This is a genomic window from Robiginitomaculum antarcticum DSM 21748 (genome assembly GCF_000365025.1).
Taxonomy (GTDB): Bacteria; Pseudomonadota; Alphaproteobacteria; order Caulobacterales; family Maricaulaceae; genus Robiginitomaculum; species Robiginitomaculum antarcticum.
Genome location: NZ_KB823012.1, coordinates 111,277 through 166,974 on the forward strand (window position 1 = coordinate 111,277; position 55,698 = coordinate 166,974).

The 55,698-nt window shown below is 50.9% G+C and carries 60 protein-coding genes, 1 tRNA gene and 1 pseudogene (2 of these 62 cut by a window edge); 30 read left to right on the top strand and 32 right to left on the bottom strand.

Translation table 11 applies throughout. The features are described 5' to 3' along the window. The 5 genes from H142_RS0107315 to H142_RS0107330 form a co-directional block, all read right to left on the bottom strand. A protein-coding gene (locus H142_RS0107315; RefSeq protein WP_017931462.1) for a DUF421 domain-containing protein crosses the window boundary here: on the bottom strand, positions 1 to 99 show its beginning. 423 nt of this gene lie to the left of the window's left edge; 99 of the gene's 522 nt are visible here — the first part of the coding sequence; its start codon is at positions 97 to 99; its stop codon lies beyond the left edge, outside the window. A 407-nt stretch (positions 100 to 506) separates the two neighbouring features. Beyond that, on the bottom strand, positions 507 to 1,019 hold the full coding sequence (locus H142_RS0107320; protein WP_017931463.1) for a hypothetical protein: 513 nt from the start codon (positions 1,017 to 1,019) through the stop codon (positions 507 to 509). Further along, on the bottom strand, positions 1,016 to 1,366 hold the full coding sequence (locus H142_RS0107325) for a hypothetical protein (protein WP_083898970.1): 351 nt from the start codon (positions 1,364 to 1,366) through the stop codon (positions 1,016 to 1,018). Before H142_RS0107325 ends, H142_RS0107320 begins: the two co-directional genes overlap by 4 nt. Beyond that, positions 1,345 to 1,716: a 4Fe-4S cluster-binding domain-containing protein gene (locus H142_RS17255; RefSeq protein WP_083898971.1), complete on the bottom strand. Its 372-nt coding sequence runs from the start codon at positions 1,714 to 1,716 to the stop codon at positions 1,345 to 1,347. The genes H142_RS0107325 and H142_RS17255 overlap by 22 nt, the downstream gene beginning before the upstream one ends. Before the next feature lie 47 nt (positions 1,717 to 1,763). After that, positions 1,764 to 2,015: a hypothetical protein gene (locus H142_RS0107330; RefSeq protein ID WP_017931465.1), complete on the bottom strand. Its 252-nt coding sequence runs from the start codon at positions 2,013 to 2,015 to the stop codon at positions 1,764 to 1,766. Positions 2,016 to 2,341: 326 nt separating this feature from the next. Between H142_RS0107330 and H142_RS16245 the strand changes: the two genes are divergently transcribed. The 6 genes and pseudogenes from H142_RS16245 to H142_RS17260 all read left to right on the top strand — a co-directional run bounded on the left by H142_RS16245 (position 2,342) and on the right by H142_RS17260 (position 6,946). Next, positions 2,342 to 3,715, top strand: coding sequence for an RHS repeat-associated core domain-containing protein (locus tag H142_RS16245; RefSeq protein WP_017931466.1), 1,374 nt, complete (start codon positions 2,342 to 2,344; stop codon positions 3,713 to 3,715). Then, the gene (locus H142_RS16835; protein WP_156811949.1) at positions 3,712 to 4,101 is read left to right on the top strand and encodes a hypothetical protein; all 390 of its coding nucleotides are present in this window, start codon (positions 3,712 to 3,714) and stop codon (positions 4,099 to 4,101) included. The genes H142_RS16245 and H142_RS16835 overlap by 4 nt, the downstream gene beginning before the upstream one ends. A gap of 208 nt (positions 4,102 to 4,309) precedes the next feature. Next, positions 4,310 to 5,482, top strand: coding sequence for an RHS repeat domain-containing protein (locus H142_RS16250; RefSeq protein ID WP_017931467.1), 1,173 nt, complete (start codon positions 4,310 to 4,312; stop codon positions 5,480 to 5,482). 10 nt (positions 5,483 to 5,492) lie between these two features. Next, complete coding sequence (locus H142_RS14810) at positions 5,493 to 5,828, top strand: hypothetical protein (RefSeq protein WP_017931468.1); 336 nt, start codon at positions 5,493 to 5,495, stop codon at positions 5,826 to 5,828. Positions 5,829 to 6,065: 237 nt separating this feature from the next. Further along, positions 6,066 to 6,485, top strand: a pseudogene (locus H142_RS17305) (RHS repeat-associated core domain-containing protein); the annotation flags it as partial. 323 nt (positions 6,486 to 6,808) lie between these two features. Next, positions 6,809 to 6,946, top strand: a complete 138-nt coding sequence (locus H142_RS17260) for a WYL domain-containing protein (protein ID WP_083898972.1) — start codon at positions 6,809 to 6,811, stop codon at positions 6,944 to 6,946. A gap of 464 nt (positions 6,947 to 7,410) precedes the next feature. Here H142_RS17260 and H142_RS0107355 read toward each other — a convergent pair whose 3' ends face one another. The 9 genes from H142_RS0107355 to H142_RS0107395 all read right to left on the bottom strand — a co-directional run bounded on the left by H142_RS0107355 (position 7,411) and on the right by H142_RS0107395 (position 18,266). After that, complete coding sequence (locus H142_RS0107355; RefSeq protein WP_017931470.1) at positions 7,411 to 7,716, bottom strand: hypothetical protein; 306 nt, start codon at positions 7,714 to 7,716, stop codon at positions 7,411 to 7,413. Between the two features lie 53 nt (positions 7,717 to 7,769). Then, on the bottom strand, positions 7,770 to 8,186 hold the full coding sequence (locus H142_RS0107360; RefSeq protein WP_017931471.1) for a hypothetical protein: 417 nt from the start codon (positions 8,184 to 8,186) through the stop codon (positions 7,770 to 7,772). Positions 8,187 to 9,033: 847 nt separating this feature from the next. Further along, positions 9,034 to 9,561 (bottom strand): hypothetical protein, encoded by a 528-nt coding sequence (locus H142_RS0107365; protein ID WP_017931472.1) that lies wholly within the window; start codon positions 9,559 to 9,561, stop codon positions 9,034 to 9,036. Positions 9,562 to 9,708: 147 nt separating this feature from the next. After that, positions 9,709 to 9,900, bottom strand: a complete 192-nt coding sequence (locus H142_RS0107370; RefSeq protein WP_017931474.1) for a hypothetical protein — start codon at positions 9,898 to 9,900, stop codon at positions 9,709 to 9,711. Positions 9,901 to 10,123: 223 nt separating this feature from the next. Continuing rightward, the gene (locus H142_RS0107375; RefSeq protein ID WP_017931475.1) at positions 10,124 to 12,130 is read right to left on the bottom strand and encodes a heavy metal translocating P-type ATPase; all 2,007 of its coding nucleotides are present in this window, start codon (positions 12,128 to 12,130) and stop codon (positions 10,124 to 10,126) included. 53 nt (positions 12,131 to 12,183) lie between these two features. Further along, the gene (locus H142_RS0107380; RefSeq protein WP_017931476.1) at positions 12,184 to 15,297 is read right to left on the bottom strand and encodes an efflux RND transporter permease subunit; all 3,114 of its coding nucleotides are present in this window, start codon (positions 15,295 to 15,297) and stop codon (positions 12,184 to 12,186) included. 11 nt (positions 15,298 to 15,308) lie between these two features. Then, positions 15,309 to 16,535 (bottom strand): efflux RND transporter periplasmic adaptor subunit, encoded by a 1,227-nt coding sequence (locus H142_RS0107385; RefSeq protein WP_017931477.1) that lies wholly within the window; start codon positions 16,533 to 16,535, stop codon positions 15,309 to 15,311. Beyond that, positions 16,532 to 17,824: a TolC family protein gene (locus H142_RS0107390; RefSeq protein ID WP_017931478.1), complete on the bottom strand. Its 1,293-nt coding sequence runs from the start codon at positions 17,822 to 17,824 to the stop codon at positions 16,532 to 16,534. The genes H142_RS0107385 and H142_RS0107390 overlap by 4 nt, the downstream gene beginning before the upstream one ends. A gap of 70 nt (positions 17,825 to 17,894) precedes the next feature. Continuing rightward, the gene (locus tag H142_RS0107395; protein ID WP_156811951.1) at positions 17,895 to 18,266 is read right to left on the bottom strand and encodes a hypothetical protein; all 372 of its coding nucleotides are present in this window, start codon (positions 18,264 to 18,266) and stop codon (positions 17,895 to 17,897) included. Positions 18,267 to 18,481: 215 nt separating this feature from the next. Here H142_RS0107395 and H142_RS0107400 point away from each other — a divergent pair, with 215 nt between their 5' ends. After that, complete coding sequence (locus tag H142_RS0107400; protein ID WP_017931480.1) at positions 18,482 to 18,757, top strand: CHC2 zinc finger domain-containing protein; 276 nt, start codon at positions 18,482 to 18,484, stop codon at positions 18,755 to 18,757. A 427-nt stretch (positions 18,758 to 19,184) separates the two neighbouring features. On the opposite strand, the gene H142_RS0107405 is transcribed toward H142_RS0107400, so the two are convergent. Next, positions 19,185 to 19,261: transfer RNA gene (locus H142_RS0107405), tRNA-Arg, on the bottom strand. A 40-nt stretch (positions 19,262 to 19,301) separates the two neighbouring features. Here H142_RS0107405 and H142_RS16260 point away from each other — a divergent pair. Next, entirely contained in the window at positions 19,302 to 20,312 is a 1,011-nt protein-coding gene (locus tag H142_RS16260; protein ID WP_017931481.1) for a TraB/GumN family protein, read from the top strand. Here H142_RS16260 and H142_RS0107415 read toward each other — a convergent pair. Further along, complete coding sequence (locus tag H142_RS0107415) at positions 20,309 to 21,358, bottom strand: bifunctional transcriptional activator/DNA repair enzyme AdaA (protein ID WP_017931482.1); 1,050 nt, start codon at positions 21,356 to 21,358, stop codon at positions 20,309 to 20,311. The genes H142_RS16260 and H142_RS0107415 overlap by 4 nt on opposite strands. Before the next feature lie 149 nt (positions 21,359 to 21,507). Between H142_RS0107415 and H142_RS0107420 the strand changes: the two genes are divergently transcribed. The 9 genes from H142_RS0107420 (at position 21,508) to H142_RS17265 (ending at position 29,074) form a co-directional block, all read left to right on the top strand. After that, positions 21,508 to 22,137, top strand: coding sequence for a ribonuclease D (locus tag H142_RS0107420; protein ID WP_017931483.1), 630 nt, complete (start codon positions 21,508 to 21,510; stop codon positions 22,135 to 22,137). A 6-nt stretch (positions 22,138 to 22,143) separates the two neighbouring features. Then, complete coding sequence (gene lptC / locus H142_RS0107425; protein WP_017931484.1) at positions 22,144 to 22,809, top strand: LPS export ABC transporter periplasmic protein LptC; 666 nt, start codon at positions 22,144 to 22,146, stop codon at positions 22,807 to 22,809. 1 nt (position 22,810) lies between these two features. Further along, entirely contained in the window at positions 22,811 to 23,326 is a 516-nt protein-coding gene (locus H142_RS16265; protein ID WP_017931485.1) for an LptA/OstA family protein, read from the top strand. A gap of 2 nt (positions 23,327 to 23,328) precedes the next feature. After that, positions 23,329 to 24,093: an LPS export ABC transporter ATP-binding protein gene (gene lptB / locus H142_RS0107435; protein ID WP_017931486.1), complete on the top strand. Its 765-nt coding sequence runs from the start codon at positions 23,329 to 23,331 to the stop codon at positions 24,091 to 24,093. A 684-nt stretch (positions 24,094 to 24,777) separates the two neighbouring features. Beyond that, positions 24,778 to 25,719 (top strand): tRNA pseudouridine(55) synthase TruB, encoded by a 942-nt coding sequence (gene truB / locus H142_RS0107440; protein ID WP_017931487.1) that lies wholly within the window; start codon positions 24,778 to 24,780, stop codon positions 25,717 to 25,719. A 21-nt stretch (positions 25,720 to 25,740) separates the two neighbouring features. Further along, a complete protein-coding gene (rpsO, locus tag H142_RS0107445; protein ID WP_017931488.1) occupies positions 25,741 to 26,010 on the top strand; it encodes a 30S ribosomal protein S15 in 270 nt (89 codons plus the stop codon). A 144-nt stretch (positions 26,011 to 26,154) separates the two neighbouring features. Next, positions 26,155 to 28,362, top strand: coding sequence for a polyribonucleotide nucleotidyltransferase (pnp, locus tag H142_RS0107450; RefSeq protein WP_017931489.1), 2,208 nt, complete (start codon positions 26,155 to 26,157; stop codon positions 28,360 to 28,362). Between the two features lie 122 nt (positions 28,363 to 28,484). Continuing rightward, a complete protein-coding gene (locus H142_RS14830) occupies positions 28,485 to 28,766 on the top strand; it encodes a CopG family ribbon-helix-helix protein (protein WP_051048579.1) in 282 nt (93 codons plus the stop codon). An 8-nt stretch (positions 28,767 to 28,774) separates the two neighbouring features. After that, positions 28,775 to 29,074 carry a type II toxin-antitoxin system RelE/ParE family toxin gene (locus tag H142_RS17265; protein ID WP_017931491.1) on the top strand — a complete coding sequence of 100 codons (300 nt, stop codon included), beginning with the start codon at positions 28,775 to 28,777 and terminating at the stop codon, positions 29,072 to 29,074. Here H142_RS17265 and H142_RS0107465 read toward each other — a convergent pair. After that, positions 29,069 to 29,485, bottom strand: coding sequence for an NUDIX hydrolase (locus H142_RS0107465; RefSeq protein ID WP_017931492.1), 417 nt, complete (start codon positions 29,483 to 29,485; stop codon positions 29,069 to 29,071). The genes H142_RS17265 and H142_RS0107465 overlap by 6 nt on opposite strands. Before the next feature lie 44 nt (positions 29,486 to 29,529). On the opposite strand from H142_RS0107465, the gene H142_RS0107470 reads away from it, so the two are divergent. Further along, positions 29,530 to 30,213, top strand: coding sequence for an SOS response-associated peptidase (locus H142_RS0107470; RefSeq protein ID WP_017931493.1), 684 nt, complete (start codon positions 29,530 to 29,532; stop codon positions 30,211 to 30,213). On the opposite strand, the gene H142_RS14835 is transcribed toward H142_RS0107470, so the two are convergent. The 3 genes from H142_RS14835 to H142_RS0107485 form a co-directional block, all read right to left on the bottom strand. Beyond that, positions 30,200 to 31,225 (bottom strand): YihY/virulence factor BrkB family protein, encoded by a 1,026-nt coding sequence (locus H142_RS14835; RefSeq protein WP_051048580.1) that lies wholly within the window; start codon positions 31,223 to 31,225, stop codon positions 30,200 to 30,202. The two genes, H142_RS0107470 and H142_RS14835, sit on opposite strands and share 14 nt — an antisense overlap. 3 nt (positions 31,226 to 31,228) lie before the next feature. After that, entirely contained in the window at positions 31,229 to 32,014 is a 786-nt protein-coding gene (gene yaaA / locus H142_RS0107480; RefSeq protein WP_017931495.1) for a peroxide stress protein YaaA, read from the bottom strand. A gap of 78 nt (positions 32,015 to 32,092) precedes the next feature. Further along, a complete protein-coding gene (locus H142_RS0107485; protein ID WP_026147874.1) occupies positions 32,093 to 32,665 on the bottom strand; it encodes a hypothetical protein in 573 nt (190 codons plus the stop codon). A 72-nt stretch (positions 32,666 to 32,737) separates the two neighbouring features. Here H142_RS0107485 and H142_RS14840 point away from each other — a divergent pair, with 72 nt between their 5' ends. Both H142_RS14840 and H142_RS0107495 read left to right on the top strand, forming a co-directional pair. Further along, positions 32,738 to 33,289, top strand: a complete 552-nt coding sequence (locus H142_RS14840; protein WP_017931497.1) for a phosphoglycerate mutase family protein — start codon at positions 32,738 to 32,740, stop codon at positions 33,287 to 33,289. Between the two features lie 111 nt (positions 33,290 to 33,400). Next, positions 33,401 to 33,835 carry an EF-hand domain-containing protein gene (locus tag H142_RS0107495; RefSeq protein ID WP_017931498.1) on the top strand — a complete coding sequence of 145 codons (435 nt, stop codon included), beginning with the start codon at positions 33,401 to 33,403 and terminating at the stop codon, positions 33,833 to 33,835. 44 nt (positions 33,836 to 33,879) lie between these two features. Here H142_RS0107495 and H142_RS16270 read toward each other — a convergent pair whose 3' ends face one another. Further along, on the bottom strand, positions 33,880 to 35,106 hold the full coding sequence (locus H142_RS16270; RefSeq protein WP_169331823.1) for a sensor histidine kinase: 1,227 nt from the start codon (positions 35,104 to 35,106) through the stop codon (positions 33,880 to 33,882). 291 nt (positions 35,107 to 35,397) lie between these two features. Between H142_RS16270 and rpsA the strand changes: the two genes are divergently transcribed. From rpsA to mscL, 3 genes are all read left to right on the top strand, one after another. Next, entirely contained in the window at positions 35,398 to 37,095 is a 1,698-nt protein-coding gene (gene rpsA, locus H142_RS0107505; protein WP_026147876.1) for a 30S ribosomal protein S1, read from the top strand. Positions 37,096 to 37,206: 111 nt separating this feature from the next. After that, a complete protein-coding gene (gene ihfB, locus H142_RS0107510; RefSeq protein ID WP_017931501.1) occupies positions 37,207 to 37,494 on the top strand; it encodes an integration host factor subunit beta in 288 nt (95 codons plus the stop codon). Positions 37,495 to 37,574: 80 nt separating this feature from the next. Beyond that, entirely contained in the window at positions 37,575 to 37,988 is a 414-nt protein-coding gene (gene mscL, locus H142_RS0107515) for a large conductance mechanosensitive channel protein MscL (RefSeq protein ID WP_017931502.1), read from the top strand. Between the two features lie 176 nt (positions 37,989 to 38,164). On the opposite strand, the gene thpR is transcribed toward mscL, so the two are convergent. Both thpR and H142_RS0107530 read right to left on the bottom strand, forming a co-directional pair. After that, a complete protein-coding gene (gene thpR / locus H142_RS0107525) occupies positions 38,165 to 38,704 on the bottom strand; it encodes an RNA 2',3'-cyclic phosphodiesterase (protein WP_017931504.1) in 540 nt (179 codons plus the stop codon). 35 nt (positions 38,705 to 38,739) lie between these two features. After that, positions 38,740 to 39,792 (bottom strand): aldo/keto reductase, encoded by a 1,053-nt coding sequence (locus H142_RS0107530; protein WP_026147877.1) that lies wholly within the window; start codon positions 39,790 to 39,792, stop codon positions 38,740 to 38,742. A gap of 139 nt (positions 39,793 to 39,931) precedes the next feature. Between H142_RS0107530 and H142_RS0107535 the strand changes: the two genes are divergently transcribed. After that, positions 39,932 to 40,681, top strand: a complete 750-nt coding sequence (locus H142_RS0107535; RefSeq protein WP_017931506.1) for a Bax inhibitor-1/YccA family protein — start codon at positions 39,932 to 39,934, stop codon at positions 40,679 to 40,681. 55 nt (positions 40,682 to 40,736) lie between these two features. Here H142_RS0107535 and recF read toward each other — a convergent pair whose 3' ends face one another. From recF to mutM, 6 genes are all read right to left on the bottom strand, one after another. Continuing rightward, entirely contained in the window at positions 40,737 to 41,882 is a 1,146-nt protein-coding gene (gene recF / locus H142_RS0107540; protein WP_083898975.1) for a DNA replication/repair protein RecF, read from the bottom strand. Next, positions 41,879 to 42,982: a DNA polymerase III subunit beta gene (gene dnaN / locus H142_RS0107545; RefSeq protein WP_017931508.1), complete on the bottom strand. Its 1,104-nt coding sequence runs from the start codon at positions 42,980 to 42,982 to the stop codon at positions 41,879 to 41,881. Before dnaN ends, recF begins: the two co-directional genes overlap by 4 nt. A 177-nt stretch (positions 42,983 to 43,159) precedes the next feature. Next, entirely contained in the window at positions 43,160 to 44,614 is a 1,455-nt protein-coding gene (gene dnaA / locus H142_RS0107550) for a chromosomal replication initiator protein DnaA (protein ID WP_169331824.1), read from the bottom strand. Between the two features lie 588 nt (positions 44,615 to 45,202). Continuing rightward, entirely contained in the window at positions 45,203 to 45,469 is a 267-nt protein-coding gene (gene rpsT, locus H142_RS0107560; RefSeq protein WP_026147880.1) for a 30S ribosomal protein S20, read from the bottom strand. Positions 45,470 to 45,612: 143 nt separating this feature from the next. Next, positions 45,613 to 46,386, bottom strand: a complete 774-nt coding sequence (locus H142_RS0107565; protein WP_017931511.1) for an enoyl-CoA hydratase — start codon at positions 46,384 to 46,386, stop codon at positions 45,613 to 45,615. Between the two features lie 94 nt (positions 46,387 to 46,480). Continuing rightward, positions 46,481 to 47,347 (bottom strand): bifunctional DNA-formamidopyrimidine glycosylase/DNA-(apurinic or apyrimidinic site) lyase, encoded by an 867-nt coding sequence (mutM, locus tag H142_RS0107570; protein ID WP_017931512.1) that lies wholly within the window; start codon positions 47,345 to 47,347, stop codon positions 46,481 to 46,483. A 58-nt stretch (positions 47,348 to 47,405) separates the two neighbouring features. Here mutM and H142_RS0107575 point away from each other — a divergent pair, with 58 nt between their 5' ends. Continuing rightward, positions 47,406 to 48,215 (top strand): class I SAM-dependent methyltransferase, encoded by an 810-nt coding sequence (locus H142_RS0107575; protein WP_017931513.1) that lies wholly within the window; start codon positions 47,406 to 47,408, stop codon positions 48,213 to 48,215. 34 nt (positions 48,216 to 48,249) lie between these two features. Here the strand turns inward: H142_RS0107575 and H142_RS14850 are convergent, their stop codons facing one another. Beyond that, the gene (locus H142_RS14850) at positions 48,250 to 48,669 is read right to left on the bottom strand and encodes a BLUF domain-containing protein (RefSeq protein ID WP_083898976.1); all 420 of its coding nucleotides are present in this window, start codon (positions 48,667 to 48,669) and stop codon (positions 48,250 to 48,252) included. A 268-nt stretch (positions 48,670 to 48,937) separates the two neighbouring features. On the opposite strand from H142_RS14850, the gene H142_RS14855 reads away from it, so the two are divergent. Then, entirely contained in the window at positions 48,938 to 50,527 is a 1,590-nt protein-coding gene (locus H142_RS14855) for an AMP-binding protein (RefSeq protein ID WP_017931515.1), read from the top strand. A 72-nt stretch (positions 50,528 to 50,599) separates the two neighbouring features. On the opposite strand, the gene H142_RS0107590 is transcribed toward H142_RS14855, so the two are convergent. Continuing rightward, positions 50,600 to 50,881 (bottom strand): metal-sensitive transcriptional regulator, encoded by a 282-nt coding sequence (locus tag H142_RS0107590; RefSeq protein ID WP_017931516.1) that lies wholly within the window; start codon positions 50,879 to 50,881, stop codon positions 50,600 to 50,602. A 287-nt stretch (positions 50,882 to 51,168) separates the two neighbouring features. Between H142_RS0107590 and ubiB the strand changes: the two genes are divergently transcribed. The 4 genes from ubiB to H142_RS0107610 are packed head-to-tail and all read left to right on the top strand — an operon-like array spanning position 51,169 to position 54,776. Beyond that, positions 51,169 to 52,755: a 2-polyprenylphenol 6-hydroxylase gene (gene ubiB / locus H142_RS0107595; RefSeq protein WP_017931518.1), complete on the top strand. Its 1,587-nt coding sequence runs from the start codon at positions 51,169 to 51,171 to the stop codon at positions 52,753 to 52,755. Between the two features lie 13 nt (positions 52,756 to 52,768). Continuing rightward, positions 52,769 to 53,956, top strand: a complete 1,188-nt coding sequence (gene coaBC / locus H142_RS0107600) for a bifunctional phosphopantothenoylcysteine decarboxylase/phosphopantothenate--cysteine ligase CoaBC (RefSeq protein ID WP_017931519.1) — start codon at positions 52,769 to 52,771, stop codon at positions 53,954 to 53,956. Continuing rightward, on the top strand, positions 53,953 to 54,402 hold the full coding sequence (dut, locus tag H142_RS0107605; RefSeq protein ID WP_017931520.1) for a dUTP diphosphatase: 450 nt from the start codon (positions 53,953 to 53,955) through the stop codon (positions 54,400 to 54,402). The genes coaBC and dut overlap by 4 nt, the downstream gene beginning before the upstream one ends. Then, positions 54,402 to 54,776 (top strand): hypothetical protein, encoded by a 375-nt coding sequence (locus H142_RS0107610; protein WP_017931521.1) that lies wholly within the window; start codon positions 54,402 to 54,404, stop codon positions 54,774 to 54,776. The genes dut and H142_RS0107610 overlap by 1 nt, the downstream gene beginning before the upstream one ends. Here H142_RS0107610 and H142_RS0107615 read toward each other — a convergent pair. Further along, positions 54,773 to 55,698 carry the 3' portion of a TolB family protein gene (locus H142_RS0107615; protein ID WP_169331825.1) on the bottom strand. It continues 7 nt past the right edge of the window, so only the last 926 of its 933 coding nucleotides appear in the window; its start codon lies off the right edge, out of view — the gene reads right to left on this strand; it ends in the stop codon at positions 54,773 to 54,775. The genes H142_RS0107610 and H142_RS0107615 overlap by 4 nt on opposite strands.

A 55,698-nucleotide genomic window follows, 5' to 3' on the forward strand; every position in this document is an offset into this window, starting at 1 on the left:
TGCAAGGCGCGTGAGCCCAACCATCAATATATAAACCATGATCACTCCGAACGCGATAGCCGTAGCGCTGGTCCAATTTGTGTAAATCCAATCTGACATTTAAGCCTCCCGATAGTGCAACTGCAAAATCAACGGGCGCGTGCAGGCATAGTTCCAAATAGACGGGGTTAGAAGTTAAAGGGCAAATTTTGATGAAAACTCTAAGGTCCCACATATTAGGTCGTGTTCCGCACATACGTTCAAACATCGCTGGAAAGGTAAGACTTTTGCGGCGAACTATGGCGAACTATTATGAGTTATCAAAACTATAGGCCGTGATTATTTGTTATCCGCTTGGATGCTTCGCACATTAATTGACAATGTGTTGAGACCGCAACCGGGGTAATAAAATTCAGTTTTTACACTATTAATAACTTGGTCTTACAGGATTGATTAAGGGGTTTAAATCACATCTAATTTAACATGATAATCCGTTCATCGCATCGGGTTTGTGAGCAAAACTTATATTAATTGACGCCCTCGTCAGAGATACATTCAAGACATTGCACAAGGGTTGAAGCACTTATATGTCTATCACTTGCGATAGGACGAATCCATTCTTTCATTTCCGGGATTTTTGTCATAATCTCGTTTTGGATTGATGAAATGAGGGTGTACAAAGATTCGCAATATACTGACGGATTGTTGAAAGACTCTCCATCAAAGCGATGGGGGAAATATCCTCCTCCACATATTTCATATACGTCACACGCCTTGCAAATTGAAGAGACTTGTTTTCCACCCTTTAAAAACGCTGCCGCCATTGGGTTTTTCTCCAAATCTGAAATAGCGTTGGTCGACACGTTAAGCCCCATTTTCGTAAAACTATCACCACAAATTTTTAAAGCTGACACAGGTTCTATTCCCCCATCAGTTTCAATGGCAACGACTTTGTTTTCTAAAGCTCCCGGCATGGCATCGACTCTATTAGAGTTTCCAAAGAATGACTCCATTATTAGGGAGAACAAACGAATTTTCATTTGGCTTTTTTCGGATTCTCATTCCACGCTTTAAAGGCTGCAACTAACCATGACCCATATGTATAATTTACATTTTCAGGCGTAAAAGGGGCCTTCACGTGATTTGCTTCAGGTAGTAAAAAATCAACTCGAGTGCCCCCTAAATCAAAAAAAGCATCTACTGTTTCTACGGGACAAGCCTCAATGTTGATTACGCTTAAGATACCGATACCGTCATCAATTTTATTCTTATATTTTTTAAATTTTGAACTCACACGATCAAAAGTTCCATTGCCTTTATGATCTAAACGAAATTGATCATGAACAGCCTTCGAACCATCAATGCTTATTCCAATGCCAATTCGCAATGTGTTAAAATATCTACCCATTCTCCGGATAGTAAAATACCATTCGTTTGTAGGGAAAAAATAGGAGACACCGAGGGCTCTAATTGCTCCCGCGCCAGTTTGCAAAAAATTCTGTAGAACTCTTTCTTTTGCATTAGAGGCTCGCCACCGTGAAATACAAAATGAAATTCATCTACAGCGTTTAGAGCGCAATGCTGTTTGACTCTGTGTATAATTAATTTCGCAGTCTCTATTGTCATCAATTTGGGCTGTTTCAAATATGATAAATCACCGTGATTATACATATACCAATATGAGCAGTTGATGTTACAACGGCTTGCGACTTCCATTACGGCGACACTGATTGACATCCTGCTTTTTCCTGAAAATAATTGGCGCGTGATTAGCGCGCCAAAAATTATTTACGGAGCAATTCGCGTCGGGCGACATCGCGCACGGCAATTTCGCGATGATCGGCATCTTGTAGAGTTGCAGATCCTTTGGAAAATTTGACATAACCCCCGGCTTCAAGCCAAGCTTTTTCTGGTTGAAAGCCGAGCTCTTCTGATAAAATGGACATTATCTTTTCTTCTAGTTTGGGATTGGATTTGCGCAAATCAATAAAATCTTCGATGGTTAATCTTACGCTCAATACTTCTTTATCACTCATGATTGCCTCCACCAAGTTGCGAAAACACAATTAATACTAAAAATTGTAAATATATAGTATACTTAAAAAATTATAACAACATCACTATTGAGAGTGATTTCCTTTAAAATTTAGGTATACATATGCAACTTGGCGGAGCAGGGTTTCCAAAATATCTCTGAAGCCATAAATACACAGTATATAATAATTCACTCTTCACTTGGAGCACGACCGTCGTTTATAAAAACGAATATCAATATTACGAATATGATGATCGCAGTCGCCTAGGTCATCACCGCACGGATAAGGCCGGAAACACCTATTACGATTACGACGATGCAGGGCAGATGACGTCATATTCCAAAGGTATGGGATATACCACAGGATGCACAGCGCCGTCAGAAACTCGCAAAGTTGATCTGACCTCCAAAACGCTGGGGTCGCGCACGGTGCAGATGGAGTATGATGCTCTCAATCGACTTTCCCAATTCCGCGATAGCGCGGAGGGGGGCAATGCCTGGCAATGGGTGGGCTATGACGCCCGGGGCAATGTCACGGATAACGGCACATCCACCCTTGGCGGATTAACGTTTACCTATGATATGTCGGATCAACCGACGGCTATTACTGATGCGGTCAACGGCACGTTTAAATATGACGGCAATCTCAAGCGCGTGAAATCCGTGATGAATGGGGAGACGATCTATAATATTTATGACAGCTCCGGCTTTGTCTCCATGGTGGATCCGCTCTCAAGCAGTAGCCAATTTATTTATATCCGCCTTGGCGGGCAGGTTAGCGCGAGGATCTATCGAACTCCATCTGATATCGCGCCCCCTCAAATTAATTATACCCATACCGATCATCTGGGCAGCCCTGTTGCGGGCACGGACAGCGCGGGTAATGTCGCGTGGCGCGAACGCTATACGCCCTATGGCGAGAAACTGCTCAACCCGGCCGCGCTGGATAACCAAGCGGCCTTTACGGGCCATATCTATGACGCCCCCACCGGCCTGACCTATATGCAGGCGCGCTATTACGATCCAAACATTGGACGGTTCCTGAGTATTGATCCGGTGAATGTGACGCCAAGCACTCCGGGCATGTTTAATCGGTATGCTTATGTATATAATGACCCGATAAATATAATCGATCCGACTGGGATGTATGGGTGCTCTGACACAGGTGCACAAGGTTTATCGGGCACTTGCTTTGACTCATCAAACTTTAGAACTGAAGACAAGAAAGGGTTTTTTGGAACCAGTAAGGCCAATGACTTTAGCGGGGATGCTGTGGGAACAGCATCTACGGATTCGGCGGCAACCTCTTTTGCTTCATCGACCAATCAAAAGACAGGTAATGAACAAGTTTCTCGAATTGATACAAATCCTGATGGAACCTCAACTACTTCAAATGTACCGTTGACAAGTTCATCCTCATCGTCAGCAGCCTTTAAACCATCCGAAGTGGCTGGTGCAGATGGTGTTGTTCATACTCACCCAACCAATAAAAACACTCCAGTTCCCGGAGCTGGTGATAGCCAAGTACCTGAAATGGGTATTCCAAACTATATTGCACATGGCTCCAATACGGTCATTGCTGTTGAAATCAGTGGCGGACAGGTTCGGGGTAGAGTCGTTTCGGGAAAATTGGGTTCAACTGACAGAAAAGCACTGAGGTCGAGATTGAACCAGTTTCAAAGAAGAGGAGAAACAAGATGACATTTGCAACCCGAATCTTTCTTATTCCTCTATTTTCAGTTTTGTGCGCTTGTAGCGGAGTGAGCAAAGTAAGTTTAGAAGAGGAGATTTTTTTAACTCCTGAAAAATTTGTTGGAGACACGCCAAAAGTGTGTGGCTATGTAATTTACAGTTCTGAAGACCATAATTTTTACCCTAGTAAGAATGAATTACGAGATAGGGAATTTGGACTGGGCGTGACGCAAGGAAAGTTATCTGAAAAGTATCTTGAAAGCCTAGATGGACGGTATGTTTGTTTGTCTGGGAGGCTTTATAAGCGTGGTTGCGGTCGCGATTTAATATGCACAGATTCCACGCACGAATTTGCTCTTGAGGTTGATGGGGTAAGAAAAAAAGGGTCAGAATAGTTGTAGAGCAAGATAAAGCGAAGCGGCCTTTATGGCCCACTTCGACGCTAAAGCTCTGTTTTTGCGACTTATTTACTGGGCCAAAATGCCCCCACATTGCTATCACCTTGGGCCACAAGTAACCCCATCCCAGAAACCCCTATTTACTTGAATTAATTACCCCCTTTCTCGTCAGGACTCTTTGGGTGCAATCTGTTATCTCTGTATCATGGCTTTTATAAAACCCATTATCCTCACCATTCTGACCTTATTCATCTCGACCGGGCCGTGGGGCAGCGCGGCTTATGGGTATGACGGGCGTCTGCCAACGCCTTTTCCGGTTCAAATCGATTCACAGGATCGATTTGTCAGCACAGCTGACCTCGTCCAAAGTCTAAAGCGCGTGAAATCCGTAATGAACGGGGTGGCGATCTATAATATCTATGACAGTTCCGGTCTCGTCTCTATGGTCGATCCGCTCACGGGGAATGATCAATTTACCTATCTACGCCTCGGCGGCAATGTCAGCGCGAAAATCCACCGTCAACCGTCGGATCTTACCGCGCCTGTGATTGAATACACCCATACCGATCATCTGGGCTCCCCGGTCGCGGGCACGGACAGCGCAGGAAATGTGGCGTGGCGCGAGCGCTATACGCCCTACGGCGAAAAACTGCTCAACCCCACCGCGCTGGATAACCAAGCGGCCTTTACGGGCCACATCTATGACGCCCCCACCGGCCTGACCTATATGCAGGCCCGCTATTATGATCCAAACATCGGACGGTTCCTCAGCATTGATCCGGTGGGGGTCACGCCAAGCACGCCGGGGATGTTTAATCGCTATTCTTATGTGGGGAATGATCCTATCAATGCGATTGATCCTGATGGTCGTCAAGTTTGTAGCAGTTGTCGTTTTATGCGGCCAAGGCCACGAGATGAAAAACTTCAAGAAAATGTTCAAAAAGCTTCCGTTAAGGCCGGCAGCGTTGCAGGCGCAGTAGGGGGTACGGTAGCAGACTTCACCCCAGGGGTCGGGGACGCTAAAGGAGCTATAGAGTTTTCAGAGAATCCAACTTTGGTGGGTGGCGCAGCAGTAGTAGTCGGAGTAGTGCCTATTGTAGGTGATTTAGCCGGAAAAGGTCTAAAAGCCGTTGCTCGGCATAGCTCTGAAAAACGGGCGTTAACTGCGATGGCAAAAATGGACAAAAAAACAGGGGGTATAACTGAAGGCGATATGTCTGCATATAAACAGCTTAACAGCGAACTTCCCGACCCATACCCAACTAACACGGTTCGCGGCCCTGAGAGCCATCCAACTGCTAGCGCTCCTACGAGCCAACAACCTCACGGTCATGTCGGCCCTGTAGACCATATACCAATAAAGCCAGAAAAGCCTTAGAGAAATAAATATGGAAAATAAAAATCAATTTGTTATTTGTTGGTCAAAAGTCTTATTAAAATTGGACTTAGAAGTTATTGAAGTTTCGACTCAAAAATTAGGAATAAAGACCAATCTTGACGTACTTCCTCTATTGAAAAACTTTGGCGGGAAGAATGGAATGTTATTGTTTCCTGATGGTTCAATGGTCTTGCAGCATCACCAGATATTATCTGAACAAGGGTTTGGCTATAGTGTTACAAGTTGCCCTAAATCTGCGGACGAAAGCTTGGAATTGTTTTTGATCTCTATGTTGAAAGACTGGACTTGGACTGGAGCGCAATCTGAAAAACCTGAATGGCTATAACAAGCTCACACAGAGCGTGGACAGCCAGCTCGGCACGCGCGCTGTATCTTAGACGGACGCGGCAATGTCACCCTGCTGGGTGGACAGAACTTCGTCTATGACATGTCTGATCAACCTGTTGTCATAAGCGGCGCAGTCAGTGGCAGCTACCTGTATGACGGCAATCTGAAACGCGTAAAATCCGTCATGAATAATGAGACGATTTACAATATCTATGACAGCTCCGGCGTGATCTCCATGGTTGATCCGGTTGCAGGTAATGATCAATTTACCTATGTGCGCCTCGCCGGACAGGTCAGCGCGCGCATTCACCGCTATCCGGGCGACACAAGTCCGTCCGATATTCAGTATCTGCACAGCGACCATCTGGGCAGCCCCGTTGCGGGCACGGACAGCGCCGGTAATGTCGCGTGGCGCGAGCGCTACACGCCCTATGGCGAGAAACTGCTCAACCCCGCCGCGCTGGATAACCAAGCGGCCTTTACGGGCCACATCTATGACGCCCCCACCGGCCTGACCTATATGCAGGCCCGCTATTACGATCCGAACATTGGACGGTTCTTGAGCATAGACCCCGTCACGTTCATGGATACGGGAAATCCTGCGATGTTCAACAGATATGCCTACGTCGAGAATGACCCAATCAATGGAATTGACCCAACAGGAATGATTAAAATCACAGTTGGCGCTTCTGCGAAAGTTTCCGTTGGACCCGGCGGAAGAGTTGGCGCATCGATCAGCTATGATACAAATGGCCATACATTTAGTGTCAAAGGTTTAGTTGGCGCACGGGTTGGTGCAGCTGGCGCGATAAGTGTGACTGGTGCTATAAGTGAGTCTGGAGACTTTGCTAAAAGTGATGTGATGTTAGGTGTTGCAGTTGACGCGGAGGCTTGTGCAGGTTTTGCAAAAGCCACAGCAGAGGCATCTGCCTCCTTAAGGGATGGTTTTTCTGGTGATGCTGGTGTGGATGACGCGGATTGCTCGCCTGGTGCTGCCTCCGAGAGGACTTTAGGAAATTCAAGGTGGAGCGGATCGAAGCCTTCCACCTGACTGATGAGAGTTTCCGCCCGAACCGCGTCAGTCTACTCCGCGACTATCTTGCTCAATTGTCGTGAAAAGTATGTCGGTTTCACATTGGCCTGATTAATCCAGAAGCGACACGCGTCATGTTCAGTATATCAGTGACGTCACTCGTCTTCATCGTCATGCAAAGCGTCCAACTGATGATGTAACGCGGCAAATCATCAAGCACCGTCGATAGATACATCCAGCCCAAGCCGATGATTTTAAAGGAGGTAAAGCCGATCTGTCACATTATAGCGCTACGTATCGGTAAACCGCACTGCCAGTTCACGTGGCGATAACTCAGGGATATCAAGAAACATGTCGATGACTTGGCCACGTATCGAGTCCGGTATTGTATTGCACACACGGCCGGGATGCGGCGCGCGGTCAATACACACGTCACTGCGGCCAGATTGTCATAGATGAATGTATTGCCCCCTGAGGGGACCAGATTGCTCTGCCTCACACAACTAAAAATATCTATATGGACAGACAGTATAAGTTATTTAAATACCTACCCACAATTTTGACAAATCATATTTATGAAAACCTGATGGGCAAAAACCAAAACTAATAAAATAGCGCTGAGCGAATAACCAATTAGTAAAAACACATCAACATTTTGCCCTTTATAGCGTGTATCAAGCGTTTGGTTTTCGTCAGAGAAGCTATCCACAGCTAGCGTCCATCCATATACAGCTAAAAATATTCCAAATAAGCTGCCTTCGTTTTTCATAGATACAACCACACCAATAATGATAAGGAATATATTGCTAACTAATTTTATATTAGGTTTTAAAATAGAGAACTTTTTGTACATGATCTTGTTTCTAATCCTCCATAACTTATTTGGAAGCCTGATATTGATTTGAATCAGTTTCTTGTAAGTGTGACTGTCGTGACAATCCCAATGCGCCTAGGTGCAAAATCTGTGAATTTATCAAAACATTTTTTATCCAAAGCGCCAACAATCCAATTTTCTTTTTCTAAATGGACTGATGTCAAAACAGTTCCATTTTCTCTTTTAGCTTGAACTGCAAGCATTTCTACAAAACTCCAAGGAATTGTCTTGTTAGTCTTGTCAATTTCCCGGTCAAATTCCAGTCCATCCGCTGTGATTATGACTTTCTGTTGCCCTATATCTTCGCTCATGGAATTTACTAAAATTGTGTCATTTTTATAAGTGCATTCCGAAGTAATATTCGTTATGTATATTGAATCCGCTTTTCCGCAAGACACATTTATAATCTGTGCCAAAATAATAATTTTGAAAGATAATTTGATTTTCATTTTATATTTTGCTTCATAGATTATTCATTGCAAAATTGATAATATCCATCTTCTTTTTTAGCTATTTTTAATAGCATCTTTAAATGCACCCCTCACTTTTTTGATATTTTGTTAGGTTTGAATGGTGTTATATATTGTGTTTTGATACAATTTGTCGTACTAGAAGGATCATTATTGTACCTAGTATTGTACCTTTCTCCATTAATGTCACAACTTACAAATAGTACAGCTAGTATAGAAATCAAAATTTTGTAGATGAATCTTTTTGTAGAAGTGTTTGATCATTCATTAAATTATTCCTTAGTACACATGCAGAAATACTATTGACCATTCTTATTGCAAGCGCACAATTAGACAGTTCAAAGCTAAATTCCTCACTCTTGTGTACAAAGGTAATAATTCAAAGCTTTTTATTATCAATTAAGCCGCAGATATAATTTAAAAAATATGATGGTAACATAATGTTTTTTTCAAATTTCAATAAAGAAATGTTGTGTAGAGACCTAAATTCTATTTTTTCTGAAAAAAAGCATAGGCTTTGTTGTAGAATGCACGATTACAGACACTTGAACTACACTTTGTCCAAGAGTATTATATAAATCAATATTTGTGTCGTTATAAATAAAACTAAAGTGACTATACTCACTAATTCTTTCTTGTTCTAAAAAAGCACCATAATTGTTCGCCAAATTGTGATTAATTAATACAGTTTGGATATTGTTCGCTCGATTTTTCATTTAGGCCTTCATTAAACTACTAGAATTTAATTCATTATATATCATCATTGCAATCTTTTGGTAAAGAAAAAGGCCCAACGACGCTTCCAAGTGTTGTGCTATCGGGAAACCTAACTTCTCTCCACCGCCAGGCTGTCCATGATCTGGTTGAACAATTGTGGGGCCAATAGGCTCAGCCAAAGAACCATTATGGTAAAATGTGACATTATAAAAAAATCTTGAACTGCATTCAATGCCAGGATTTTTTGAGCTTGTCGTTCAGAATAAATTGGGTCGGAATTGGGCGAAGCAAAACTTCTCGGATTCAATCCGGGTGCAAATAATGGCGCTTGTGCAGAAAATCCGTAGTATCGATAATGTGATATTCGAATTCCGCCGCCTAATACAGGAATTAGGCCGGTATACGGATTTAATTTCTTTCTAAATTTGATTAATCTTCCGATCCCACCCATTATCTGTTTGTCCTGACTCTTTTTCAGAATTTCCTCATTAGAGAGGCAGGATGAAGCACTACCGCCGCCAGCAGGGCCGGAATGCGTTGTTGTAAAATTAGACATTCCAGGAATATTAGTGGGGGTGGTGCTAAAAGGATTGTCCCCGCGGTACACGGCCTTCGCCGGATTATACAGCGTTCGCATTTTGGGATTCTGTGACAGGTTGCCGAATATAAAATCGGTCAGATCATTTTAAAACTTATCTGCATATTCGGCGCTGTAATCTGAATGATACTTATATATTTGCCAAAGATTGTCTTCGGCATTTTCGGTTAGAGTAACTTTCATATGTTAGGACGGTTTTAGTCTGGCTTTGAATCGCGCCGCCATTTCTCTTGGGTAGACAGGCGTGAAATCGCTAAATCGGCCAGCGTCAACATCGGCAAGGCCTTTCGCAATACCGACTTCAGTTTGCATTGCCAGTAAAGTCTCGGCGTCTTGAATAGAGATCATCACGCCAACAGGCCGGTCTTTCTTTGTCACCAGAACAGGTTCGCGCTGAACAGCATCGATCAGTTCAAAAATTTCTTATTTGCCTTCGCTGCAGATATTGTTTTCATTATCATAAACCTCTTTATTATTGCTCTATTTTACGGAGAATAGCAAATTTTACATTTTATCTCCAAAGCGGACTTTAGAAATTTGTTTAGAGGAAATACTCAATCCACATAAATTTCTTGTTCATTTACCACACTCTGGTTTGTTCTTATATGTGCTGTGTTGTTTTGTCTTTGAAGGCCAACAACCGCAGCGCATTAAAAACGACAATTAGTGTTGATCCTTCGTGAATAATAACAGCAGGTCCAATTCCAAGGCCGAACAATGTAGCGGGGATCAGGATGGCAACAACACCAAGGCTGGCCCATAGGTTTTGCCTGATAATGCGCCGCGTGGCTCGGCTTAACCCAACCGCAAATGGCAGGGTCTCAAGATCATCGCCCATGAGGGCAATATCAGCGGTTTCTAAGGCCACGTCTGACCCTGCCGCGCCCATCGCGATACCCACAGTCGCATTCGCCATAGCGGGCGCGTCATTCACGCCGTCGCCGATCATCGCGACGCCGCCGCTCTCTTTAAGCTGTTTGATTTTAGTAACTTTGTCAGCGGGCATGAGATCACCAAAGGCTATATCGAGGCCAACCTCTTTCGCTACTGCATCAGCGACGTTTTGATTATCCCCCGATATCATCATCATGCGGGTGACACCGATTTCACGCAGCCGCGCTATAACGGCTTTGGCCGCCTCGCGCGGCGTATCCATCAAGCCGATAGCGCCAAGGTAGATCTCACCCTGCCTGACAATCATGGTGGTGCGGCCTTGAGCGGCCATGTCATTGACGCGCTCTGCCAAGTCTTGCGGCAAAGGCGTGCCCTCTACCTCATCAAAGAGCGCGGCGTTGCCGATGTGAACAGCTTTGCCTTCTAAGCGGGCTGACACGCCGCGTCCTGTTATGCTGGCAAAATTAGAGGCGTCACTTGAGACTGAGCCTAAGCGGGTTTTGGCATCGCGCACCACGGCCTGCGCTAAAGGGTGATCACTTAGCGCTTCGACGGCTGCGCTAACACGGAGCAATTCAGTTTCCGTTACGTTGCCATAAGGCATGATATCGACCAATTTGGGTTCGCCCTCTGTCAACGTACCGGTTTTATCAAAAGCGATCGCATCGAGTGTGCCAAGCGCCTCTAAGGGCGCGCCGCCTTTGATCAGAACACCGCCGCGCGCAGCCCGGGCGACGCCTGATAAGATGGCGCTCGGCGTTGCAATTGCCAGCGCGCAAGGACTGGCCGCAACCAGCACCGCCATGGCCCTGTAAAAACTTTCTCGCGGCGCTTCATTCAAGATAAGAAATGAGAGCGATGTAAGGACGGCCAACACTATGACGCACGGCACAAATATTTTCTCAAATTTCTTGGTAAAGCTTTGTGTCGGCGATTGGCGGGTTTCCGCCTCACTGACCATTTTGACAACGCGGGCTAAGGTTGTTTCTCCGGCCAGTTTTGTGACCTGAATATCCAAACTGCCTGTCCCGTTGATTGATCCGGCAAACACACGGTTTTCCGCTTTAAGCGCATCTATATTGGCCGCCGCCTTTACCGCGTCCTGAACAGGTGATTTATCTACGGGCGCACTTTCGCCTGTGATAGGAGCCTGATTGACGGCGCTTTGCCCCGAGACGACAAAGCCGTCAGCGGGCAGGCGTTCATTAGAGCGGACAATGACAATGTCGCCGATAACCAAATCATCAACACTGATCGTTTCGGTGCTGCTGCCGCGGCGCACGACGGCTTCATCAGGCGTCAGATCAGCCAAAGCGGAAATGGCGTTTCGGGCGCGGTTCATGGCGTACTTTTCCAAGGCATGACCGATGGCAAAGAGAAAGAGCAAAAATGCCCCTTCGGCCCATTCTCCTAAAAAGGCCGCGCCCGTCGCCGCAACAAGCATCAGAAAGTCGATCTGAAATTTTCCCTGAAACACCTTTCCCAAAGCCTCTCGCAGAGCAAAATAACCGCCAAAAAAATAGGCTCCGATCAGACATACAAACCCAACCGATCCAGGCAAAACGCCAAGTTTCGGACCGAGCCATCCAAATAGTAGGAGGACGCCACAAAGTATCGCAAAGATGATTTCAGCCCTGCCTCCTAATACACGATTTAAAATATCATCGTGATCGTGTTCCGTGTGATTATCGTCATGTTTGTTTGCCATTTTCATATTCCTATAGTCTCAGTAAGCATCCATCGGATGTCTCTGGATCGTCAATTTAATTACGTTTGCAGCTCATGTTGGGTTCCTAGCATCGATTGATGCCCGTCCGGTTTTGGCGCGAACCAATAATGCAGCGCGGGCATAACCAGCAGGGTCAATAGTGTTGAAGAGACCAAACCTCCGATAACGACCGTCGCCAATGGCCTCTGCACTTCTGCCCCAACGCCGGTTGCTAAAAGCAAAGGCGCAAGTCCGAGCGCCGTTGTCATGGCCGTCATCAGGACGGGGCGCGCCCGCAGACCTGCCGCATTTATAGCGAGATTATTGCGGTCTTGTCCGGCGCGGGCAAAGTCGTCCATGAAACTGACAAGCACCATCCCATTGCCCAGCGCGATACCGAACAGCGCGATGAACCCGACAGTTGCCGGCACAGAAACGGGCAAGCCCGTCATCCACAAAGCCAAGGCTCCGCCTGTGAGAGCGAGAGGGATATTAAGCAGGATCAGTATAGCCGATTTAATTCGCCCGAATGTCATCAACAATATTAAAAATACGATGCCTAAAGTAATCGGAATGACCACTTTAAAGCGGGCATTGGCTTGTTGTTGCAACTCAAACTGCCCGCCCCAAACGAGGCGATAGCCGGGCGGTAAGTCCAGTTCGGACTTCGTCAGCTTTTGGGCGTCCAAAACGAATGACCCGATATCTCTCCCGCGAACATTGGACTGAACCGTTATAAACCGCTCACCGTCTTCGCGCGTGATTTGGCGCGGGCCGATCAGGGTTTCAATTTTTGCGACAGTATTGAGCGGAACGCGCGCGCCCGATGAGGATTCAAGAATAATCCGGCTTATGGCTTGTTGAGAGTTTCTGTCTCTCTCTTGAAATCGAACGACAATTGGAAATTGACGAACACCCTCGAACAGCGCGCCGGCTTCAGCGCCTCCAACCGAAGCGCCCAAAGCATCAAGCGCCTCTTCAACATCAAGTCCGTATCGCCCGAGAGCAGTCCGATCCACCGTTACAACAAGCTGAGGCGCACCTGTGATTTGATCGGCTTGGACTTCAGACGCGCCTTCGACACTTTGTAAAATTGACTGCAACTCCTGTGATTTCTCCAGGAGAACATTTGAATCGGGACCGAATATCTTCACAGCGAGTTCGGCGCGTGTGCCTGTCAATAATTCATCAACAGACATTGCAATAGGCTGACCGATACTAACAACAATCCCGGGTACATTCTCTAAGTCCTCTGAAATTTCAGTGCGTAGATGTTCGGCAGTCATTCCAGAGCGCCAGTCTTTACGCGGTTTAAGCTCGACGAATGATTCCGCACTATTTGTCGGATCGGCGTGAGCGCCAACTTCGCCCCTGCCTATACGTGTCACAATCGACTTAATTTCCGGAAACTTTCCTAAAAGCCGCCTCTCAACACGGGTGGTTGTTGCTGCGGCTTCTGTCAGAGATATCGATGGAGCCATTGTCATGCGGAGCAAAATATCTCCTTCTTCGAGAGCGGGCGTAAATTCTGACCCTAAGCGAGACCCCGCTACTCCGCCTGCAATAAGCAAGACAAGAGCCAATAGAATGGCGGCAACCCGGCGCCGCACAAAAATAGCTGCAAATTTACTCACTGAAATTGCGATATAATCAGGTTTATTCGGCTTATTTTTTGACGGTCGGCGCATTACGGCATTTGCCAATGCCGGCGCGATAAGAGCGGCGTAAAATAACGAGCCTGTCATTGCCAGCGCCGCTGATGCGGCTAAAGGTTTAAATGTTTTACCCTCAACTCCTTGCAGGGAGAAAAGCGGCAGAAATACAATAATCACGACGGCAACTGCGGCGATCAGCGGCGCAATAACCTCGGCTGAAGACCGGGCCACAACCGATCGAGTATCAACATCAGCGTTCGTACTTTTTAAACTGCGGTCAACATTTTCTGTAATGACGATAGCCCCGTCCACCATCATCCCAATCGCAATGGCGACACCCCCAAGTGACATCAGGTTGGCGCTAATGCCTAAAACATGCATGGCGATAAACGCAAATCCGACCGAGAAGGGAATGGACAAAACGACAACTAAACTTGGCCGCCACCCCCCTAAAAAGATAAAGACAATAATAGCGACAAGTAGCGCGCCTTGCCAAAGGGCCGTTGTGACTGTTGCAGAGGCTTTATTCACCAAAGTGCCTTGGTCGTAATATGGAATAGCCGTAACGCCGTCCGGCAGGCTATTATTTATCTCTTCAAATCGGGTATGGACGCGGTCAATAACATCGGAGGTGTTAGTGCCGTAGAGTTTCAGTACCAATCCTGCGACAACTTCCCCTTCGCCATTGGCCGTGGCCAAGCCTTGGCGCACGCCGCCCCCGACAATGATTTTGCCGAGGTCTCTCACGCGCACCGGACGACCATCATCAACGCTGACGACAATTTCCGCCAGATCGTCGACAGAACGCGCAAGCCCGACACCGCGCACAGTATATTGCTCGGCCCCGATCTCGATAAATTGAGCACCTTTGGTTTTATTTCCGCGTTCCAGCGCCGAAATAACTTCGGCTATGCTAAGGTCATAGGCGAGCAGCGCTTCAGGACTTAATTGAACTTGATATTGTTTTTCAAATCCCCCCAATGACAAGACCTCAGTGACGCCCGGGACTGTTTGAAGCTGGTATTTAACAATCCAGTCTTGGATCTCGCGCATTTCAACAAGGGTGCGATTTCCGGTTTGATCTTCAAGCCGGAAATATAAAATGATACCTAACCCCGTTGAGATAGGCCCCATTTGCGGATCGCCAAACCCTTGCGGAATATTGCCACGGGCTTCCGCCAGTCTTTCTCCGACGACTTGCCGCGCAAAATAAACATTTGTCCCATCTTCAAAATAAATATTGACCACAGACAGCCCAAAATTAGAGACTGACCGCATGTTTTTAAGCTTTGGAAGGCCCGACATGGCGGTCTCAATCGGATAGGTCACATAACGTTCGACCTCTTCCGGCGCTAAGCCTTCGGTTTCTGTGAAGACCTGAACCAGTGAGGGCGTGACATCAGGAAATGCATCGACGGGCAAGGCGCGAAACGCCCATAATCCACCGAGTGTCATTGCGAGCGCTGCAATGGCCGCCAAGAGGCGTCCACCGGCAATTCTGTGCATGAAATTAAACATAATGATTTTTCCTAGTGGCCGTGGTCATCGCCAAAGGCGGCTTTTTCAAGTTGAGCTTTAAGGGTGAAGGCGCCGCCGGAAACGAAAGTTTCTCCAACAGACAAGCCAGCTCGGATTTCAAAAAACCCGCCAGACTGTGTCCCTGTCAACACGGCGCGCGGGATATAACCGCCTGCAACGGGTACAAATATCGAGTTTTTATCCTCGACCAGTTGCACAGCCGATTCCGGAACCCGAACGACAGACTTCGAGGTTCCGACGCTAATCTCTGCGGTGACGAATTGGCCGGGACGCAATGTACCATCAGGGTTATTAATGATCACGCGAGCGGTCGCGGTGCGCGATGTTTCGTCAATGACCGGCAGCACAAAAGCGACGGTAGATTGCGCCAGCACCTCGCCGGAATCGCTTTTAAGAACGACAGGCGCACCGACGCGGATGCTTGAGATGTCTTGTTTATACACCGCAATATCCGCCCATACCTCGCTATCATCGACAATCGTAAGCAAAGCGCGCGCTGAAGCATCGCCTGCAGAGACCGTTTCTCCTAATGTTACATTTCGGCGAACAATCATCCCGCTTATCGGAGCCGTCAAATATGAATTGGCGTTATCACCATCATTAGCCCCGGCGACGCGCGACAACGCTTCATCACTGACGCCTGCAGCATGAAGCTCATTTTCAGCAGCGTCAGAAGCCGCTTTGAGGACTTCAAAATTTGCGCGGGCGGCCTGCACATCCGCCTCGGCTGTAATTTGATCTGAAAAGAGCTTTTCTTCACGGGCAAGTTTTTGCGCCGCGAGAGCTTCGCCTGTTTTAGCATTAAGCCATGACGCCTTTAATCCCGCTAATTCCCGGCTGGAAATAAGCGCAAGGGTTTGACCGCGTTTGACGAGATCACCTTCACCCACATATAGCCGTCCAATAATACCACTGACCTTTGGCGAAACATTGGCCACACGGTCTGCGTCAAACCTGATTTCGGCAGGCAGAGTTAGGGATTGCCCCATTGGCCCTTTGGCGGCTTGAGACAACTCAATTCCGGCCTCACGGGAGGCATCCGGGCTAAGCTTGACAATATCACTGCCGCCTTCTTCATTTTCCGCATGATTATCAGGTCCAGTGCTGGACGCGGTATGTTCATCCTGCGTTTGAGGAGAGGCTATTTTATCACTGCACCCGCTGAGCATAAAGGCAAGGGCGAGGGCAGTTGTTGTTAATATTAGAGTCTGTTTCATTTAGACGTCTCCTTAAACGGCGGGGCAGAGATCAAACTGTGAAGCCGCATTGTTTCGATATTGAAATCACGGCGCGAATGGATAACGGAAACCCTTGTTTCGATAAGGGCTTTGCGGGCAGCAAGCATGGCGGTGAGATCAAAGCGCCCTGCCTCATATCCGGTTACTGAAGCGTCATAAGCGGATTGAGCGGCAGGCAGGGCCTCTTGCTCTAAGATCAATAACCGTAACCCGATTGAGCGCCGCTCAGCCAATGTTGCCCTCTGACGTGAGCGCAAGTTTGTTTCCATCGCGCTAGCGTTAATGCGTGATGACTCGGCTCTAAATCCAGACGCCCGCGCTTTGTCTCTATTTCGATCAAAAATCGGGAACGGCACACTAACACCGACGATAAAGGCACTATCATTTGATTCAGAAAATTGCCTCACGCCCGCACTGACCGTCACATCGGGAAATCCTGCTGCGTAGGCCGCGTCCTGCTCAGCGAGGCGTAACTCTGTATTGCCCTTAGCCACCGTGAGCAATGGATGGTAGCCCAGATCCTGAGCCCTATCGCTTTGTTCAATAGCCGCGTTTACGGGCGTGAGAGGTCTTGCAAATTTCGGGTTATCGCTCCCCCATAACGCGGCAAGCTCAAAACGTTTTCGCTCGACATTGGCGCGCGCCGTCAAGGCATCGGCTTTGGCCGCTGCGGCCTCTACGCGGGCGCGAGAGAGTTCGGGAGGAGCAGCCGCGCCCGCTTCGACCCGTTTCGTCACGATCTGCACGAGCTTGGTGGACAAATCCGCTGAGTCGTCCGCAAGGTCTGCTAGCTCATAAGCGGCTTGCAACTCATAAAATAGAATTGCCGCCTCTAATTCAGTTTCGCGAAGCACGGCGTAACATTCAGCTGTCGCAAGATAAGCTCCGACGCGAACAGCCCGCTCCCTCTTAATACGCTTTCCGCCAAGCTCGAAAGTTTGCTCAATAGATAGCGTCGTTTCTGTCTGATTAAATCCGTTAAGCGGCCCCGAGCCGGCAAAATTATCCATCTCAAATCCGATAGACGGATTGAGCCGCCGGCCGGCTTGATCGGCGTCGGACTGACGGGCGCGAATTTCGAGCGCGGCGCGGCGCACATTTGGCGATGCCGCGCGTATCTGCCCCAATGTCATGTTAAGAGTAAGCGGCACGCCCGTAAGAATAGACGTAGAGAGTGAATCGGCTCCGTCGCAGGGAACCGCGATTGCCACTCCGGGAAAGGTAGCAGCAATCAGGACGCAAAGCGCGACCCGTTTAAATTTTGGCATGAATATATGTCCTCGTCCGAACCTGAAAAAAGAATAAAATAACGCGCGAAAGCGCTATAGTTCACTCAGGTTAGGCTCGTGGAGGACGGTAAAGGCCAAGTGGACCGGCGCGCGGCGCGGCTTGATCAACACCTATTTTAAAGTTGAGTGAGGCAGACAACGCAAAGGTAAGGCTGGAAAATTTATTTGAAACAATATGAATGTGGCAAGACCCGCAACTATGCGCATGGTGGTCATGCGCGGGGCTATTGTCTTGCCCGTCATCTATCTCACCGCTTACCGCTACACTATCAGATTGGGCGACAATTTCGGCGCTCTGACAGGCATCGTCGTCCACATCGGCAGGATGAATATCAGCCGCAAAGGCACCAACGCTCATTGTCATAGAGAGCATTAGCGTTAGCCAAAATTTGGCAGAAAATATGGGAGCAACAAATTTCATCTCATGCGCTATAACAAACTTTTTTCCAATAATCATTAACAGATTCACTCAGACACATGTGGCGTATTGAGCAAGAGTAGGATTGAAAAATCACTATTTTACCCGCAAATTTCCTCTACATCGTCGTGTATTGACGTGGATTCGAAAAGTTTTACGCCCGCATTATGCCGTCACGCTGAGTTTTAAAACTGTGCGCGAGTATCTGACATTTCAGGATGCTTTCGCATTACAGCATCACGCCACACGGGACAGGGGATAAAATTAAGAACATCTGTCCTTTCCACAATGATCACAAGCCGTCTTGCGGCGTGAACTTAGAGAAACAGGTTTACAATTGCTTTGCCTGCGATGCGGGCGGTAATGCGCTCGACTTTTTTGCGCATATGGAAGGACTTGATCCAAGTAATGCAAGCGAGTTACGCAAAGCGCCATTAGCGGCTGCGGAGATGTTCGGGATTGATCAGGCTTTGGAGCGGCCGGCTAATGAGTAAGTTAAGCTGGACACCATGAGCGAAGACATTATCGCCACACTCCCGCATTTCTAACGGGGAATGGCAGCGAAGCCCTGCATATTATGCGGGGCTTTTTTAAGGATTAAGCCCGTTGAAGGTTAAAACCGGCGCGGACGGCAGATGATTTCTGGGGCCGCGAGCTTTTCCCCACAGTTATCGTTTACGCGTTGTAAAACGCAGACAACCGTGGGCAGTAGCATGAGCGGGGTTAAGGCAATTAGCCAACGCGTTATCCCCACTTGTTAAGGAGTGGGGGTTCGTTGTTAGACTTGTCTCAGATTGTGACGGAGCTTCCTGAACTGGTTTAAAATATTACTCACTGTGGTGCCCCATGGTGCCCTGTAAGTGAGACAAGAAAATTGTTACTTGTGAAATAAAAGTAAGTTGCTGAAAATAAGGGGAAAATTGGCGCACCCGACAGGATTTGAACCTGTGACCTCTGCCTTCGGAGGGCAGCGCTCTATCCAGCTGAGCTACGGGTGCTTGCGCGGTGTGATAGACTGCTTCATAGGGGGGTGCAACCATGCAGAGCGTCACTGTGTCCATGAAATTCACCTTAAACTGGCTATGTTTCACCGTCCTCATACTGAGCGCAATTTTGACATCCGCCTGCCAGAATGACCCTCAGGTTCAGGCCAAAATAGAGGCGGCACGGGCGCGCAATGACGGGCCGCCCATTTTCAAAGTTACGGGCGGGGAGATGCAGGCCGAAATCTATATTTACGGCGCTGTGCACCTCTTGCCTGAACATACAGATTGGATGCGCCAGGATCTGGATGATCTGTTTGCGCGAGCGGGAACGGTGTATTTCGAAACGCCAAGCGACGCGCAGTCCCAGCGCGAGGCGGCAAGTCTTATTTCCCAATATGGCTATTACCTCACGGCCGGTAACGGGCTGTCCCGGCAGCTCTCGGGCTATGAAGAAAAGCTCTTATTTGCCGCGACGCTGAACAGTGATTTGCCGCAGGGCACATTTGATAATTACAAGCCGTGGCTTGCGGCGGATATTATTACGGCGAGCCTGCTGAAAAAGGAGGGTTATCACAGCGCATATGGCGCGGATACGGCTTTGCTGGCACGGGCCAAGACAGCAGGCAAATATGTCGCTTTTCTAGAGACGGCAGAAGAGCATTTATTACAATCCATCTCTCTTCCCGAAGATGTTCAGATGGCCGCCTTGCGCGATACATTGGTGAACCAAAATGAATTAGGCGTGCAAATGAAAACGCTCGTATGGGCATGGCTGTCGGGCGATTTGGAGCGCATAGATAGCGATGTCGTCAGCGCCTATCAGACCCGCTCGCCAAAGGCCTATGAGGCCGTTTTTGCCTCGCGCAACCGCCGCTGGGCGAAGCTTATAGATGAGCGTATGGAAGAGGGCGGAACCGTACTGGTTATTGTCGGCGTCGGGCATTTGGCCGGACCGGAAAGCCTGCCCGAGCTTCTGCGCGATAAAGGCTATGAAGTCGAGCGTTACCGCGCCTCGCAAGGTGAAAACGTGCTGTCGACAATTGACCTTTATCCGGACGATTAGTCTCTACCTTCCAGATCCAGCAAAGCGGCTTTGCGCTCCAGCCCGCCGGCATAACCGCCCAGCGTCCCGTCTTTGGCGATAACGCGGTGACAGGGCACAACAATGGCGAGCGCGTTATTGGCATTGCTGTTCGCGACGGCCCGAAAAGCTGTGGGTTTCCCCAAATCGTTAGCCAGACCTGCATAATTTTGGGTTTGGCCATGCGGAATACGGCGCAGCGCGTGCCATGTCGCTTTTTGAAAATCTGTGCCTGACATTGCGATAGGCGTGTTAAATTCTGTCAGCTCTCCGGCGAAATATTGCTTAAGCTCTTCGGCGATTTGATCATGGACAGGCGTGCGTCCCGGCGTAATCATGACGCGATTATAATTGGCTACGCGATGCATTTGCCTGTCAAGTTTTGTGCGGTCGGTAAATTCGAGAAGGTAGAGCGCCTGCGCGTCTGTTACGGCGATCATTGTGCCAAATGGCGTCTCAATCCAATCGACGAAAAATTTTGGCCCCGCAGCGCCGAGCGGACTGTGGCCCTGTCCGCCAAAGGTGTCACCAAAGGCTTTGCGAAATCCGCTTTCGCTTTCATAACCCGATGCCAATTGTGCCTCTATCATATCTCCACCTTCTGCGAGTGTTTTTAGTCCTAATGCCAGCCGCCTGGCCCGTCCGTAAGCGCTAAAACTCATTCCAAAGCGGCGTTTAAATTGCCTGCGGGCGGTTGATGGATCAATGCCCGCTTTAACTAAATCCGCCTCGCGCCACAACGTTTCCGGATTGTCTTCAACCATCGTAATGAGGCGCCGTACAAGCGGGCCGTCCTGCGCGTTAAAGCTTGCCGGATGACATTTTTTACAGGCCCGGAATCCCGCTTTTAGCGCCTGCGCCGCGTTATCATAATATTGGCAATTCTCAGGGTTAGGCACGCGCGCGGGACAGCCGGGACGACAAAAAATGCCTGTGCTCAAAACGCCGACAAAAAATAGGCCGTCATAAGCTTTATCCTTTGCGGCAATTATGCCGTATTTTTGAATATCGGTTAGCGTCTGCTTCATATATCAAACCTAACACAATCCGCTATAGGGTGGAGCGATTTTCAGGCACCCTATTCATAAAACATATGTAACGCATCTGACCGCGCTATGACCTTGAGTTTAGGACGCGTTTTGGTTAGGCCAGCGGTTAACCCAACAGGACACATCTTATGGCCATATATCTGCATAAACACGACCTACCGGACGGGATCGACTTTGGAGATGCTGTGGCGGTGGATACCGAGACGCAAGGCCTGTCTCTCGTGCGTGATAAATTGTGCCTTGTGCAGCTCTCGGCCGGAGACGGCGACGCGCATCTGGTGCAAATGGACCGCGATAAATATGACTGCCCGAATTTGAAAGCCCTGCTGGCCAATCCTGACGTGGAAAAAATATTCCATTTTGCCCGGTTTGATGTGGCCATGCTGCAGCGCGATCTGGGCGTGGAATGCATGCCGCTCTTTTGCACAAAAATTGCTTCCGGTCTGACGCGCACTTATACGGACGCGCATGGTCTAAAGGTGCTTTGCAGGGAATTACTGAGCGTGGATTTATCCAAACAGCAACAGAGCAGTGATTGGGCCACCGATACACTATCTGAGGCGCAAAAAGAATATGCGGCATCAGATGTGCTGTATCTGCACCAACTCCGGCGCATATTTATTGGCCGGCTTTTGCGTGAAGACCGTATGGATATTGCCAAGGCGTGCTTCGAGTTCTTGCCGACACGCGCGCGTCTTGACGCGCTGGGCTGGAACGACGTTGATATTTTCTCCCACAGTTTCAGGACGAAAGATTAGAACCTAATGTCTCCAGCCGCCGGACATACCTCCCTTTGGGAACCCCGCCGCGCATTGACGCTGAATGCGGCGCGGCGTCATACGCGGCGTGTGCGCGCATTGCGACTGGCCTTTATTGTCGGGGCAGGGGCTATTTTGGGCGTGCTGGCTTTTTACATGTCACGCAGCATTGGCAGGGTAGATGTAGCCCCGCGCGGCGACGGCGAAGCTGTGCGTATGACTAATCCCCGTTACACCGGGCTGGACGGCCAAGGCGTACCCTATGCGCTGACGGCGGAATATGCAACACGCTCGCTGGACGATCCTGATGTAGTCAAACTGATTAAACCCGTGCTCACCTTTGCCCGCGTCCAGGGCGCCGATCCGTCGAAAGTGACCGCGCTGGAAGGCCTTTACGATTCCAAAGGCCAGGTCATGGAGTTGCGCGCAAATGTGCAAGTGAAAACCGATGACGGCTATATTTGTGACACGTCCCATGCGCGCATTTTCACCAGCGAGCGGCGGGTAGAAGGCGATGAGGCTATTCACTGCACAGGTAATTTTGGCGAGGTCGAGGGTGACAGCTATGAAATTGTCGAAGATTATTCGCGTTATATTTTTAAGGACAATGTTCACGCAATCATATATCCCGAAGACATGCGAGCCGGCCCGACGCCACAGACGGAGAATTAAAATGAGAAAATTTCTTTTATTAGCGACCATAGGCGCTACCTTTTTGGCGGCGGTTCCAGCGCAAGCGCAATTCGCGCTGGGTAGCGGCAATGTGCCGACGAAAATTGATGCCGACAAAGCCGATTATAAAGGCCGCATCACCATCTTGACCGGACAGGTTCAAGTGCAACAAGGCGACGTGCGTATTCTTGCCGACCGTATGGATGTCTACCGCACTGATCTGGGCGGCGGCAAATTAGGCCCGATTGAACGCATCGACGCTGTCGGCAATTTCTTCTACATTACGCCGACAGAAAAGGTGAAAGGCGAAAAAGGTGTCTATGAAGAGACCAAAGGCGTCATCACGATTACCGGCGATGTTGTCCTCGAAGACAGCTCTGGTAATGTCGGCACGGGCAAAAAGCTCGTCTATAATCTCGAATCCAAAGAAGCTGTGATGCAGGGCGATTGCAAGGGCCGCCCTTGTACATCAGGTCGTGTCGGAATTCTCATTCCCGGCAATGGCGGACAGCAATAACGGTGAAAACTCAGACACTGGATAATCCGGCGACATTGCGCGCCCCCGCGACAGGTCTGGCCGCGGCCGGACTGGGGAAGTCTTATCGGGGCCGCCAAGTGGTCAAGGACGTCTCCGTTTCCGTGCAGCGCGGCGAAATCGTTGCGCTGATGGGGCCTAACGGGGCCGGTAAAACCACCTGTTTTTACATGATAATGGGCCTGATCGAGGCGGAAACCGGCAAAGTCATTCTGGACGGGGCCGATATTACCGTGCTCCCCATGTATCAGCGGGCCCGTCTGGGCGTAGGATATTTGCCGCAACAAGAGAGCATTTTCCGCGGCCTGACGGTTGAAGAAAATATCCGCGCCATTGTTGAGCTGACCGAGCCTAACCGCAAAAAATGGAGCGAAGAGGTTGATAAGCTTCTCGAAGAGCTGTCGATCACCCATATCAAAGACAGCCCGGCCCGCGCCTTGTCCGGCGGTGAGCGCCGCCGCGTTGAGATTGCCCGCGCTTTGGCGTCCAAACCCGGCTTTGTGCTGCTCGACGAGCCGTTTACAGGGATTGACCCGATTGCGATCGCCGATATCTCAGAGCTGATCCGCTACCTCAAACAGCGCGGCCTTGGTGTTTTAATTACCGATCACCGCGTGCGCGAAACCCTCGATATTGTTGACCGCGCCTCAATCATGTTTGAGGGCGAAGTCCTGTTTGAAGGCACGCCCGAACAGATCCGCGCCAATGCAGATGTGCGCCGGCTCTATTTGGGCGAAAAATACAGCTAATCGCCCCGTTAAAAAAAGGGCATTGCTGTTTACTTGCGGAAAAAAAGTCCGGCCAAAATCACAAATAACGGGTACATATCGATCTCCTTTCGTGTGATTGGAGTATAAGCCAAACCCTCATTTGCGTTTCATATTTTCGGTCTCAACATGTTAGTGCGGTAGGGTTTGCACCCGAATTGAGCGATATGGCCTTTGAGCTGCACAAAGAAAGCACGGAGAGTATGACGTCGCTACGCAACGTCAGATTTCGCGTTGCTCTATTAGGCCTAAAATCCCGTGAAAAACTGCAGGTCAGATGAAGCTACAGGAATGACCCGCTTTTTAGCAACCTTTCGTCCCCATAATATAAGTATCACTTAGGGGCGAAACCGCGCGTCTATCAGCCTTGTCCCATGAGGTATAAGTCTTCTAACGAGAGACGTTCCGGAGATTTCTATTTGCGTCCTTAATGTCTAATCCGTTTCCTAATTTTGTTAGCGCGCTAATCTTTCCAATAAAGTCTCCAGCTTAACGGCCCTCTCTTGCGGAATTTTAGCGATAATCCATCCATGCCCGGTCTGTGAATGGCGACAAGCATAAGCATTTCCAGCCGCACCTATCTCATCACTATGATATCCGCTAAGTGGATTATTCGATAATAACAAGAGGCGAGTGTCGACCGTAGGTCGACCCGGGAATTAAAAAGTGGCACGTAAGCGCAAAGGCAATCCGGTTCATGGCTGGATCAATTTCAATAAACCTTACGGCATGGGCAGCACGCAGGCTGTGGGGAAATTGCGCTGGCTGATGAGCGCGCAAAAGGCGGGACATGCCGGGACGCTGGATCCGCTGGCGAGCGGGGTGTTGCCGATTGCGCTGGGCGAGGCAACGAAAACCGTGCCGTTTATGATGGACGCGGCGAAGAGTTATGAGGTCGAGATCACATGGGGCGAGCACCGCGATACGCTGGACGCGGAAGGGGTCGTGACGGCGACGTCGGATGTGCGTCCGAGTGAGGCGCAGATCCTTACCGCTTTGCCGCAATTTATTGGCGAGATTGACCAGATACCGCCTAAATATTCTGCCATTAAAGTTGACGGTAAGCGCGCTTATGATCTGGCGCGCGCGGGGCAGGACGTCATTTTGAAATCCCGCCGCGTGCGTATTGATGATATAAGGCTGATTAGCGCAGGTGAGAATGCGGCGCGCCTGTTCGTGGATTGCGGCAAGGGGACGTATATCCGGTCTTTGGCCGCAGATTTGGCAGACGCGCTCGGCACGGCCGGCTATGTGTCACAGCTGGTTCGCACACGCGTCGGGCCGTTTAAAATAGATGCAGCTTTAGGGCTGGATTTTATCGAGCAATCTGTGCATAAGGCCGCCGCTGATCAGGTTTTGCTCGCCGTAGAGACAGCGCTGGACGACATCCCGGCGCTTGCCATTACAAAGTTAGAGCAAGACGACGTGAAGCAAGGCCGGGCTATTGCTCTGCCCCTCGATTTTGCCAAGCATATGTCGCTGGTTGATCGCCCTGAAATTCAGGACGGAAAGCCGGTGCTTATTCTGGTTAAATATGAGGGCAAAGCTGTGGCTCTTTGTGAGGCGTCGGGCGGGACATTATATCCCAAGCGCGTCTTTATGATGTAACGACGATAATGGAGAAACCCGATGTCGATTACCCCCGAGCGCAAAGCTGCGCTGATTAAAAAACACGCCCAGACAAAGGGCGACACAGGCTCCCCTGAAGTTCAGGTTGCCATTTTGTCAGAGCGCATTGCGAACCTGACAGAGCATTTTAAAACGAATAAAAAAGATAATCACTCCCGCCGCGGCCTTCTGGCCATGGTGAGCCAGCGCCGCAAACTGCTGGATTATCTGAAAAATAAAGATGAGAGCCGTTATACGGGCCTTATCAAAGAATTGGGTCTGCGTCGTTAAGACCAGCCCATAAACGCGAAAGGCTGCTTTAGGGCAGCCTTTCGTGCATTTACCGCTCTGAAAAATTATGGAATTTAACAGGGCAAATTTTCGGGAGCGTTTTCAATTCGGAAGACCTCCGCACAACACTAAACGAAAGACGTTATGTTTGATAAACACACAGTAACACTCGACTGGGCCGGACAAGAGCTCACAATTGAAACCGGCGGCATGGCCCGCCAGGCTGACGGGGCCGTCCTCGTCACATTCGGCGAAACAAAATTGCTCGCCACAGCCTGCGCATCGCGCAAGCCTAAACCGGGTCAAAGCTTTTTCCCGCTGACCGTCAACTATATGGAAAAGTTCTACGCAGCGGGTAAAATCCCGGGCGGTTACTTTAAACGTGAAGGCCGTCCAACAGAGCGCGAAACATTGATCTCGCGCCTGACTGACCGTCCAATTCGTCCGCTTTTCCCCAAGGGCTTTAAAAACGAAGTTCAGGTCGTCGTCACGGTTCTGCAACATGACCTTGAAAACGAACCTGACGTACTGGCGATGATCGGCGCTTCTGCAGCCTTGTCACTGTCCGGCGTTCCTTTTGCCGGCCCGATTGCGGCCGCGCGCGTCGGCATGATCGACGGCGATTTCATCCTGCAGCCGACCATTGAAGAAATGGAAGAAGGCGATTTGGATCTGGTTATTGCCGGGACAGATGACGCCGTCATGATGGTTGAATCACAAGCCAAAGAGCTGACCGAAGAGCAAATGCTCGAAGCCGTTATGTTTGCCCATGAAGGCATGCAGCCTGTTATTGAAGCGATCAAAGAGCTTGTTAAAAAAGCCGGTAAGCCCGCTTGGGATTACGAAGTCGCCGAGCATAAGTCAGAGAAAGCCGCCGTTAAAAAGGCCGCTGAGAAAGGCGTCAAAGACGCTTATAAACTGACCGATAAAATGGATCGCCAAGCTAAGCTTGCTGAAGTTAAAGACGCCGCCCGCGCTAAGCTTGTCGCGTCAGATGACAATGAAGACGGCATGGACGGATCAGTTTTTGACGATAGTTTCAAAGCGCTTGAGTCCAAAACAGTGCGCTCATCTGTTATCAAAACAGGCAAGCGTATTGATGGCCGTAAGCTGGACGAAGTTCGCCAGATTACTGCCGAAGCCGGCTTCTTGCCCCGCACACATGGCTCCGCCCTGTTCACGCGCGGCGAAACGCAAGCTTTATGTGTGGCCACACTGGGTACATCTGATGATGAGCAATTCATCGATCAGCTGACCGGAACGATCAAGAACAAGTTCTTGCTGCACTATAACTTCCCGCCATATTCCGTTGGTGAAACCGGCCGTATGGGCGGAACATCACGCCGCGAAACAGGCCACGGCAAGCTCGCATGGCGCGCGCTTCAAGCGGTTCTGCCTAGCGCGGACGAGTTCCCGTATACGATCCGTCTGGTCTCCGAAATTATGGAATCAAATGGATCATCGTCTATGGCAACAGTCTGTGGCTGTGCGCTGGCGATGATGGATGCAGGCGTTCCTTTGAAGCGTCCGGTATCGGGTATCGCAATGGGTCTTATCAAAGACGATGACGGCGTTGCCGTTCTGTCTGATATCCTGGGTGATGAAGATCACCTTGGCGATATGGACTTTAAAGTCGCGGGTACATCCGAAGGCATTACCTCACTGCAAATGGACATTAAAATCGCCGGTATTACCCGCGATATTATGGAAAAAGCGCTTGAGCAGGCCAAAGCCGGTCGTATCCATATCCTCGGCGAGATGAACAAAGCGCTGACAGAATCCCGTAGTGAAGTTGGCGAATTTGCACCGCGGATTGAGACGATGAAAATCCCGGTTGATAAAATCCGCGACGTCATCGGTACAGGCGGCAAGGTCATTCGCGAAATCGTCGAAGTCACAGGCGCTCGCGTCAATGTCGAAGACGATGGCACGATCAAAATCGCCTCCAGCGACGCGGCCTCTATCACAGCGGCCAAAGACTGGATCCACGGTTTGACGGCTGAGCCGGAAGTCGGCGCGATCTATAAAGGCAAGGTTGTCAAAGTGATGGACTTCGGCGCATTTGTGAACTTCTTTGGTAAGAAAGACGGCCTTGTGCATGTCTCTCAGATTAAACCGGAACGCGTGAACCACCCGTCCGATCACCTGTCTGAAGGTGATGAAGTCTATGTTCAACTGATGGGCTTTGATAATCGCGGTAAAACCAAATTGTCTATGAAGGTCGTTGACCAAGAGACAGGCCTGGAAATAACCCGCGAAGAGCCTGAAGCTTCTGACGAAGGTGATGAGTCCGCAGGCGATAAGCCCAAGCGCACCCGTCGCCGCGGTAAAAAGAAATCTGAGGAAGAGTAGCACTTAGCTATCCCTCTTAAATCAGAAAGCCCGCCTCATTGAGGCGGGCTTTTTTATGGCTTAATCAGAAATGTATGCTATGTATTACAGTGTATACTAAACGTTTTAGAGGTACATATATTATGGGTACGACACCATTTTCACTGCGAATTGATGAGAACACTAAACTGTCTTTGGATAAGATTGCGGCGCTTGAAGACCGCAGCGCGTCCTATCTGGCGGGGAAAGCCATTGAAGCCTATGTTCAGGAATTTGAGGCGCGGTCGAGACTTATTGCTGCGGCTATAAAGGCTGCTGAAAAAGGCGAATTTATCTCTGATGCGGCGATGCAGCGCTGGCTTGAAGGCTGGGGCAGTGACAATGAACTAAACGCGCCCGGCGTCGATATACGTGCTAAATCTTAATCCCAAAAATGTCTAAGCTCTCAGTCGTATATTTGGAATCGGCGAGAGATGATCTTGTCTGGATATCCGAAGATCTCAAAAAATTCAGTGCCGAGGGGCGCCAGGTCTTTGCTAAGATGTATCAGTCCACAGTCGAGCTTATTCGCGAGAGTCCTAAGGTCGGGCGGGCTCATCCAGACTTTAAATCCGTCAGATTATTTCCGATTATAAAATCAAACTATTCCATCGTGTATCAGGTCAAGACCGATCAGATCATAATATTTCATGTCTGGGATCAACGGCGAAAACCAAATGCGATGCGGCTATGATCTGATAAATCCCCAAGCCTGCCTCACTACCGCTTCCGTCTTGGGCCACATCTTCAACTCCGCTATATCCTCCATTGCAAAAAACTGCGCATCCACCGCGTCGTCTCCGGCGCGCACATCGCCGCTTATATACTGCGCAATGTAGTCGTGGAGCAGATAGTGGTGTGTGCCGAAATTGGCATCGATGGTCGCGATTTTTATGCCGAGCTTTGCCGTCACCCCCGTCTCTTCGAAAAGTTCGCGTAGTGCGGCGGATTCGTAGCTCTCGCCCGGCTCCACCCGTCCGCCGGGCAGGGACCAGTCGCCTTTACGCGGGGGCTTGCTGCGCCGTATCAACAACACCTCATCGCCGCGAAAACAGATCACGCCAACAGCGTCTTGAAGTGCAGGTGAAGAATTGCTTTTGTCCATATGCCCCGTTTATCATGGGCCGCTATTGTTGAACAGGACACCCTATGTGCGGCCGCTACGCCTTATCTGCGACATTGCTTGAGATCGCCATGGCGCTTGAGGCGAGCGACGGCAATAATGGCCTGTGGATGTGGAAACCTCATTATAATATTGCGCCGTCCATGACCGTGCCGGTGATCGCGCTAAACGGGCAGGGCGCGCGCGTGGTCGTGCCTATGCGCTGGGGCTTGCATCCGCATTGGAGCAAAGCCATGCCGGAGGGCCGCCCCATGTTTAATGCCCGCGTCGAGACCGCAGCCGAGAAGCCGAGCTTTCGCACGCCATGGAAACGCCGCCGCGCTCTGTTTCCGGTTTCGGGCTGGTATGAGTGGGAAGCGGTGGAGACCGAAGACGGCAAGATAATCAAACAGCCCTTTTATATTTATGACGCCGATAAGCCCATGACCTGTCTCGCGGGACTGTGGGATCACTACCGCGTTGATGAAGGCATAACATTGTTATCTGCGGCGATCTTGACCACGGCGGCGAAGGGGCCGGTTAAAACCCTGCATCACCGAATGCCCGTTATGCTGCCCGAAACGGCGTGGGCGGACTGGCTTGATCCGGACGCCGATCCCAATAAAATTATGCAGACGATGCGTGACGGAGAAAATCTGAAATTCCACGCAGTTGACCGCGCGGTCGGAAATGGCCGGGCGCAGGGCGCGGATTTGATCAATCCCCTTTAGCGATCTCGTCATCTGTAGCGGGCGCCATTTGTTCTTCAATATTAATAGGCGAGTCGGGATGGAAATAATCAGCCATAGCCGCGCCGCGTTTGCCCAGTGGCCGCCTGCGGCCGCGCGTCGTATCGACGGAGGTATGACGCTCCAGCTCTGCATTAAGTTCTGCGCCTACAATGACAACAAAGGCGGTCAGCCAGAACCACAGCAGCAGGATGATAACGGCGGAGAGTGAGCCGTAAAATCTATTAAAATTGGAAAACTCAGCGACGAAATATGAAAATCCAGCACTGATAAAAAGCCAGCTTATGGTCGCGAAAAATACGCCCGGAAACAGCCAGCGGAATTTCGCTTGACGCCGCGACGGACCGATGCGGTAGAGAACAAATGTGGCAAAGCCAAACAGCAAAACAATAATAATCCACGGCATATAATAGGTCACAATGGCGGAGAGACCTTCAAGCTTTAGCAGAGACAAAAGCGCCGGCACGCCAAAGATGACCGTCAAAGCGAGCCACATAAAGAGCGTGACCGAGAGGGTCATGGCTCCCGCAAGCGCAAAAAATGCCGCCGGATTGCGGGTTTCGCGCTCGCCATAAGCAATATTCATCGCCAGCATTACGGCGCGTATCCCGGCGCCGGCGCTCCACACGGCAAATAGTAAACCCGCCGCAATCCCCAGCTGCAAACGCAGCGGCGGCGCGTTCGCGACCGTGCGGATTTGCGCGTCGAGAAGTCTCCAGCCCTCGGGCGGTAATAGCGGGGCAAGCGCTGCTATCGGTTGCTGAACAGCAGCCGGATCAGCGAACAGGCCATAAATCGACAGGCACGCCGTGATGAGCGGAAATATGGCGAGCATCGTAAAAAAAGCGACGCCCGCCGCAATAATGGCGACATTGTCGGACCGGATTTCGGATAATGTGCGTTTAAAAACTGACCAATAGACCCGCGGGGGGAATTTTAGCGGACCGTCAGCCTGATAAATGGGGCAGATCGGAGCCTTATGCATGCTACGCATATATTATGACTTTGCCGGGGGCTGCGGGCGGGAAAAGACGGGAACCGCTGCGGTGCTTGCCTCATTGTCAAAGACGTAGCCGTCCAAATTAAAGTCCGAAAGCGCTTCGCGTTTCGTAATCCGGTTTTGAATCATCCAGCGCGCCATCGCGCCGCGTGCATATTTGGCATAAAAACTGATGACCCGGGATTTCCCGTTTTTCTCCTCGACAAAACGCGGAGAAATAAGGGGGACGTTTAGCGCCTTTTTATCGACGGCTTTGAAATATTCATGACTGGCCAGATTCACGATGCAGGCGGATTCGCTTGCGGCGGCGGAGGCGTTTATCCGTTTGGCGATTTTATCACCCCAAAAGTCATAAAGCGTGCTTCCGCGCGGGTTTTCCAGTTTTATCCCCATTTCAAGGCGGTAAGGCTGTAAGGCGTCCATGGGGGTCAGCAGGCCATATAGACCCGACAAAATGCGTAAATGCTCTTGGGCAAAAGCCAAATCATCGTCTGACATATCCGCCGCTTGAAGCCCCGAATAAACATCGCCGTTAAATGTCAATATAGCCGGTTTGGCGCTATTGCTCTGCCCGTTAAGTCGAAAGCTTTTAAACCGCTTGGCATTAAGCTGCGCCAGATCATCGGAGATCGACATCAGGTCGGAGAGATCAGCTGCGCTTTTTTGTTTGGCGATGCGCGCGAGCTGCGCTGTATCTTTGGAAAAATGCGGCTGCGTCGCCGTGACGTCACGATCTAGAGGCGATTCGTCTAGGGATTTGGCGGGAGAGAGAAGTATAATCATAAGAGTGTTTTAATATGGCAGGGCGCGGAGTCTATAGCCTTTGATATGCGCAAACCCGCGAACGGAACCAATTACAGGTTATTTTCTTCTCCAGATTACGCTGTACTCTGCCGGGGCGCCCGAAACGGACTGGATGGATTCAGAGACGTAATAAAACCCGGCATTAGGAATTGTGAAGCTGACTATGCCCGAATTTTTACGCTGAACCTTGACTTCACTTTGGTCAATCGGCGTGCATTTAAAAATTTCCATCAGCACGACGCGTTGGCACTGCGTCACAATAAACGTCATTTCCGACGGCTCTGAGACCACAAATACGGCCTCGACATGTGAGCCATTATGCATATATCCGCGCTGGACTCGCAGCAAGTCCAGATAGGGTGTAAACCAACCGCTTTTATTTTGTGTCTCATAACTGATTTGCGGCGTAACCTTGCTTTCACTCGACATGCGCAAAATCTTACTGTCCACGGCAAAGGCCGGAAGATAGAACAGGCTGCAATAGGAAAGGAAAATACCCAGCATAATGGCCAGCGTAGAGGCGATAAGACGCCCGTTGGACATGGATCGCTTCGGGGCCGAAAAAGTCATGCCCTTCTTAAGTTGCGATACGGATTGCGCGCTGTCTGTAAATGTGAATTGGCCTCGCATTCACCTCTCCCCACCGTGAATAACAGTTAAAAAAGATATAGCGGACAGCTTAATTTTCTCTAAAGTATATTTATGTTGAACATTAACTTGAATATTGCAGCCGCTCTTTTAGTGGTAGGGCTAAATCTTACGGCTTGTCAGAGCTACGAGGCGACGCAAATTGAGGATACAGCGCAGCAGATATACCTCGTTCGTCATGCGGAGAAAATTCTTGATGTCGAAGACCCGGCTTTGACGTCTAAAGGCCAAGAGCGGGCGCAGGCCTTGGCTGTGCGTCTGGACGGCATCACTATAGACATAGACGGTATTTATTCATCTGATTATAGGCGCACGCGCGATACGGCAGCGCCGCTGGCGGCATCCAAAGGTCTGGAGGTGCAGCTCTATGATCCGCGCGACCTTCCGGCTTTGGCACAGCGTCTCAAAGCTACATGTAAGGTTTGCGTTGTGGTCGGGCACAGCAATACCACACCGCAGCTTTCAGTAGAGCTGGGCGGCAAGTCCGGCGGCGAGATTAATGAAGCGTCGGAATATGACCGTCTTTACCTAATTGTCATTAATCGGAAAGATGGCGAAGATGGCGAAGATGTGTCCACACTAATCGAAAGCTATGGCGCACCTTAGCGTTATTTTGCCTTAATTCCGCCCTGATGATGAGCGCTGCATTACCGCATGCTCATTATGTCCTGACGCAAATTGCGCGCATTTTGTCTCCATGGCAATAAAGGAGATATTATGACCATTCACTATACTAAACCCGCCCGCACCGGACTGCTTGGTCTGGCTGCATTAACGCTTTTCGCGGCTCCGGCTCTGGCCGGCGATCCCCAAGCCGAGGCGGCGCCTACGCAACTGGATTACTTCAATGCCGCGGATACATCAGGTGATGCCGCTCTGGACGCCGCTGAGTTTCAAACTTACATTGAAACCATGGCTGATGGCGGCGATATCAGCGCGCAAAACGTTCGCGATACGGACGACTATACCGGCGCTTTTCTAGCGGCAGATACCAATGCAAATGGCTCTGTCAGTTTTGATGAGGTTACAGCGCCCGCCGCTATAATGACGGAGCCCGATGCTGAGCCTGAAATCGAGCTTATGCCACAGGTTGATATCCCTGAAGACAGCGACATGCCGTTTGAAGAGAGTGCAGAGACACCCGAAGATTAGGCAATGTAAGGAAAGTTAGAGCGGCCGCCTCGGGCGGCCGCTTATTACGCGGCGATCCTGTGCGGCGGATTAGCATAGGTTTCAATCGGCAGAAATATAGAAAACCGCGCGCCGCCATGCGGGCTTCGCGTAACAGAAATCGTGCCATTTTTGTTCAGAACGATTTTCTTCACAATCGCCAGTCCCATACCCGAAGCTTCAACTTCATCGCGCCGCTGGAGAGTCGCGAAGGCATTGAAGATTTTATCAACAGACTCTTCCGGGATGCCCGGGCCGTTATCATCAATAGACAGATTTAAACCATCTTTGACGCTCTCCAAATTCACCCATAGCTGCCCTATGTCTTTGTCATTGTGTTTAATGGCATTACCGAGCAGATTTAAAATTAAAATTTCAAAGGTTACGTCGTGATCATGAACCCAAATTTCACCGCCCGTAAGGTCGATACTGTGAATGTCATCAGCGTTGAGGAGATCAAAAGCCGTTTGAATTTTTTGTGCGAGGGGAATATATTCTTGGCGGCTTTGCTCCCTTCCCAGACGTGAATATTGCAAGAGATTATTGAGCAAGCGGTCCAATCGATCAACGCGGCCGTCCAGCAGAGTCAGATTTTGCTTTGTCTCTTCGCTACACGTGTCTTTCACATCATCGCTAATCCATTCCGTTAGATTTTTCATCGCCCGTAACGGGGCGCGTAAATCGTGCGAGGCAATATAGGCAAATTGCTCAAGGTCTTCATTCGAGCGCTTGAGTTCATTTGTGTAGATATTGGCTTCCACGAGCTGGTCTTCTTGCAGCTTATGAAGTGTGCGCAGGCTGACCCAGAACATGTTAAAATCTACAGCCAAGAGGGCTGTATAGGCCACCCAGCCCAGCAGCATTCCTGTATGCGGGGTAATCTGCATTGAGAAAAGGTATCCCGCCATTGCGGCGTGAAAGCCGGCCATCATTGCCAGCATTAATCCATAATGGGCGCGGTGATGAACTCCGCACGACTGAATAAAGCGTGCGAAATACTCTACAATCGGACCGGGGATCAGAATATTGTCGCCTGTGGGGCCTGACACTGTTCTTAGAAAATGAGGTATGCGGTAATAACACCACCATGTTCCGAAATTGACTAATGCAAGCAGCAAGGCGGCCCATGCTGGCAGCATGGACTGGCTAACGAAGATGAGAACCAGAATATCAAATGGGACAAGATAAATCTGCCCGCGAAATATAGTCCACCTGTTTGCAGTTTTGGGGAGGGGGGACGTAATATTACTCAAATTTTGATTCACACGCCTACCTATCTTTAAGTTTTCCCGCATTTGAGAAAATTGAGTTTTCATAACGAAGTCGTGATCTGTTACAGCTTCAATATTAAGGACAGGTTTATGTAAGGCGTTCGTCAATAACAAATTCTAGGTCTCGCCTACTGCGCCTCTCCACTTGCTTATCCGTCAGTCCAGCGTTATACAGCTGCACCCTCCGCGTGAGGGTTTTTTAGTACGCCCGGATTGGCCGGGCCAGACCGCCGGATATTACCGGTTGGCAAGACCTATATTTTCGGAGAAAAAATGGGCACTATGAATCCGTCTATGGACGATTTTGCATCAATGCTGGAAGCTTCACTCGAAGCCAATTCCATGACAGAAGGCAGCGTTGTCAAAGGCATCGTTACCGCAATTGAAAAAGACATGGCCATCATCGATGTTGGCCTTAAAACCGAAGGCCGCGTGCCTTTGAGAGAATTTTACGTTCCCGGCGAAGACAAAAAGCTGAAAGCCGGCGACGAAGTTGATATCTTCCTAGAGCGTATCGAAAACGCCCTTGGCGACGCTGTCCTTTCACGGGACAAGGCGCGCCGCGAGGAATCTTGGATTAAGATGGAAAAGGTCTTCGAAAAAGAAGAACCTGTCAAAGGCCAGATCGTTGGCCGCGTCAAAGGCGGTTTCACCGTCGATCTGGGCGGCGTCAACGCATTCCTCCCCGGCTCACAAGTCGATATCCGCCCCGTACGCGATGTGGGTCCTCTGATGAACCAGGACCAGCCGTTTATGATCCTGAAAATGGATCGCCCTCGCGGAAACATTGTTGTCTCCCGCCGCGCTGTCCTCGAAGAGAGCCGCGCCGAGCAACGCGCCGAGCTTGTCGGTCAATTGGCCGAAGGTGAAACACGTGAAGGTATCGTCAAAAATATCACAGATTACGGCGCATTCGTAGATCTGGGCGGTATTGACGGACTTTTGCATGTCACCGATATGAGCTGGCGCCGCGTCTCTCACCCCAGTCAGGTTCTGTCTGTGGGCGATACGGTCAAAGTCAAAGTCATCCGCATTAATTCTGACACACAGCGCATCAGCCTTGGCATGAAGCAGCTGATGGAAGATCCGTGGGATGCGGTCACGGCGAAATATCAGGTCGGCACACGCCTGACCGGTACAGTCACAAATATCGCTGATTACGGCGCATTTATTGAACTTGAAGAAGGCGTTGAAGGTCTTGTCCATGTTTCAGAAATGAGCTGGACAAAGAAAAACGTCCATCCGGGCAAGATTGTCTCGACATCCGAGCAGGTCGACGTTGAAGTCCTCGAAGTGGACGAAGAAAAACGCCGCATCAGTCTTGGCATCAAGCAGACACAGGAAAATCCATGGGACAGTTTTGCCCGTGACTTCCCGGTCGGCACAATTGTTAAAGGCGAAGTGCGCTCTATTACTGAATTTGGCCTGTTTATCGGTCTGGACGGCGATATTGACGGCATGGCGCATTTGTCTGATCTGTCTTGGGACATGTCCGGCGAAGAGGCGCTGGCCAGCTATAATAAAGGCGACGTTGTCGAAGCGAAGATCCTTGAAGTTGATACGGACAAAGAACGCATCAGTCTTGGCGTGAAACAGCTTGTTAAAGATACCGGCCTGTCAGCCGGATCCTCTACGGGCCGCGGCAAAACCGTGACCTGTACGGTCACTGAAGTGAACTCCGGCGGGATCGAAGTGTCCTTCGGTGATGAGGGATCCGAAACAAGCGCCTTTATCCGCAAAGCCGACCTGTCGCGAGAGCGCACAGAACAGCGTCCGGAACGTTTTGCCGTTGGCGACAAAGTCGATGCGCGCATCGTCAAAGTCGACAGCAAAACCCGCAAACCGCATCTTTCCATCAAGGCGCTGGAAATCGCCGAAGAGAAAGAAGCCGTGGATCAGTATGGCTCAACAGACGCAGGCGCGTCACTGGGCGATATCCTAGGCGCAGCGCTGAAAAACTCAGACGAGTAAGCTTTCGTTTAGAATGTTTAGAAGCCTCCGCCTTCGGGCGGGGGCTTTTTTTTTTGCTCTGGTCGCTAAAGCGCTTGACCGCCCGTGCCCCTGCCGTGCTAAACACCCGCCATGCTTAAATCAGAACTCATTGACCAAATGGCCGAAGAGAACCCGCATTTATCACGTAATGATATGGAGCGGGTCGTGGTCACATTTTTTGAAACCATCTCCCAGACGCTCGAGTCCGGCGCGCGGGTCGAACTTCGCGGGTTTGGCGCTTTTTCTCCGCGCTACCGCAAGCCGCGCATCGGGCGTAATCCGCGCACAGGCGGAACGGTACATGTGCCGGAAAAATACGTACCTTTTTTCCGTACAGGTAAAGATCTACGCGACCGGATAAATGCGACGCGCGATTAACGCTCCAAGCCTTTGTCTCTATGGTGAAGGTCTATGTCAGTGCGCTATAAATTTTATTGACCATTATTAGGGAAAATCACATGGGAATGATTTCAGAATTTAAGTCCTTTGCAATGAAGGGCAATCTTGTCGACATGGCGGTCGGTTTTGTCATGGGCAGCGCATTTGCCACCGTTGTAACATCATTTATCGCTGATGTATTCATGCCGGCGATCAGTCCGCTAATGGGCGGTCTCGATCTTTCAGAATGGAAGATTGTTTTGGAAGAACCGGTTATTGGCGCTGATGGCGTTATTACAGACCCAGGTGCTGTGATCGCATTAGGCAGCTTTTTGACGGCTATCATCTCATTTATTATTGTTGCCTTTGTTATGTTCATGATCATCAAGGGCATGAATAAAGCCAAGAAAAAAGAAGACGATGCCCCCGCCGCTCCGCCCGCAAACGAAATCTTGCTGGCTGAAATCCGTGATTTGCTCGCAAAGCAAAAATAATTGATTTGATTTTCTAATATTGACCCGCTTTAGAGCGGGTCTTTTTTTGTCATAAAGATGAGCTTTGAAACTCTATGATGACCTGCCCTCCGGTAATAGTTACGAAGTGCGCTGGCTTTTGCATTGCACAGACTATCCCGGGCATAATTTAAAAACGGATGCGCCGGGCTAAATGTTCATCCTAAGAGCGGATAGCTGGCTTGTGGAACGTATAAGTTCGCGCCGCGCTTTTTCGGCTCGCTGCTATAGAGGATAATTTGGTCACATAGCTGCGGCCCTGCGGTAAAGCGCGCCATGCGCTCTTCAAATGAAATAATACGTTCGAGCGGCGCGTCGGCTTTCAGATAGGCCATTGTGATATGAGGGACATATTTTCGCGCCTCTAAATTAATCCCCGCCTCACGCGCCGCCTGGCGGCAGGCCTTTCGCAGAGCCGTGATCTGCTCATTAGGCAGGACGCGCGTCCATATGGAATGGATGTCGGTTTTGCCGAAATGCCCTGCGCCGGACACGGTCATTTCGACCGGCGGTAAAGGATTGCGCGCCAAAGCGTCGTCCAGAACCTCGGCCTGATCCAGCGTTACGTCCCCGAAATAACACAGGGTCATATGCAGATTGTCACGGGGCCGCCATCGCGCCCCCGGCACGCCTTTGCTCATACGCGCCAGATCTTTGGCGAGCTTGTCATCGACGGGCAGGGCGGCGAATAAAATCATTTATGTTTCATCCAAGCTGAATGCTCTTTAGCCCATTATGCGGACGCCACTGGCGAGCGGAAACGTTTATGGAGATCGCTAGCGGCTTTTTCCATCTCATCCGTCCATTCAATATCGTGAGCGTCGATATTCTCGGATAGCTGCTCCAGTGTCGTTGCCCCGATAATATTAGATGTCACAAAATCTCGGCTTTGCGCAAATTTATAAGCAAATTGCGTCGGCGTAATGCCCAGATCGCGGGCGGCGTCATTACAGGCTTTGGCGGCATGAAGCTCTTGAGCCAGCTCGTAGCGGCCCAGAAATTGCGGAAATAAATCTCCGCGCGAGCCTTTCGGCGCTTTGCCATCATCATATTTCCCGGACAACAGCCCCATGGCGAGTGATGAGTAAGGCAACAGACCAACACCTTCGCGCATAGCCACTTCGGCTGCGCCATAATCAAAACGCCGCGCCAGCAGACTGTAGACGTTTTGAATGGACGCTACACGCGGCAAGCCGTGTTTTCCTGACAGCTCTAAAAACTTCATAGTGCCCCAGGGGGATTCGTTAGACAGACCGATATGACGGATATTACCTTTTTCGATATGACGCTGCAACGCGCCTAGAATGTCTACCATATCGACGGTATCTGCCATGTCGTAGTCATCATAGCTGTGAAAGCCAAAGCCCTGCAATGGACGGTCAGGCCAATGCAATTGATAAAGGTCAATATAATCGGTGTTCAGGCGGCGAAGAGATTTTTCAACGGCTTCGTTAATTTGCGCTGCCGTCTGGCGGACCTTGTTGGTGTCACTGCGAAGCCACTCCATTTCACTGCGTCCGGCGACTTTGCTAGCCAAAATAAAATCATCACGCCGTCCGCGCGCTTTAATCCAGCTGCCAATATACTCTTCGGTTCGGCCTTGCGTTTCCGCCCGAGCCGGAACGGGATACATTTCTGCAGTGTCGATAAAATTAATGCCGCGATCCAGAGCGTAATCAAGCTGTTTATGGGCCTGCGCTTCGGTATTTTGCTCTCCCCATGTCATTGTCCCAAGACAGATTGAGGTAACAGACAGGCCGGTTCGGCCAAGAGGACGGTATTGCATTTAAGACTCCGGTAGGAATAGGATTTGCCGCAGCTTTACCCTTGGCCATTTGCAATGACTTACTATATAATAAGGGTAATGACAGGGCCAAATTCATTGACCCACTCACAATCCTGTCGCGTAATTGAAAGGTTTAATTATGAACCAGTTTAACAATCCCGCTGCACAAAGTGCGTCGACCGATGCCGGTTTGCGTACGTTTCTGCTGGGAACCTATAAATATATGGGCATGGCCATGCTCGTCTCTATGGTCGTGGCTTGGGGCTTCGGCAACTATGTCCTGATCGACGCCACATCGCAAAATGGTCTAAGCGCTATTGGTAATCTTATGTATAGCCCCATGGCAGCTATTGGTCTGACGATCGGTATCATTTTTGCTTTTGGCGCTGTTGGGCGCAAGCTCACCACGATGAGCGTCGGGTCGGTCAAAGTGTTTCTGTTCGGTTTTGCCGCCGTAATGGGCATCTGGCTATCCTCTATCGCGGTTTTTGCTGATCCGATGATTGCTGCAAAAGTCTTCTTCATGGCGACAGCCGCCTTTGCTGGTGTGAGCTTGTTTGGCTATGTGACCAAAAAAGATTTGGGCGCCGTTGCCAAAGTCGCAATCATGGTCTTTATCGGCTTTATCGCAATTATGCTGTTGGGCATGGTCTTCCCTTCTATGGCGATTACGCAAGGCGGCGGTCTTTACCTGGCCATCAACGTGATTGCTTTGATTGCGATCTGCGTGATTACGGCTTGGGAAACACAGCAGCTTAAGCGCATTTATTACGGCACTGTTGACAATCCTGAGATGGCCGAAAAAATGAGCGTTTACGGCGCAGCTTCACTTCTGCTTTCATTCATTAATATCTTCTCGATCCTGATGAATATCTTTAGCAGCCGATAATCGCAGTTCCATTTTGATTGAAAGCCCCGCATCGCGCGGGGCTTTTTTTATGAGGTCAGGACCCGCTTTCTGAGATCGGGATCATCTGCGCTTGATCGCCGAAAGCCTCAAATAGCCCCGCATCCGTGCCGGTCATGAGGCTATGCACGGGCAGGCTCAGTAGTTCCTGCGCGAGTGCGGCGCGGCGGCGCTCGTCTAAATGGGCGGCAATTTCGTCAAGCAGCAGCGCAAGCGGGCGGGCGGGATTACGCTCCACCTGCGTGCGGGCCTGCGCTAAAATAAGTCCGATCAGCAGCGCTTTTTGCTCTCCTGTCGAGCAGTCTCCGGCAGGCATGGATTTAGGCGCGTGAAAGACCTGCAAATCCGAGCGGTGCACCCCGCGAAGTGTCCGTCCTGCGCGGCGGTCACGGCTGCGGTCACCGGCCAGCCAGGCGGTGATTTGCGCCTCAACGTCATGCACGTCCGCGCCGCCGCGAAATAAGGTCTCGGCCTCGCCTTCGATTATAGCCGTTGATTTGGGAAAAGCCGTCTCGGGGCGGTCCGCCACCTGCTCCATTAAGGTGGCTACCGTATCCTCGCGCGCCATAGCGATTTGCGCGCCGCAATTTGCCATATCGCGCTCCAGAGCATCGAACCAAAAGGGGTCATCAATGCCGTCCGACAACAGCCGGTTACGGTCTGCGCGCGCTTTTTCATAGCGTATGGTGTGCTGGCCGTGGCGTGGATGGCCGGGCAGGCAGAGACGATCCAGAAATTTACGCCGCTCACCGGCCGGTCCGGTAAACAGGCGGTCCTGCGCGGGGGTGAGCCACATGACCGCAATCTGCTGTGCGATTGTTGTGCCTGTCGCTGTTTTTCCGTCAAGACGGTGGGTTCGCCGTCTTGGTGCATCGGGAACCTGCCCGATGGCTAATTTTGTCTCGTCCGCGCCCGAAAGCGTGGCGTTCACGCCCCAATAGGCGGCAGAAGTTTCGCCGTGCTTACGCGCCAGATCTTCCAGTTTTGCACGCCGTAACCCGCGGCCCGGAGAGAGCAGAGAAATGGCTTCAAGCAAGTTTGTTTTGCCGGCTCCATTCGGCCCGAACAGGGCGGCGGGGCGGCCGTCAAATGACAGGTCACGCCGGATATAGGATCTAAAATCCGTAATCCGCAGCTGCGCGATATAGGGGTAGGAAACCGCCAGTTTAGACGCGCAAATCAGACACGAAGGGGCATCAAAACAAAGAGCGCACGCTCGTCTTTGGGATCGCGCACCAAAGCCGGAGAGGCCGCGTCGGCCAGTTCAACCAGAGCATCCTCGCCCGTAATCTGTCCGGTGACGTCCAGCAAATATTTGGCGTTAAAACCAATTTCCAGAGGGCCATCATTATAATCGACCATTAAATCCTCATGCGCCATGCCGGTCTCCGGATTATTGACGGCGAGGCTGAGTGTATCTTCGGACAGGGTCAGTTTGACGCTGCGCGATTTCTCTGCGCTAATTGTCGCCACGCGGTCAACGGCTCTAGCGAAAGCATTATTATCCAGCTTCAAACGGCGCGGATTATCCTTGGGGATAACGCGGTCATAAGACGGGAAAGTGCCGTCTATAAGCTTGGAGGTCAGCACGGCAGAACCAATTGCAAAGCGGATTTTTGCATCTGACACACTGATATCAACAATGTCATGTCCACCGTCTAAAAGACGGCGCAGCTCGGCCACTGTTTTGCGCGGAATAATCACGCCGGGCAGGCCGGATGCGCCTTTAGGCAGGTCTGTATCGGCCAGCGCCAGACGGTGGCCATCCGTAGCCACGCAGCGCAATACGTCGCCGCTGGCGTGCATATAAATGCCGTTCAGATAGTAGCGGGTTTCTTCCGTGCTGATCGCAAATTTCGTGCGGTCAATCAGGCGGATAAGCTGTTCGGCGCTCATAGTGAAGCTGTGCGTGAAATCATCGGCGGTCATGGCCGGAAAATCGGCCGGCGGCAGCAGGGGCAGGGTGAAGTGTGAGCGTCCAGCGTCAACATCAAGGCGGCCGTCTCCGCCAATGGCAAAGGCGACTTCCGCGCCGTCAGGTAGCTTGCGCGCAATATCGTAGAGCGTATGGGCCGGCGCGGTCACTTGCCCCGGACCGGTGACATTGGCGGGCGCCGTTTCGGAAATTTCAATATCCAGATCCGTCGCGACCAGGGTGAGACCCTTATCATCAGCACTGATCAGAACATTGGACAATATGGGTATGGTATTGCGGCGCTCGACCACATTTTGGACATGGCCCAGTGCTTTAAGAAGTTCGGAGCGTTCAATTGAAAATTTCATCGTCTCTACCGTCTGTTGCGAGGACTGCAAGACGTGCTGCCGTTCCTCTAATCATCAAAGTCGGGGATTTATTGCGCCACTGGCGCATGCCCCTGTTAGGGGAGTGTTAAAGCGTTTTTTCGTGCAAAGAAAGCGTAAATCCAAACGCTTACATATCTGCATCCGCGAAGCGTGAGCTTAAGATTTCAGCGCTTCGATGACAGCTTCGATATGGGCGTTTAAGGCGCTGTCTTCCGCGCGCAAGGACTCGATGCGTTTGACCGCATGAATGACGGTCGTGTGATCGCGTCCGCCAAAACGCCGCCCGATATCGGGCAGACTGCGCGTGGTCATAATCTTGGCCAGATACATGGCAACCTGACGCGGGCGGGCAATGGCGCGGGCACGGCGTTTGGACAGCATATCGTCCATGGTGATGCCAAATTCCTTCCCCGTGGCGCGCTGGATTTTATCCACCGTGGGGCGCATGCCATTATTATAGCGGCTATGAGATAAAGCTTCCTGCACGCTTTCCAGAGTGAGCGGTCGGCCCAGAAACTCGCTGCGCGCGACGACCTGGTTAAATGCGCCTTCAAGATCGCGCGGCGTGGCATTAATACGTGCGGCCAGATGATCACGGGCGGTTTGCGGCATAGCCAAAGCCGGGTTTGGCCCGCCTCGCTTACGCTCAATCAAGCGGTCTAAAATACGGCGGCGCAGTTCGTAATCAGCCGGACCAATATCGCAGAGCAGTCCTGCGCACATAATGGATTTGAGACGGTCAGAGGCCTTTGTAATGGCGTGCGGGTGACGGTCTGTTGCCAGCAGGACCTGACGGGATTCCCCGACAAGGCTAATAAGAGTGTGCAGCAGCTCTTCCTGGCTGGTCGGTTTGTCAGCAATAAAGTGGGCGTCATCAATGATCAGCAAGTCCACGTCGCGCAATGATGATTTAAAAGCATCAACAGCCTCTCGGCCCTGACCGCGCAGACTACGCACAAATGTGGACACGAACTGCTCGGAATTGATCAGGTGAACGCGGCGGGCCGGATCCGTCATCTCGATCTCAGACTTTACGGCGTGGAGTAAATGGGTCTTGCCCATGCCATGCGGGCCGTGAATGACAACAGGATTATATTGGGCTTCGGGCGTCGCAACAACTTTGCGGGCAATTGCGTAAGCCAGCTCATTGGTTGGGCCGACGACAAAATTGTCAAAAGTAAAGCGGCGCTCGCGTGATTCCGGCTTGGCCTGAGCAACGATGGCTTCATTTTCTGGAGGACATTCAGCGGGCGGTGTTACGAGTTTAAGCTGCGGAGAGGCGCTGGCCGAAGCGGGCCTCGGTGAGTCTGCAAGTGAATTTTGCGCCGGCGCAGCATTGTCTAGAGGGGCTGAGTCAAAATCGCTCGCGAGGCCCAAAACAACAAGGCGGTTATCGCGCGCTGCCCATAATTCAGCAATAGAATGTCCGTAATCGGTTTCAATCCGCGACAGGACGAAGCGGGTCGGGCCCGTCAGGCGTACAACACCGGCATCCGCGCTATGAAGCGAGAGGCGCGCCGTCCATGATCGGTGCGCATTATCCCCCAACAAGCTGCGAAGGTCTTTCGCGGTCTCTATCCAGACCGCTTTGGCGTTTGCCAAATTGTTCATGTTATTATCCTGAGAAGAAAAGCTTGCCGCATTTTCGCGGTCATCGTGCGCTGATGGTAATGTGGATGAGGGGCGATATGCAGATGCAGATGTCATATCTCTGGCCTCCTCCATTTTGCCGGACGGTCCGGCGGGTGCAAAGATATAGCGGCCAAAGTCAGGGCGCATTATCCTAGAGGGCTTAACGTAGTAAACCCTTGATTAATATATAAAAATTTGAATTAGGCGTTGAGCAGTGACACGACGTCAACACCTTCTTCCCCCCGCTAAATCTAACCGGCCCCCGCGGTTCTTCATCAACGTTGGCCCTTTTAAACAGGGCTAAAAGCATTCCGTCAACGGGCAAAAATTAACTTTTTGCGGCCTTTTTCAGTTGACTCAGAAAAACTGAAATAACGCGGGTGGTTAGCTGTCATAAAACTTTCAAGATAATTTTCTTGACGTGTTGACAAAAACTTGACTCACCCCCAGACTTGGCTGGCAATGTTATTTTGTAGCCTAAAAGCCAAAAATTTTCAACCAAAACAGGGCTCGCAGGCATAAAAAAAGCCGCCTCAAAGGACGGCTTAAATTCATATGTCGCCGCTGTTATGCGTCGATAGCTTTGACACGCTTGTTCAGACGGGAGATTTTGCGTGCCCCGGTATTGAGGTGAAATACACCGTTTGACACAGCGCGCATCATCGCCGGTTCGGCCTGTTTCAGAGCCGTTTGAGCAGCCTCTTTGTCACCTGATGCAATTGCATCTTCAACGCTGCGCAGTTTAGAGCGCACCAAAGAGCGGCGGGATTTGTTAATTACGGTTTTGCGGGCCATTTTGCGAACGGCTTTTTTAGCGGATGACGTGTTAGCCATAAAGTCCTCAGTTTGTAGTCCGGCGCGGTATTCCATGCGCCAGCGGCGGACAAAAGGCCCGCAGTCAATTTCAATGGCGGATATAGTGCGCCCCTGGGATAGCGTCAACCGTCAATGTGAGTCACAGCGCTGCTCGGTAGGCGTTATCTATGGCGGAAATGCGGCTTACGTTTTTCAGCAAAGGCCGCCATGCCTTCTTTCTGATCTTCAGTCGTGAACATAGCCTGAAACAGACGACGTTCATAGCGCAGGCCTTGCGACAGGCTCATTTCCTGCGCGGCATTGATGGTCTCTTTGGTCATCATTGCAATCGGCAGGCTATGGCCTGCAATGGTGGCCGCTGCGGCTTTGGCCGTCTCCATCAATTCATCCGCGCTAACGACGCGTGAAGCCAGTCCGCAATTCAGCGCTTCTACGGCGTCCATACGGCGTCCCGTAAGGCACATATCCATGGCTTTATACTTTCCGACGGCACGGATCAGGCGCTGCGTCCCGCCCATGCCCGGCATTACGCCTAATGTGATTTCAGGCTGTCCGAATTTGGCCGTATCTGCCGCAATGATGATATCGCACATCATGGCCACCTCACAGCCCCCGCCCAGCGCATAGCCGGAAACGGCAGCAATGGTCGGTTTGCGAAAATTGACCAAGGTCTCCCAATTGTCAAAAATATCGACGCGGTAATGCTCCATAAAGCCTTTGGGCTGCATCTCTTTTATGTCTGCACCGGCGGCAAAAGCCTTTTCGGATCCTGTGAAGATCACGCAGCCAATACCGTCATTGGCTTCAAAACTACGCAGGGCATGGGCGACTTCGCCGGAGAGTTCGGAATTCAGTGCATTGAGCGCTTTGGGGCGATCAAACTGGATGATGCCGACGCGCCCCTCTTGGGAGACTTCGATAGTTTTATAAGCCATAATTGCCCTTTTTCCTCGGGGAGGAGTATCGTGTAAAAATTTGCCGCCTTCTAGCGGGGTAGAGCGGACTTGTCACCTCCTGCAATAACATCGTCTAACGTTGGCAGGCCCGGCAATAAAATGTGCTGCGCGCCGACTGAGCCAGACGCACAACCGCGGCGCCGCAGCTCTTGCACGGCTCGCCCTCGCGGCCATAGACATCAAAACTATGCTGAAAATAACCCAGCTCGCCCGACGCTCCGGCAAAATCGCGCAGGGTCGAACCGCCCGAGGCAATGGCATCGCGCAAGACCGCTTTGATATGCCCGGCAAGACTTTCGCCCTCGCCAACTGACAACCGTCCCGCCGCGCGGCGCGGGGATATACCCGCGCGGTATAGCGCTTCGCAAACATAGATATTGCCCAAACCGGCGACATTGCGCTGATCAAGCAGCGCGGTTTTAATTTTGCTTTTTTTACCTTTAAAGGCGGCGCGCAGGACGGGGCCGTTAAAGCTGTTCGATAAAGGCTCCGGCCCCAAATGCGCCAAGCGCTCTATGGCCTCGCCTTTGCCGAATAATTCCATAAAGCCGAAGCGGCGCGGATCATTAAAGACAATGCGCGCGCCGGCTTTGCCATTTACCGCAGCCATATCAAAAACCACATGGTCATGTTTCGGATTGGTCGTTTGGGGGTGGGTGAACTGTCCGGGGGTCAGGCTGGCGCCGCCTTCATCGATCGTAAACCGGCCGCTCATGCCCAAATGTAATAATAATGTTTCGCCGGTGGATAGCTCCGCCATCAGAAATTTGGCCCGGCGCAACAGGCGGTCTATCGTAGCGCCTTCAAGGCGCGCGGTGAAATTATCGGCAAAAGGAAAGCGCAAATCCGGGCGGTTTAAGGTTACGCGCTCAAATTTGACGCCCTCCATAAACGGGGAGAGGCCCGCGCGCACAGTCTCGACTTCGGGGAGTTCGGGCATAATGTCCTTTGCGTGATTGCGTCTGGTTTTTACCCGCCGCAGCAATTAGATAAGGGCTATGACACATAAAGCAAAGCCTAAGACGAAGTCCGGCGATACAATTGATTTTGGGTTTACCGAGGTTCCGACCGGTGAAAAGGCCTCGCGGGTGCGCGGCGTTTTCGACAGTGTTGCATCCAGCTATGACGTCATGAATGACGCTATGAGCTTTGGCATTCACCGCGTCTGGAAAGATATGACCATGGCGCGGGTCAATCCGCAGCCGGGCGAAATCCTGCTGGATGTGGCCGGCGGGACCGGCGACTTGTCGCGCAGATTTCTGGCCCGCGCCGAAGCGGCTAATATGCGCCGTAAAAATCCAAGTGAAAAACGCGCGAGCGCCATCGTCTGCGACATTAATACGGAAATGCTACTCGCGGGGCAGGATAAGGATGTGGATGGACGCGGTCGCCCGCTCAATATGACACGCGTGACAGGCGATGCTCAAAACCTACCGCTGCCTGACAACTGCGTTGATGTGGTTACAATCGCATTTGGAATTCGAAATGTGACCGACCGTGATATGGCGCTGCGTGATATGCGCCGCGTGCTCAAACCCGGAGGCCGGTTTTTCTGTCTGGAGTTCTCCACCCCTCCCGCCGACTGGCTATCCAAGATTTATGATATGTATAGCTTTAACGTCATCCCCGCCATGGGCGGCGTGATTGCCGGCGATAAAGATAGCTATCAATATCTGGTTGAATCCATCCGTAAATTCCCTCGTCAGCAAGCCTTTGCCGATATGATGAGTGAGGCAGGTTTTGGCCGCGTGAGCTGGACGGATTATACAGGCGGCGTCGCTGCTCTGCATCAGGGGTGGAAAGTTTAGGGCGCGTATGCCCGGCTTAGCCGGACATGTTCTCCTAAATCATCATTAAGCCTTTAAGATATGATCGAACGATTAATTGGCTATTGCTTATGGTTTCGTCATCGACATTATTGACCAAAGCTATGACATCTGAGAACCCCGTTTGTTCTGTCTTGGATAGATCATCATAGGATATGAAGGCCATTGACCAGTCTTGAAAAGAACGTGTGGTTATAGGCTCGTTGAGAAGCGTAATAATTCCATGATGCCGGGGGTCATCGAAAATTTGATTATAGCAGCTCAGAATAATACTTTTTTCTCCTTCCAACACGTGGAGAAAGTTTCCATCTTTATAAAGTAACATCCCGGTAATTTTGTTGGCAGAATTGGCGCGGCGGGCTATTTCTAAAATACCATTCAACTCTTCGGTAGGTAGGATTTTGTATGAGGAGCTTGCGTAAACGATATGATGCATAATTCACTTTTAAATATTTTAAGGGGCAAAGACGTTTAATTTTTATCGGCACTTTATTAAAATACCTCTAAAATCAGCCGCTTTTTCTACGGATGTTGAGGGGCATTTAGCGGGCCTTTAGCCGACTATTCTTTGAATAGTTGCCCTGCACATTATCCGGAAATTCATCTCGCCATTTCTATCACGATCCGCTTTTGCGCCTGATGATCTTTTACGCTACTATCCCCCTAAAGCGGCCGATATTAAAACAGAGCCGCGGGGAGATGTCGTGGCTGACGCTATATTGAAATCTGAAGACCTGTCCGGGCGGGCCTTGGGGCGCATGCAGCGCAGTGTCTTTGACGCATTTCTAGACGCATGCACAGCCCATGGGGCGGATACAAAAATTGTTACAGACGGGGACGGGCGGGCCTTTAGCTATGGGGAGCTTCGCCGCGCAGCCTTTGCATTGTCATCACCGCTAAGACGAATGACTAATGCGGGTGATACGATTGGCATATTATTGCCGACGGGCGCGGGGGCGGTTATTACTTTGCTCGCGATCCATGCGGCGGGGAGAACGCCCGCTATGCTCAATTTCACAGCCGGAATTAAAAACTTGAAAGCTGCCGCGAACACGGCGCCGTTCAAAACCATCATTACAGCCCGAAAATTTATCAAGCTTGCAGGACTGTCAGATTTAATAGCTCAATTATCCGACGTCGCCGAGATTATTTATCTTGAAGATTTGCGCGAAAATATGGGGCTTGGCGGAAAATTACGCGCTATTCTAGGCCCATTCATGCCGCAAATATTTACGCCGCGCGCTTCTGCGGACGAGACAGGCATCATATTATTTACATCCGGGACAGAGGGTAATCCGAAAGGGGTGGCGTTGTCTCACGCCAATATTCTGGCGAATATTGAACAGATTGAGCAGCACGTAAATTTGCTGCCCACCGATATATTTTTTAATCCGCTGCCGACTTTTCACTGTTACGGTCTGACCGCAGGAACATTATGGCCTATACTGAGCGGCCATCCGGTGGTTTTGCATCCGTCGCCGCTGCAAACAAAAGCTATCGCCCGGCGTATTTTTGAATCTAAATCCACCGTGCTCTTTGCAACGGATACATTCTTGCAACATTATATGCGCGCCAGCACGGATGACGGACTTAGCTCTCTGCGTATCGCTGTTTGCGGCGCAGAGCGCGTGCGTGATGAGACGCGTAAAATTGCCGAGCAGCGTTTTTCAATGGAAGTTCTGGAAGGTTATGGCGTGACGGAATGCGCGCCGGTTTTGGCCGCAAATCAGCCCGGCGATATCCGCTCCGGCACAATTGGTAAAATGCTCCCGGGCATTGAGACGCGTCTGGAGCCCGTCGAGGGACTTGACGATGCGGGGCGCCTTTGGGTGCGCGGCCCTAATATTATGAAGGGCTATATCTCGCCGGATACGCCCGGACAGGTTATTCCTTTAGATGAGGGGTGGCACGATACGGGTGATGTGGTTTCTGTCAATGAGGAGGGATATTATGTTATTCGCGGACGGATGAAACGGTTTGCGAAAATTGGCGGGGAGATGGTGTCTTTAACGGTAGTCGAGAATTGCGCAGCGGCGATCTGGCCGGATCATATGCATGCCGCTGCGATTGTGCCGGATAAACGCAAAGGCGAGCAGATTGTCCTGTTAACCGATCATCCCAAACCTAAACGCGCCGCGCTTCTGGCATGGGCGCAAAGCCACGGCGTACCGGAAATTTCCGTGCCGAAAAAGATCATTTCTGTAGAGAGTCTGCCCGTCTTGGGCACAGGAAAACTGGATTATGTCTCTGTGACGGCCATGGCGAAAAACGGCTTGGGTATTGTAGACGCTTAGGCAAATTTAGCTCACAGGCTTGTTGTTTTGCGTGCGTATGACGTGAGTGTTAGCTTAGTTCCAAAAGACAGCTTAACGCGCGTTTTTCTGGAGCAGGTCGATAAGCTCTGCAACTTTGGTTTCGCGTTCTGTGATGTCATCGCTCGCAATGGCTGACGCCAGACAATGCCCGGCATGATCTTTAAGCAGTTCGGCCTCAACCTTTTTCAGCGCAGCGGCGACAGCCTTTGTCTGGGTAATCACATCAATGCAGTATCGGTCCTCATCAATCATTTTTTGTAGGCCGCGAACCTGACCTTCAATGCGGGCCAGCCGCTTTGAAACATTACTCCGGCGATCTTTGCGATTAGTCATAAGGGGATATCTTATTAAAAGTGATGTGATTTAGCTTTCAAAAATACCACAGGGGGGTATAGTTAGCAAGTGCGCATGCCTCTCACAGACCTAGTCTCCTTGATCAAGACGGATCAATGGCGAGGGCTGCAAATATTTTACGATTAGGAACCCCCGCATCTGACGGATCGGGGGACTTCGCTGTTGTGATTTTTAAAATTCACGTCACTTATGCAGCCGGACATTTATATGACCGCGTCAAAATCACCATATATTCTTAGGAGATAAGGCGCTATAGCCCGCCTACTATGAGACGCTTAGGCACATTCTTCAGAACTTTACGCGCGGGATGGACGCTGGTGCGCCATGATGCCTTCGTACCGCAAGAATATGATTTTGCCGTGCCTGCGCCTGTGCGCGTCTTTGGTAAGGTCAGCCGGATATTTTCCAAACGCGAACGCGCTGATAATCCCGGAGAACGGTTTGCCATTGCGCTGGAAAAACTGGGCCCGGCCTATATCAAATTCGGACAGGTTCTGGCGACGCGCGGCGATATGTTCGACGCTGAATTCTCCCGGGGGTTGTCACGACTCAAGGACAAAGTTCCGCCCTTTGATCAGAAAATTGCCGAAGCCACTTTGGCCCGTGAATGGGGCATGCCGTGGGACGCGCGTCTGGCTTCATTATCACAGCCGATCGCCGCGGCCTCTGTTGCCCAAGTGCATAAAGCGACGCTCCCGACAGGCGAGACCGTGGCCGTCAAAATTCTGCGCCCCAATATTGTCGAGCGCATGCGCAAAGATATGGCTACGATCGAATTCGTCGCCAAGACCGCATATAAATTTGTGCCCAATGTGCGCCGTTTGCGCCCTGTCGATTTTGTTGCCGAGGCCAGACGCGCCGTTATGCTTGAGCTGGATTTAAGGCTCGAGGCCGCCGCCGCCAGCGAAATCGGCGATATCGCGACCGAGACCGGCCTGTTCCGTGTGCCTGAGATTTACTGGGACATGGTTGATAAAAACGTCTTGGTGACGGAGTGGATTGACGGCATTGCGATGTCTTCGCCCGAGATTCTGACAGATCCTAATATCGATAAAAAAGCGCTGGCCAAACGCGTTATTCAGAGCTTTCTGGCGAGTACGTTTCAATATGGCGTGTTTCATGCTGATATGCATGAAGGCAATATGATCGTTGCGCCGGACGGGGAGCTTGTCCTGATCGACTTCGGCATATTAGGCCGTTTGCGCAAAGAGGATATCCGGTTCGAGATTGATACGCTGCACGGGTTCCTGCAGCGTGATTATCTAAAAATCGCGCAGGTGCATTTCGATATCGGCTATGTTCCCGCCCATCACAGCGTCGAGGATTTCGCCTCCGCCTTACGGGCGGTTGGGGAGCCGATTTTCGGTAAAAAAGCCGAAGAAGTGTCAATGAGCAAAGTGCTTATGCAGCTGCTCGAAATCACCGAGCTGTTTGATATGCAACTGCAACCCCAGCTGATTTTGCTTCAGAAAACCATGATGCAGACTGAGGGCGTCGCGCGCCGTCTCGATCCCGAATTTGATATGTGGGAGGCCAGCCGCGATATTGTTGAGCAAGCCGCCATCGAAGAGCTGGGCCCGCAACGCTATATTGACGATTTCATTGTCGATGCCCGCCGCCTGCAAAAGGCGATGCGCGATGTTCCCGATGCCGTAGAAAATCTCGCAGCCCTGTCCAAAGCGTGGGTGAATGGCGAGATTGATCTATCTTCTGGCGCGGCCAATGGCCGCCATACGCCAAGCACAGGGCAAGGGACGGAGCGCGCCGCTTCAGGATGGGCTAAACCCGCCTTGTTTACAGGGTTCGGTGCGGCCTTGGCAGTGGCCGCGCTCTATGTCACAAAGCTGCTGTAACAGCGGGCAGCTCATGGCGCAAAAACGTATTCTTCTGATTATTGGCGGCGGCATTGCGGCCTATAAATCGCTTTTCTTGATCCGCGAACTTGCGGGGCGGGGAATTAAAAGCCGCGTCATCATTACTAAAGGCGGAACGCAATTTGTCACCCCGCTCTCTGCGGCAAGCCTGTCGGGTGACACGGTTTATACTGATCTGTGGGACCTGACAGCAGAGGCGGAAATGGGCCATATTGAGCTCTCGCGCAGCGCCGATCTCATCGTGGTTGCGCCCGCGACTGCTGATATCATGGCCAAAGCTACGCAGGGCATAGCCGGTGATTTGGCGACTACGACATTGCTGGCGACGGATAAGCCTGTGCTTTACGCGCCCGCTATGAATGTGCGCATGTATGAACACCCCGCTACGCAGCGCAATATGGCGCAGCTTAAATCTGATGGCGCATTATTTGTCGGCCCCGATGCCGGCGAAATGGCCTGCGGCGAATTTGGCGAGGGCCGCATGGCCGAGCCTGCTGCTATTGCTGACGCCATCGAAGCGGCTCTGAACGCAGCCCCGCGTCCGCTCACAGGGCGGCGCGTTGTAATCACTGCCGGGCCGACTCGCGAGCCGATTGATCCCGTGCGCTATCTATCAAATCACAGCAGCGGTAAGCAAGGCTATGCCATTGCCGAAGCACTTGAAGAGCTGGGCGCGCATGTGACTTTGATCTCCGGCCCGACGGCATTGCAGACTCCGGACGGCGTGACGCGCGTCGATATCGAAACCGCGCAGCAGATGATGGATGCGGTTGAGCGCGCCCTGCCGGCCGATATATTTCTCGGCGTTGCGGCGGTGGCGGATTGGCGTCCCGCTCAAAACGGTAAAGTCAAGATCAAGAAATCCGGCGGGGGTGCCAGCGATCTGAAACTGGTCGAAAATCCTGATATTTTGAAGTCGGTTTGCGATCATGTGAAACGACCCGAATTGGTGATCGGCTTTGCCGCTGAAACCAATGATGTTCTGGATCACGCCAAAGCTAAACTCGCGCGCAAAGGGTGTGACTGGATTATGGCCAATGACGTCTCGGGCGACGTTATGGGCGGAGATCACAATACGATGATTTGGGTCACCAAAGACGCCACAGAGATGTGGCCGAAAATGCGCAAAGCCGACGCGGCACACAGGCTATCAAAAAAAATCGCGGAGTATTTTGAATGAAAATTGAATTTAAAAAGCTGGATCATTTCGGTGATCTGGATATGCCGCACTACGCCACCGCGCTTGCAGCGGGCGCGGATCTGCGCGCAGCCGTAGATGCAGACGCGCCGATCACGCTGTCCCCCGGCGAGCGTAAACTTATCCCGACAGGATTATCTATGGCGCTGCCGGGTGGCTATGAGGCCCAAATCCGTCCGCGCTCGGGTCTGGCCTATAAGCACGGCATAACGGTATTAAACTCGCCGGGCACAATTGACGCGGATTACCGCGGAGAGGTCAAAGTGTTGCTGATCAATCATGGCGCGGATGATTTTGTGATTACGCGCGGTGAACGTATCGCGCAGATGATTATCGCGCCCGCCCCGCAATATAAATTTGAGGTCGTGGAGACCCTGTCCGACACGGTGCGCGGCGTCGGCGGTTATGGCTCAACAGGGACTGGGTAATGAAGGATTTATCCGGGTTTTGGTCAGGACAATATGCCTATGGCGATAGCCGCGCGCCGATCAACTTTGATGCTGAAATTTCTCATCACGCCAGTAAATTATCCGGCGTTATAACAGAGCCCAACAGTTTCGAGCCGCATGCCGGAACACTTCTATCCGCGACGATGGCAGGGTCGGTTTCCGGCTCCGTCGTAAAATTTATCAAATCCTATGATGGCGGCCATGATGTACGCTATATCGGACAGCTCTCGCCGGAGGGCGATCATATTAGCGGCGATTGGACAGTCATCGGCTATGGCGGCAGCTTTACCATGCGCCGCGACAAGGGCCGCGAGCTTCCAATAGAGGCTTTGCTGGCCCAAGAGGTGGATTAGTCCGTTTCTATCGCATTGCCGACCACCGCGAGCTTTGTGCTGTCGGGACTGACTGCAAGGCGCGCGGCGTCTTTGATACCAAATTCGGATAGGTCAGCTATCTCTGCCCATCCGTCTGCGTCTTCGCGCCAGCGGTAGAGGCGGTCTTTTTCAATCATCAAAATATCACCGCCGGGCGTCCAGCCGTAATTAGCATTGCTGCCTTTGATGGGCGTTATCGGGCGTACGGCTTTAGTCTTTGGGTCAACGGATTTGATCCAGACCTGTCCGTTACCTTGCCGGTGGACAAAGCTGAAATTTTGCGTGCCGGGAATGAGATAGGGCGTGGAGGGCACAGCGTCGCCGCTGACATAATGAGTGGCTTGCGATGTGGAACTGGCGAGCGTGACGTTAAATCCATAGCGCGACCAGAACAGAACATCGCCGCTATCAACGTTCCAGCTATAATACCCGACAGGTTCACGCAATGCGCTCGCGGGCAGGAGCTTGGTTTGTAAATCCGGATTATCCCGCGTGACCGTCACGACATTTTGGATCGCGCCCGCGCCGTCGGTCACGAAGGATATCGTCAGATTATCGGCCGTGGCGACGGGTGAAAACTCGCTGGACTCTGTGTTAGTAATCCGGCGCGCTTCACCTGTCTCAATACTATATTCCCAAACATCCGTCTGATAATCATCACCGCGCGCGTAAAGAAAACTTTGGCTATCGGGCGTGAACGAGGGCTGATTATCATAGCCCTGACGCGCAGTAACATTGCGGCCATTGAATAAGGCGGTTTCGCTATCGAGCGAAAGGTCAAACAGAAATATATCGGTCTGAGGCAAGTTCGCTTTGGGCTTTGCATCTTGAGCGACTGCCGCTCCTGCAAGGCTGATAAGACTTGCCGTGATAACGGCTTTAAACGGGATCGATAGTAAAT

Excerpts from the sequence above, each read along its gene's own strand:
- H142_RS16260 (WP_017931481.1), top strand. The coding sequence starts at position 19,302 with ATGCAGAGCGTCACTGTGTCCATGAAATTCACCTTAAACTGGCTATGT.
- H142_RS0107360 (WP_017931471.1), bottom strand. The coding sequence starts at position 8,186 with ATGAAAATCAAATTATCTTTCAAAATTATTATTTTGGCACAGATTATA.
- H142_RS16265 (WP_017931485.1), top strand. The coding sequence starts at position 22,811 with ATGAGAAAATTTCTTTTATTAGCGACCATAGGCGCTACCTTTTTGGCG.
- H142_RS17255 (WP_083898971.1), bottom strand. The coding sequence starts at position 1,716 with ATGTCAATCAGTGTCGCCGTAATGGAAGTCGCAAGCCGTTGTAACATC.
- H142_RS0107365 (WP_017931472.1), bottom strand. The coding sequence starts at position 9,561 with ATGCGAACGCTGTATAATCCGGCGAAGGCCGTGTACCGCGGGGACAAT.
- H142_RS0107355 (WP_017931470.1), bottom strand. The coding sequence starts at position 7,716 with ATGTACAAAAAGTTCTCTATTTTAAAACCTAATATAAAATTAGTTAGC.
- dut (WP_017931520.1), top strand. The coding sequence starts at position 53,953 with ATGAAAATTGAATTTAAAAAGCTGGATCATTTCGGTGATCTGGATATG.
- rpsT (WP_026147880.1), bottom strand. The coding sequence starts at position 45,469 with ATGGCTAACACGTCATCCGCTAAAAAAGCCGTTCGCAAAATGGCCCGC.
- H142_RS0107420 (WP_017931483.1), top strand. The coding sequence starts at position 21,508 with ATGGCCATATATCTGCATAAACACGACCTACCGGACGGGATCGACTTT.
- thpR (WP_017931504.1), bottom strand. The coding sequence starts at position 38,704 with ATGATTTTATTCGCCGCCCTGCCCGTCGATGACAAGCTCGCCAAAGAT.
- H142_RS0107590 (WP_017931516.1), bottom strand. The coding sequence starts at position 50,881 with ATGACTAATCGCAAAGATCGCCGGAGTAATGTTTCAAAGCGGCTGGCC.
- pnp (WP_017931489.1), top strand. The coding sequence starts at position 26,155 with ATGTTTGATAAACACACAGTAACACTCGACTGGGCCGGACAAGAGCTC.
- H142_RS14835 (WP_051048580.1), bottom strand. The coding sequence starts at position 31,225 with ATGCGTAGCATGCATAAGGCTCCGATCTGCCCCATTTATCAGGCTGAC.
- H142_RS16835 (WP_156811949.1), top strand. The coding sequence starts at position 3,712 with ATGACATTTGCAACCCGAATCTTTCTTATTCCTCTATTTTCAGTTTTG.
- H142_RS16250 (WP_017931467.1), top strand. The coding sequence starts at position 4,310 with ATGGCTTTTATAAAACCCATTATCCTCACCATTCTGACCTTATTCATC.
- H142_RS17265 (WP_017931491.1), top strand. The coding sequence starts at position 28,775 with ATGTCTAAGCTCTCAGTCGTATATTTGGAATCGGCGAGAGATGATCTT.
- H142_RS0107465 (WP_017931492.1), bottom strand. The coding sequence starts at position 29,485 with ATGGACAAAAGCAATTCTTCACCTGCACTTCAAGACGCTGTTGGCGTG.
- H142_RS0107485 (WP_026147874.1), bottom strand. The coding sequence starts at position 32,665 with ATGCGAGGCCAATTCACATTTACAGACAGCGCGCAATCCGTATCGCAA.
- coaBC (WP_017931519.1), top strand. The coding sequence starts at position 52,769 with ATGGCGCAAAAACGTATTCTTCTGATTATTGGCGGCGGCATTGCGGCC.
- H142_RS0107470 (WP_017931493.1), top strand. The coding sequence starts at position 29,530 with ATGTGCGGCCGCTACGCCTTATCTGCGACATTGCTTGAGATCGCCATG.
- H142_RS14840 (WP_017931497.1), top strand. The coding sequence starts at position 32,738 with ATGTTGAACATTAACTTGAATATTGCAGCCGCTCTTTTAGTGGTAGGG.
- ihfB (WP_017931501.1), top strand. The coding sequence starts at position 37,207 with ATGCTTAAATCAGAACTCATTGACCAAATGGCCGAAGAGAACCCGCAT.
- rpsO (WP_017931488.1), top strand. The coding sequence starts at position 25,741 with ATGTCGATTACCCCCGAGCGCAAAGCTGCGCTGATTAAAAAACACGCC.
- H142_RS0107390 (WP_017931478.1), bottom strand. The coding sequence starts at position 17,824 with ATGCCAAAATTTAAACGGGTCGCGCTTTGCGTCCTGATTGCTGCTACC.
- H142_RS0107530 (WP_026147877.1), bottom strand. The coding sequence starts at position 39,792 with ATGCAATACCGTCCTCTTGGCCGAACCGGCCTGTCTGTTACCTCAATC.
- rpsA (WP_026147876.1), top strand. The coding sequence starts at position 35,398 with ATGGGCACTATGAATCCGTCTATGGACGATTTTGCATCAATGCTGGAA.
- H142_RS0107380 (WP_017931476.1), bottom strand. The coding sequence starts at position 15,297 with ATGTTTAATTTCATGCACAGAATTGCCGGTGGACGCCTCTTGGCGGCC.
- ubiB (WP_017931518.1), top strand. The coding sequence starts at position 51,169 with ATGAGACGCTTAGGCACATTCTTCAGAACTTTACGCGCGGGATGGACG.
- H142_RS16245 (WP_017931466.1), top strand. The coding sequence starts at position 2,342 with ATGACGTCATATTCCAAAGGTATGGGATATACCACAGGATGCACAGCG.
- H142_RS0107610 (WP_017931521.1), top strand. The coding sequence starts at position 54,402 with ATGAAGGATTTATCCGGGTTTTGGTCAGGACAATATGCCTATGGCGAT.
- mutM (WP_017931512.1), bottom strand. The coding sequence starts at position 47,347 with ATGCCCGAACTCCCCGAAGTCGAGACTGTGCGCGCGGGCCTCTCCCCG.
- mscL (WP_017931502.1), top strand. The coding sequence starts at position 37,575 with ATGGGAATGATTTCAGAATTTAAGTCCTTTGCAATGAAGGGCAATCTT.
- H142_RS0107415 (WP_017931482.1), bottom strand. The coding sequence starts at position 21,358 with ATGAAGCAGACGCTAACCGATATTCAAAAATACGGCATAATTGCCGCA.
- lptC (WP_017931484.1), top strand. The coding sequence starts at position 22,144 with ATGTCTCCAGCCGCCGGACATACCTCCCTTTGGGAACCCCGCCGCGCA.
- H142_RS0107565 (WP_017931511.1), bottom strand. The coding sequence starts at position 46,386 with ATGGCTTATAAAACTATCGAAGTCTCCCAAGAGGGGCGCGTCGGCATC.
- H142_RS0107385 (WP_017931477.1), bottom strand. The coding sequence starts at position 16,535 with ATGAAACAGACTCTAATATTAACAACAACTGCCCTCGCCCTTGCCTTT.
- H142_RS0107375 (WP_017931475.1), bottom strand. The coding sequence starts at position 12,130 with ATGAAAATGGCAAACAAACATGACGATAATCACACGGAACACGATCAC.
- H142_RS14850 (WP_083898976.1), bottom strand. The coding sequence starts at position 48,669 with ATGCATCATATCGTTTACGCAAGCTCCTCATACAAAATCCTACCTACC.
- H142_RS14830 (WP_051048579.1), top strand. The coding sequence starts at position 28,485 with ATGGGTACGACACCATTTTCACTGCGAATTGATGAGAACACTAAACTG.
- H142_RS0107495 (WP_017931498.1), top strand. The coding sequence starts at position 33,401 with ATGACCATTCACTATACTAAACCCGCCCGCACCGGACTGCTTGGTCTG.
- H142_RS0107395 (WP_156811951.1), bottom strand. The coding sequence starts at position 18,266 with ATGAAATTTGTTGCTCCCATATTTTCTGCCAAATTTTGGCTAACGCTA.
- yaaA (WP_017931495.1), bottom strand. The coding sequence starts at position 32,014 with ATGATTATACTTCTCTCTCCCGCCAAATCCCTAGACGAATCGCCTCTA.
- H142_RS0107400 (WP_017931480.1), top strand. The coding sequence starts at position 18,482 with ATGCTTTCGCATTACAGCATCACGCCACACGGGACAGGGGATAAAATT.
- H142_RS0107535 (WP_017931506.1), top strand. The coding sequence starts at position 39,932 with ATGAACCAGTTTAACAATCCCGCTGCACAAAGTGCGTCGACCGATGCC.
- H142_RS0107575 (WP_017931513.1), top strand. The coding sequence starts at position 47,406 with ATGACACATAAAGCAAAGCCTAAGACGAAGTCCGGCGATACAATTGAT.
- dnaN (WP_017931508.1), bottom strand. The coding sequence starts at position 42,982 with ATGAAATTTTCAATTGAACGCTCCGAACTTCTTAAAGCACTGGGCCAT.
- H142_RS0107320 (WP_017931463.1), bottom strand. The coding sequence starts at position 1,019 with ATGAAAATTCGTTTGTTCTCCCTAATAATGGAGTCATTCTTTGGAAAC.
- dnaA (WP_169331824.1), bottom strand. The coding sequence starts at position 44,614 with ATGAACAATTTGGCAAACGCCAAAGCGGTCTGGATAGAGACCGCGAAA.
- H142_RS14810 (WP_017931468.1), top strand. The coding sequence starts at position 5,493 with ATGGAAAATAAAAATCAATTTGTTATTTGTTGGTCAAAAGTCTTATTA.
- H142_RS0107330 (WP_017931465.1), bottom strand. The coding sequence starts at position 2,015 with ATGAGTGATAAAGAAGTATTGAGCGTAAGATTAACCATCGAAGATTTT.